This is a genomic window from Streptomyces lomondensis (genome assembly GCF_014651035.1).
GTDB classification, from domain to species: Bacteria; Actinomycetota; Actinomycetes; order Streptomycetales; family Streptomycetaceae; genus Streptomyces; species Streptomyces lomondensis.
In genome coordinates this window covers 282263-339933 of sequence record NZ_BMWC01000007.1, presented here as the reverse complement: position 1 = coordinate 339933, position 57671 = coordinate 282263, and the positions used below count along the sequence as shown (strand labels likewise).

Sequence of the window (57671 nt, the reverse complement as noted above, 5' to 3'; positions counted from 1 at the left end):
CCGTGGCCATCGGGTTCCGGTCCACGGACGCCACCGCCCTGGAGTGGCTCGCGGCGTTCGGGCTGCTCGTGCTCGTCTCCCTGGCGCTCACCTGGATCGCCGTCGGCATGGGCCTGTCCAGCCCGAACCCCGAGGCGGCCAGCAACAACGCGCTGCCGCTGATGGTCCTGCCGCTGCTGTCCAGCGCGTTCGTGCCGGTCGACGCGATGCCGGGCTGGTTCCGGCCGATCGCCGAGTACCAGCCGTTCACCCCGGCCATCGAAACCCTCCGCGGCCTGCTCCTCGGCAGCGGCATCGGCCACAACGGCTGGCTGGCCGTGGCCTGGTGCGTGGGGCTGGCCGTCCTCGGCTACGTCTGGTCCCGGTCACTCTTCCAGCGCGACCCGAAGTAGCGCGTCTCTTTTGAGACGTGATGGGGGCGACTGTCTGAACAACCATCAATTTGCTTGATTCACAGGGGCGTTGGACACAGGCTGTGATCCGTCTGTGAACTCCTGAGCCATGGAGGAACATCCGTGCCGTCCAACCCCCCACTGGTCCCGCGCGTGAGAACGCGCGGCCGACTGGCCGTCGGAGCCCTGGTCACCGCGCTGTTCGGCCAGTTGCTCGCCGGGACCGCCGTCGCCGCCCCCGCGGCCGAGACCCTCTCGCCCGGGCACATAGCCTGGAAGCCCTGTGCGTCACCCTCCGGCCAGGGCACCTTCGAGTGCGCCACCCTCAAGGTGCCCGTGGACTGGAAGCGGCCCCGGGGCGCCACCGTCGACCTGGCGCTCGCCCGCCACCGGGCCACCGACCCCGAGCGCCGGATCGGCTCGCTGCTGATCAACCCCGGTGGCCCGGGAGGCTCCGGCGTCGACTTCGCGTTCTCGGCCCCCGAGAGCTTCTCCCCGGACCTGCTGGCGCGTTTCGACATCGTGGGCTTCGACCCGCGCGGCGTCGGCCTCAGCAACCCGGTGAAGTGCGACGCGGACCGGGTGAAGGCCCAGGAGGCGCTGATCTACCCGGACAGCGCCTCCTCCTTCGCCGCCCTGCGCGAGGCGAACCGCGCGCTCGGCGAGAGCTGCCGCGACCTCACCGGGCCGCTCGTCGACCACATGGACACCGGCAGCGTCGTCCGCGACATGGAGGCGATCCGCGCCGGCCTCGGCGAGCGGCGGATCAGCTACTACGGCGTCTCCTACGGCACCGCGATCGGCCAGCAGTACGCCGAGCGCTACCCGCACCGCGTCCGCGCGATGACGCTCGACTCGAACATGGACCACAGCCTGGGCCGGTGGGGCTTCCAGAAGACCGAGGCCGCCGCGGTGGAGGAGTCGTACGGCCAGTTCGCCGACTGGTGCGCCCGTACGGCGTCCTGCGCGCTCCACGGCCGGGACACCCGCGCCCTGTTCGACTCGCTGTACAAGCGCGCCGACGCCGGTGACCTGGTCCTGCCGGGCGACCCGCCCCAGACGGTCGCACCCCAGGACCTGCAGAGCGCCGCGTTGAGCTACATGTACGACCCCGCCTCCTGGTTCGACTTCGCCCGGCTCCTCACCGAGCTGGACGCCTCCGCGCCCGCGGCGGCACGGTCCCTGCGGACGTACGGCGAGCCGACGGAGTTCCCGTTCTACCCGGTGATGTGCCAGGACTACGACTTCGGCGTCTCCTCGTACGCCACCCTCGCCCGCTTCGAACGCGAACTGGCCCGCCGCGCGCCCGTCACCCGCTTCAGCCCCCTCGGCTGGACGGTCCAGACCGGCTGCCAGAACTGGCCGACCGAGGTGACCAACCCGCAGCGCAGGCTCCGTGTCGACGGCACCCCGCCGATCCTGATGACCAACAGCCGGTACGACCCGGCCACCCCGCACTCCTGGGGCGCCAACGCGGCCCGTCAGATCGGCCGCGAGGCCGTGCTCCTCACCTACGACGGCGTCGGCCACGGCGACTACTGGCTGAGCCCGTGCGCGCGGGACGCCATCGACACCTACCTGCTCACCCTGAAGACCCCCCGCAAGGGCACCCACTGCCCCGCGGTCTGGCCGACCGGACCCTCCGCCCAGCGGCAGTCCCCGGCCGGCGGTCTCGTCAACCCGCTGCCCGACCTGCTGGGCACGGGGACGTACGGGCGAACCGCCTGACCCGACCCTGAGCGAGAGAGCGCGGCCCGGCCGGCCCCGGCCGGGCCGCGCTCCGTGACAAGCGGCAGCGTGGGGCAGGAAGGCGAGACGGATCAGCTCGGGGCGGCACCTGTACTGCCGGCCGCCTCGTTCGCGGCGCGGCGGTACTCGGCGTTGATGCGCTGGGCTTCCTCGAGCTGGTCCTCGAGGATGACGATGCGGCAGGCAGCCTCGATCGGCGTTCCCCTGTCGACGAGCTCGCGGGCGCGCGCGGCGATCCGCAGCTGGTAGCGGGAGTACCGGCGGTGCCCGCCCTCCGAGCGCAGGGGAGTGATCAGCCGTGCCTCACCGATGGCCCGGAGGAAGCTGGGGGTGGTGCCGAGCATCTCGGCGGCCCGGCCCATCGTGTACGCGGGGTAGTCGTCGTCGTCCAGACGATCGCTGAGCGGAGTATCTGCTGCCATGTCACCTCGTAGTGCAACGCGTCGAGGGGCCTTGGTGCCGTACGGCACCAAGGCCCCGAAGGAAATTCAACACCATCTGTCGGCCCTGATGCTCTGCCGACCTTCTGTGTCCGCTACCCGGCCCGGCAAGGGGAGGGGTGCGGGGATCGCGGCTGCGTGACCGGGGACCACCATCCAATCCGGGGTCTTGCGGTACCCGGTCCGAGGGCTTCCCGGGCCGGGCGATCCTGATGGCGTCTGCTCCTCCGTTCTTCCTCTGGACCAATTACTGACCTGCGAACTTCAGGTACTGCTCCCGGCAGTTCGTGTCTGCCGGGTCTCTTTTGACCGTGTCAACGAGAAGAAGGCTAACCGGACCGGGAGGCAATGTCTACTCTGGCAAAGGTAGATTTTGGCATTCGAGGGCCGCAGGATTCCGGAGCCCCGCGCCCACGGCAAGGCGGTGACACGACGACGAGGGCCCTGCCGACGCGCGTCGGCAGGGCCCTCATCGGGTCTGTGCGGGTGAAGCGGATGGATCAGTGGGCGAGGGCGAGGACGTCCCGCAGCCGGATCCGGTCCGTGTAGGCGGGGCTGTCGCGGAGACCGGCGAGCCAGGCCAGGGTGACCAGGCCCGTGCTCTGGTCGTCCCCGTCGCAGAGGACGAGGTGATCGACACGGGCACCGGCCATGAGGGACAGAGCCACCTCGACCGTCATGTCGTCACGGATCCGGGGCCCGGGCGCGTGCCCGTCGTGGACCACGGTCATGAGCGGGTGAGCGGGGTGATCTCCCGCAGCGTGCCGCGTCTGAGCCGGCGTCATAGGTGCCTCCTGCCGCACAAGGGGTTGGCTGGTCGTCACAGGGGCTCTAGGCGGCCGAGCCGAAGCCGCTCCGCCGCTGTGCCCGGTGGCGAGCCGCCTCGCCGGTGGGCCGGCCCTGGCCGCCGGAGCCCCGGCGGCCCCGGCGTCCCTGCGACGGCGAGGACCCGCCCCGGGGGCGCTCCACGACCGGCGCGGTGACGACGACCGGGATGCCCGAGGGGGCCTGGGCGCCGGTGATGCGGCTCAGCTCCGCCTCGCCCGACCGCACCTGGGCGACCTGGGGGGTGATGCCCGCCGAGGCCATCAGCCGGGTCATGCCGCGACGCTGGTCGGGGGTCACCAGGGTGACGACGCTGCCGGACTCGCCGGCGCGGGCCGTACGGCCGCCGCGGTGCAGGTAGTCCTTGTGGTCGCTGGGCGGATCCACATTGACGACCAGGTCGAGGTTGTCGACGTGGATCCCGCGCGCGGCGACGTTGGTGGCCACCAGGACCGTCACATGGCCGGTCTTGAACTGGGCCAGGGTCCGCGTGCGCTGCGGCTGGGACTTGCCGCCGTGCAGGGCCGCGGCCCGGACACCGCTGTTCAGCAGGTGCTTGGTCAGCCGGTCCACCGCGTGCTTGGTGTCCAGGAACATGATCACCCGGCCGTCGCGCGCCGCGATCTCGGTGGTCGTCCGGTGCTTGTCCGCGTCGTGCACATGCAGGACGTGGTGCTCCATCGTGGTGACCGCGCCCGCGGACGGGTCGACGGAGTGGACCACGGGGTCGTGCAGGTACGTGCGGACCAGCCGGTCGACGTTGCGGTCGAGGGTGGCCGAGAAGAGCATCCGCTGCCCGTCGGGGCGCACCTGGTCGAGCAGGGCGGTGACCTGGGGCATGAAGCCCATGTCGGCCATCTGGTCGGCCTCGTCGAGGACCGTGATGCGGACCTCGTTCAGCCGGCAGTCGCCCCGGTCGATGAGGTCCTTGAGCCGGCCGGGCGTCGCGACGACGACCTCGGCACCGGCGCGCAGCGCGGCGGCCTGCCTGCCGAGGGACATCCCGCCGACGACGGTGGCGAGCCGCAGGCTCACGGAGCGGGCGTACGGCGTGAGGGCGTCCGTGACCTGCTGGGCGAGCTCGCGGGTGGGGACGAGGACGAGGGCGAGCGGCTGCCGCGGCTCGGCACGCCGCCCCGCCGTACGGGCCAGCGCGGCGAGGCCGAAGGCCAGGGTCTTGCCCGATCCGGTGCGGCCGCGGCCGAGGACGTCACGGCCGGCCAGGGAGTTCGGCAGGGTCGCCGCCTGGATCGGGAACGGTACGGTCACGCCCTCGTGGCCGAGCGTGGCCAGCAGCCGCGCGGGCATGTCGAGGTCGGCGAACGCCTCGACGGCGGGCAGCGCGGGCGTGATCGTCTTCGGGGGCGCGAACTCGCCCTGTACGGCCCGTCCGGGCTGCCGGCTGCCGTAGCTCTTGGCGCGGCGCGGACCGCCGGAGCGGCCGGCGCCCGAGCGGTTGGCGTCCGAGCGGTTGGCGCCGGAGCCTCCGGCGAAGCGATCGTAGGTGCGAGATGTGTGGGCGCGCTTCATGCGGGACCTTCCTTGATGGGGCACGTGGCAAGGAATTCCCGCAGCAGATGAGCGGCGCAGAGAAATCTCGAGACGAGCCGGAGTAGAGGTGGGGCGAGTCGGACCGACGGGGAATATGTCACCGGTCGGTGATGCGGTGGAGCTTTCCCGTCTCGCGCCCTGAAAAGCAGCGAGCCGGGGCCCGCACCCCAGAGGTGCGGGCCCCAGCTGCGAAGTATGCGTCAGCGCCGATGTCAGGCGGGGACGATGTTCTCGGCCGTCGGGCCCTTCTGGCCCTGCGCGATGTCGAAGGACACCTTCTGGCCTTCCAGCAGCTCGCGGAAGCCCTGGGTGGCGATGTTCGAGTAGTGGGCGAAGACGTCGGCGCCGCCGCCGTCCTGCTCGATGAAGCCGAAGCCCTTTTCCGCGTTGAACCACTTCACGGTGCCAGTAGCCATTTGATTTCTCCTTCGGAGACGGTGTCGGGAATCCACCCTGTGTGAATTCCGTGTCGCCGTGATGATTAACCCGTAGGAAATGAACCTTCTGGCAACCACACCTGCAACTGAGATCGACAGTAGCACGGTGCGATCGGCCCTGCACGGACCATAATTGCGATCCGTCCGGTGATCGAGGAATACTCGGTGTGCCCCGCACCAATTTCTCATTTTGCGAGTACAGATATGCTCATCGCGGGAGCGGTTTTCCCGCCGTGCGCCACCGCCCGCAGCGCTGTGACCTCCCTCTACGGCGGATGTGCCGCTGCCGCGGTCGCCGGCGGACGGCACAGCGCCGAACGGGCCGGACCCCGGCCACCGCGATGAAGGTCACATCAGGGCACCATGACCTCATGACCCGCACAGCCGAAGCCCGTGAGGGCGCCGCCGACCCGGTACGGACCCGACTGGCGGCGGCCGGTGCCGCGGTGGTGACGGTCGGGGCGGGGCTGGGACTCAGGGCCGTCGCGGCCGGGGACCTGGCCAAGTACGGCGGAGACGCGCTGTACACCGTCATGCTGCTCACCCTCGTCGTTCTGGTGGCTCCCCGGGTGACGCCGCTGGCGGCCGCCGGAGGCGCGCTGGCCGTCAGCTGGGCCGTCGAGTTCCTCCAGCTCAGCCAGGTGCCGGCGGAGCTCTCCGAGCGCAGCACCCTCGCCCGCCTCGTGCTCGGCTCCACCTTCAACGCACCCGACCTCTTCTGGTACGCGGTCGGCGCGGTGGCGGGCTGGCTCGTTCACACCGCGGTGCGTTCCTCCCGCCACAGGTGGGTCGGGCGGAGCTAGGCGGCGTATGTCACAATGTGGGCACATTGTCCTAAAGAGAACATATGGACGTGTCATGACAGGGCTGCGCATCGTAGTGAGGGCAGCCGTCGCCGTGGCGCTGGCCGGGACGCTGGTGACGGCGTGCGGCGCCGACGGTGGCGGCTCGAAGACGTTGACCTGGTCGATGTGGGCCACCGGCGGTGAGGAACAGCAGGTCTGGCATGAGTTCGCGGACCGTGTCTCCCGCGAGGATCCGCAGATCACGATCAAGCTCGAGACCTCGTCCTTCGACGACTACTTCGCCAAGCTCGGCACCCGCCTGGACAGCGGCGACGCGCCCTGCATCGTCTCGATGCAGTCGCTCCGCACCGGGGGCTACACCGAGGGCATGCTGCCGCTCGACGATCTGATCGCCAGGAACAAGTTCGATGTGACGGACTTCGACAAGTCCGTCATGGAGGGGCTGAGCGCCGACGGGAAGCAGTACGCGCTGCCGTACGACGTCGGGCCGACGATCCTCACGTACAACAGGGACATGTTCCGGAACGCGGGAGTGCCGGAGCCCAGGCCGGGCTGGACCCTGGACGAGTTCGAGTCGGTCGCCCGCAAGCTGACGGGGGACCGGACGTACGGGTTCGTGGCGGCGCCCCAGGATGTGTGGATGTTTCCCATGGTGCTGACCAAGACCGGGGCGCAGCCCGCCGACGCGACGGGCAAGCTGCGACTGACCACCCCCGCCATGATCGAGGGCGTGCAGTGGTACGCCGACCTGGCGGCCAGGAAGAAGGTCGCCCCCCGCGTGCCCGCCGCCGATCCCACGTTCTCCGACAGGACGTTCCTCAGCGGCGACGTGGCCATGGGCGCCAACGGCCCGTGGGCGTTGCTGAACCTGAAGAACCAGGCCGGCTTCCAGGTGGGCCTGACCACGATTCCCGCCGGCCCGGACGGCAGCAGGACGTACTCGGCCGGTTCCGGGTTCGGCATCTCCAGGTCCTGCCCGGACCCGGAGGGGGCGTTCAAGGCGATCACGCTGATGACCGCCAAGGAGCACCTGGAGTGGCTCGGCGGGGTGGGCCGTGCCTATCCGTCCCGTGAGTCGGCCCAGCACGCGTGGTACGAGAACGCCCGCATCCCCGGCGCCCGGGAGGTTCTCGAAGCCGCCAACGCCACGGCGGTTCCGCTGCGTACGACGGAGAACTGGGAGCGGGTCAACCAACTGCTCAACCAGTACGGGGCCGACCTCTTCAGCGGGGCGAGCTCCGCGAAGCAGGTCCTGGAGCAGGTGCAGAGAGAGGCCGGGCCGGGTTGATCGGTCCGGGCCCGGCAGGTGGGCTCAGGCGCGCAGATAGGCCAGTACCGCCAGGACGCGGCGGTGGTCGTCGGGGGCCGTCGGGGGGAGTTCGAGCTTCAGGAGGATGCTCGCGATGTGCTTGGCGACGGCGGCCTCGGTGACGACGAGGCGGCGGGCGATCGCCGCGTTGGAGCGGCCCTCGGCCATCAGGGCGAGGACCTCGCGTTCGCGGGGTGTGAGCCGGTCCAGGGGATCGCGGCGACGGGCGAGCAACTGGCGTACGACTTCGGGGTCGACGACCGTGGATCCGGCGGCGACGCGGGTGACCGCGTCGGCGAACTCCTCGACGTCGCCGATGCGTTCCTTTAGCAGGTAGCCCGTTCCGGCGCTGCCGCGACGGTCGTCGAGAAGTTCCTCGGCGAAGGTCTGCTCGACGTACTGGCTGAGGACGAGGACCGCGAGCCCGGGCTGCTCGGACTGGAGCAGGCGGGCAGCCCGCAGCCCCTCGTCCGCCCGGCCGGGTGGCATACGCACGTCGGTGATGACCAGGTCCGGCCGGTGTTCCCGGGCCGTGGCGAGCAGGGCAGGACCGTCGCCCACCGCGGCGAGGACCCGGTGGCCGAAGCGCTGGAGGAGGTGGACGAGACCTTCGCGCAGGAGGACGGCGTCCTCCGCGATCACTATGCGGAGGGACGGCCGCACGGGATCTCCGCTCTCAGCAGGGTGGGCCCGCCGGGCGGGCTGGACAGGAGCATTCTGCCGTCGGCGGCGGCGATCCTGTCGGCGAGGCCGATGAGACCCGTACCGCGAGCGGGGTCGGCGTTGCCGGAACCGTTGTCCTCGATGTCGAGGCGGAGCAGTCCGTCGACGCAGCGGGCGGTGATGCGGCAGTGGTCGGCACCGCTGTGTCTGGCGATGTTGGTGAGCGCCTCGGCGGTCACGAAGTACGCCGTCTGCTCGACGGCGGCCGGCAGCCGGCCGGAGAGATCGATGTCCAGGTGCGCGGGGACCGGGCAACGCCCGGCGATGTCCCGCACGGCGGCGGTCACCCCGCGTTCGGTCAGGACCTGGGGATGGATGCCACGGATCAGTTCCCGCAGCTCGGTGAGCGCCTCCTTGGCCAGGGCGTGGGCCTGTGCGACCTCTTGCGCCGCGGCGCTGCCGGGCGGCAGGTCGAGGGCGGCGAGGCCCAGCTTCATGGTGAGGGCGACGAGGCGCTGCTGGGCACCGTCGTGGAGGTCGCGTTCGATGCGGCGGCGTTCGGTCTCGAAGGCGTCGACGAGGCGGGCCCGGGAGCGCACGACCTCGCGCAGTTCCTGGTCCTTCGGGAAGAGGACGGCCCGGGTCACCGCGGCGCGGACGCCGGCCCACGCACCGATGGGGTACGCGGACACGGGCAGCAGCAGGGCACCCGCGACCGGGCCGGCCACGGCCTGCCAGGCGGAGGCGGTGGGCTGCAGGGGCGCGAGGAGGAGGAAGCCCGGGATGCCGAGCGAGACCAGGACGACGGCCAGGTCCATCCAGCCCACCGCCAGGACGGACACGGCACCGTAACCGGCGACCAGCAGGCCGTTCCGCCGTTCGGGCCGGTCACCGCGGTCACTGCCGCCGCCGCGGTCGCTCCGGTCGGCGAGCGCGAGGCGGCGTCGCTCGAGGGGACCCGCGAGGGCGGCGGCGAAGACCACGACGGCCACCGCACAGAGCACGGCGGCCCACGTGCCGATGGGTGCGGTGAACAGCCCGCCGACACCGAGGTACGCGGCCGTCGCGAACACCCCGCCGGACAGCAGGAAGCCCAGCGCGCGCCACGGCCACACGGTGCGGAGGTAGCCCAACGGGCTCCGGGCGAGGGCCTCCAGGACGGTTCGAGGGGTCACGCGGTCGAACGTAGCGGCGCCGGTCCCGCAAGGCAGTAGTGCCAGATGGAGTATCACCTCTCGCCCAGGCGGGAATGTGCCGGGTGGTTCTGCTGCCGTTGTCTTGCATCATGACCACGACACACACCACTTCGGCGGCCGTGCGGCCCGTCGAGCTGTGCTCGGTGACGAAGCGCCACGGCATGGGGGACCAGGCCGTCACGGCTCTGGACGACGTGTCCACGCACTTCGCCGCGGGCACCATGACCGCCGTCATGGGCCCCTCCGGTTCCGGCAAGTCCACCTTGCTGCACTGCGCGGCGGGCCTCGACCGGCCGACCACCGGGGAGGTGCTGATCGGCGGTACGGACCTGGGCGGGCTGGACGAGAACGCGCTGACGGTGCTGCGCCGGGAGCGGGTGGGCTTCGTCTTCCAGGCGTTCAACCTCGTGTCGGCACTGACCGCCGCGCAGAACGTCGAACTGCCGTTGAGACTGGCCGGGCGCCGCCCCGCGGCGGAGGAGGTTCGGGCGGTGCTCGCCGCCGTCGGGCTCGCGGACCGTCTCGGACACCGGCCGGGCGAACTGTCGGGAGGCCAGCAGCAGCGGGTCGCGATCGCGCGGGCGATGATCGCGCGGCCCGCCGTCCTTTTCGCCGACGAGCCGACCGGTGCGCTGGACAGCGGGGCGTCGCGGATGGTGCTGCGGCTGCTGCGGGACCTGGTGGACAGCCATGGCCAGACGGTCGTGATGGTGACGCACGACCCTGCCGCCGCGGCGTACGCGGATCGCGTGCTGGTGCTGGCGGACGGACGGCTCGTGGACGAACTGGCCGGTGCCGCGGGCGCTGAGGCGATCGCGGCGCGGACGGCCGCGCTGGAGGTGGGACCGTGATCAGCCTGGCGACGGCAAGGGAACGCTGGACCTCCTTCCTGGGTTGCTTCGTGGCCGTGGCGCTGGGCGTCGCGGTGGTGGCGATGAGCATGCTGGTGCTGCTGTCGGACGGCAGGAGGGTGCCCGAGCGGCTCGCGGGGGCGCCGGTGCTGGTGCAGAGTCCGGCGGGGACGCAGACCGGCGGAGTGTTCGCGGAGAACCCGCCGTGGGCACCGGAGCGCGCCGAGGAACTGCGACGGGAGCTGGCCGAGCTGCCGGGAGTGGCCGATGCGGTGACGGACCGGTCGTTCTACGCGCAGGCGGCGGACACCGAACAGCGCAGGGGGGAACGTCAGGGCCACCCCTGGTCCACGGCAGCGCTCGCGGAGTACGGCCTGAGCGAGGGCGGGCCGCCCGTCACCGCGGACGAGATCGTCGTGGACCGGTCCCTCGGGCTCACGCCGGGCGAGCCCGTCACGGTGCTGACGGCGCGCGGACCGCAGCGGTTCTCGGTGTCCGGGACGATGAACGGCCCCGGTTACTACGTCACCGACCGGCGGGCCTCGGAACTGGCGGGCGGGGTACGGACCATCGGGCTGCTCCTGGAGCCGGGAAGCGACGCCACCCGCGTCGCTGCCGCCGCGCGGCGCGTCGTCGACGGCGACGGCACGGTCCTGACCGGTGCCTCCCGCAATGCGCTGGCGCCGAAGCAGGACGAGATGACCCGCTGGATCGGCGGCCAGGTGCTCACCGCCATGGCGCTGCTGTCCGCCTTCGTCGCGGTCTTCATCGTCTCCTCGGCGTTCGCGTTCGCCGTCGCGCAGCGGCGCCGCGAGTTCGGCCTGCTCCGGACGATCGGCGCCACACCGCGGCAACTGAAGCGGCTGGTGTACGGCGAGGCCCTGGCGGTGGGCGCTGTCGGAGCGGCGGCCGGGGCGCTGCTCGGCGTGGTGCTCGCGCCCACGGTGAACGGAGTGCTGATCGACGCGGGCTTCCAGCCCGCGGGCTTCGAGGTGCGCCTGCGGTGGTGGGTACCGGTCGCGGCCTTCGCCGCGGGCCTGGTGGTGGCGCTCGCCGGCGTGGGGGCCGCGTCGCGCCGGGCGTCCCGGGTGAAGCCGCTGGAGGCGATGCGGGAGGCGGCCGTGGACAGTCGGCCGATGACGCGGCGCCGCTGGGCCGTCGGGCTGGCGGCGACGGGCGTGGGCGCGGTCTGCTCGGCGGGCACGGCCTTCGCGGGGGCCGACGGCATGGTGCTGCTGACCCTCGGGACGGCGATGAGCCTGACCGTCGGCCTGACCCTCCTCGCACCGGCGCTGGTCGGGCCCGTGATCCGGACGCTCACCCGGCCGTTCGTCCGGCGCCCCGGTGTGACGGCTGTGCTCGTGCGCGAGAACATGATCACCGCGGTGCGCCGGACGTCCGCCACCCTCGCCCCGGTCCTGGCGACCGTCGCCTTCGCCGTACTGATCACCAGCACCGTGCAGATGACCCAGAGTGCCGACACCGCCCGGCAGGCCGCGGCCGTACGGGCCGAGGCGGCGGTGGTGCCCAGGGGGGCGCCGGGCCTGTCGGACGCGGCGGTGGCCCGGATCGAGGGCACCTCGCTGCTGTCGACGACGGTGTACGGCGGTGAGGGCGGGGCGGCCCTGTCCGCGGCCGGGGTGGCGTCCGGTTTCGAACAGGCGTACGCCGTGCCCGCGCCCCGTGGCGACACCGTCGTCGTGACCGCGGCCGTGGCGGCCGCGCACGGCTGGCGGAAGGACCATGTCGCCTCACTCACCCTCGAGGACGGCCGTACGCGGCGGCTGCACGTGACGGCCGTGGTGGACGACTCGATGCCGTACCAGGTCTTCCTCCCGCGCGACCTGGTACGCGACCACGACCCTTCCGCACTGGCGGACGTCGCCTACCGCACCACCCCCGCCCCCGCTCGCCTGCTGCCCGGGCTGCGCGCCGACGAGGTCTCCGTGGAGGCGTACGCGGCCTCGGACGACGCCGAGGAGGACCGGCTGGTGTGGATCTTCACCCTGATGCTCGTCGCCGTATCGGCGGGCTACACGGCGATCGCCGTCGCCTCCACCTTGCTGACGGCCACCGCAGGCCGGGTGCGCGACTTCCGTGTCCTGCGCCTGTCCGGTGCGACGCCGCGCCAGGTGCTGCGGGCCCTCGCCGCCGAGACGTGCTGCGTCGTCGTCCTGGGCGCGGCCCTGGGCCTGGCCGTGGCCGCCCCGGGCCTGTTCGGCGCGGCCCACGGCCTCCGCGAGGAGCTGGGCCTGCCAGTGGAGTTGTCACTGGCCTGGTCCTGGCTCACGGGCGTGGTGACAGGCTGCCTGCTGCTCGGCACGGCGGCCACCGTCCTCCCGGCCCACCTCGCCCTGCGGCGCATGCGGCGGGCGTGAGCAGAGGCAGGTATCCGGAGCAATGAGATGATGCGGTAAACGCACATTCGGATCGTATGGCTGATTTGTAGTGTAAATTTCGTCCCTCCCCGCGGGACGGTGAGTGTGATCCATATGGCCACAGACGAACAGCTCGGTCAGCCTCCACCGGCAGCGACAGCGGCGGAGGCGCCGGAAGCCGCCCGGATGCGCGTGCTCAGAAACATGGGCGACGGGCAGACCCAGGCCGAGGCGCTCCAGCTCGCGTTGCATCACGCGGTGGCCGATCTCGGTGGGCTGGGTGGCATGGTGCACCTGCGCATACCCGGTGACAGCAGGCCGTTGCACCTGGCGGCGACGGGTGGACTGCCCCGGGAGTTCGCCCAGGAGTGGGAGTCCCTCGGCTGGCAGGACGAGACCGCACCGGTCCGGGCCCTGCGGGACGGCGCGCTCGTGTGGCTGCCCACGACCGACACCCAGGCCCGCGCCCTCTCCGGCGGCACGGGGATCGTGGCCGTCCCGCTGCTCGCCGCTGAGGGCAGCTCCCTCGGAGTGCTCTCGGTCGTCACCGTGTGTGACGTTCCCTCGGCCGCCCAGCGGGATTTCCTGGAGGAACTCGCACGGTGGGTGTGCGAGCGCCTGGCCCACCCCACCCCCACCACAGGCAGCCTCAACCCTGCCTGGTGGAACGCCGAACACCTGGCCGGGCCCCGACTCCGGCAGGCACGCGAGGCGGTCCGCGTCGGCAGCTGGGAGCAGAATCTCCGCACCGGCGACGTGGTCTACGACGAGACGACGATGGCCATCCTCGGCATCGACCCGGAGACCTTCGACGGGCGCGTCGACACCGTCGTCGGGCTCGTCCACCCCGACGACCTGCCGCGCGTGGTCGCCGCGGTCGAGCAGGCCGTCCGGCAGCGCAGCGAGTACGCGGCCGAGTACCGGCTGTGCCGGCCGGACGGCACGGTCGTCTGGATAGAAGCCCGCGCCCAGGTCGTCCTCGGCGAGGACGGCGAACCGGCCCGCTTCATGGGCACCGTGTGGGAGACGACGCAGAAGCGGGCGGCGCTGGACTCGGTCGCCCATTCCCTGCTGCACATGAGCGACGGCTTCCTCACGGTGGACGCCGACTGGCGGATCGAGTTCGTCAACCTGCACGCCGAGCGTCTCCTCGGTCCCTCGCAGCAGCTGTTCGGCCGCGTCCTGTGGGATGTTCCCGGTGCGGAAGTGCCCGGTCTGGAGGAGCGCTGCCGACAGGCGGCCGCCGCGGGCGCTCCGACCGGCTTCGATGTCCAGTGGCCGGCGAACCGGCGCTGGTACCACCTGCGTCTGGTCCCTTCGCCGGACGGGGTGACGGTCTACCTCACCGACGTGACCGAGAAGCGGCTGGCGGACGAGCGGCGCGAGGCGGCACAGCGCGCGGCCGCCCAGCGCACCACCCACATCGGGCGCCTCAACGAGGCACTGGCCGAGGCGGTCGCCGTGAGCGACGTCGTGGAGACCGTCGCGGAGCGCGTCCTGCCCCTCTTCGGTGCCACCGGCCTCCTGGTGCAGCTCGTGGACGGCGAGAGCCTCCGCGTCGCGGGCAGCGCCGGGTACTCCCAGGAGTTCCTGAACAGCATCCCCGACACGATCAGCCTGTCCGAGCACGGCCCGTTCACCGACGCCGTCCGCCATCGGGCCCCGCAGTACCTCGTCTCCAGGCGGGAGTTCCGCGAGCGCTACCCGGACGTGGCCGACCTCGCCTTCACCGGTGGCAAGCATGCCTGGGCGTACGTGCCCTTGATCGTCCCCGGCGGTCCCATCGGCTGCCTGGTCATCTCCTTCTCACGGCCGCGTCGGTTCGGCGAGGAGGACCAGGCCCTGCTGACCGCGCTCAGCGGTCTGGTCGCCCAGGCGCTGGAACGCGCCCGCCTGTACGACGCCGAGCACACCCGCTCCCAGGAGTTGCAGCGCGGCCTGCTCCCGCTGTTCCTGCCCTCCCTGCCGGCCGTCACCACCGCGGCCCGCTACCTGCCGGCCACCGAGGGCCTGGAGGTCGGCGGCGACTGGTACGACGTCATCCCCCTGTCCGCCGAACGCGTCGCGCTCGTCATCGGGGACGTCATGGGCCACGGACTGTCCGAGGCCGCCACCATGGGGCGCCTGCGCACCGCGGTCCACACCCTCGTGGGACTCGAACTGCCCCCCGACGAACTGCTCTCCCACCTCAACGACCTGGTCAGCGACCTCGGCGACGACTTCTACGCCACCTGCCTGTACGCGGTCTACGACCCCATCGACCTGGTGTGCACCATCGTCCGGGCCGGACACCCCCCGCCCGCCCTCGTCCGGCCCGACGGCGCCGTCCACTTCCCGCAGCTGCCCCAGAACCCACCGCTCGGCGCGGCCACGCCGCCCTTCGAGACGGTGGAGCTGAAGGTGCCCGAAGGCAGCCTGCTCGTGCTCTACACCGACGGCCTGGTCGAGTCCGCGTTCCGCGACATCGACAGCGGCATGGCCAGCCTGGCCGACGCGCTCACCGACGCCCGGCTGCCCGACGGGCGCGATCCGGGCGCCGCGATCACCGACCGGGATGCCGACGCCCGGCGTCTGGACCGGTTGTGCACCGCGCTCACCTCCGCTCTCCTGCCCGCCAAGGAGCAGACGAGCGACGACACCGCGGTGCTCGTGGCCCGCACCCACGCACTCGCCGCCGACGACGTCGCGTGCTGGGACCTCCCCGAGGATGCGATCGCCGCGGGCCAGGCCCGCGACCACATACGACGCCAGCTCACCGACTGGCACCTGGACGACCTGCTGTGGACCACGGAGCTGATCGCCAGCGAGCTCGTCGGCAACGTCATCCGCCACGCGAGAGGCCCCGCCCGGCTGCGCCTCATCCGCAGCCGCTCCCTCATCTGCGAGGTCACCGACGGCAGCCTCACCACCCCGCACATCCGCCGCGCACTCGACACCGACGAAGGCGGCCGCGGCCTCCAGCTGATCGCCGCACTCTCCCAACGCTGGGGAACCCGCTACACCTCCCACGGCAAATGCATCTGGACCGAGCAGCTCCTGCCGTAGTCAGCCGGCGAGATGCAGCAGTTGGCCGACCGGGATGTCGCCGGTGCCGACGCCGCGCCGGTCCATCCGCGAGCGGGGTGTGCGCCAGTCGCTGACCTGGAGCAGGAACAGGCGGTCGGGGGCGTCGGCGAGGCGGGGGACGAGATCAAGGTCCTGCCACAGGTTCCACAGGTCGAGACAGACGCCCACGTTCTCGCGGTCGACCTCCTGGACGATGTCGAGCGCCTGCCGGTAGGTCCAGATGGCGGTCTCGGCGTTGAGCAGGACGGGGTTGCTGCGGCGGAAGCGGGCCAGTCCGTGTCGTTCCTGCTGTCGTTCCCGCTGTCGGTCAGGAAGCCGGTGACCGTCCGGTGGAACTTCTCCGGCTCGTCGAAGAACAGCGCGTGGCCGCTCTGCTCGAAGAAGACCGTCCGGGCGTCCGGCAGCGCCTCACCGACCCAGGCGGGGCCCTGCCAGGGGAACACCTGGTCCTGACGTGCGACCAGGACCAGCCCGGCAACCGGATCGTGGGCAGCAGGTCGCGCCAGTCGTGGCGGGTGTGGTCGGTCATCAGGGCGTTGCGTGCGTAGGTGGGTGCCTTGGCCATCTCGGTCAGGAGCAACTCCCTTTCCGGCGGGGTGGGTTCGGTGGCGAAGACGGTGCGGATCTGCTCCTCGTCGAAGGCCGGGGTGTCGCAGGTGAGCTGCGTCCGCAGGGCGGCCAGGGAGGGTTCGTCGTAACAGGTGGCGTGTGCGTGCGGCCAGTCCGGTGCGTAGTACTGGCGGGGCGCCTGCTGGACGTACACCGCGCGGGCCAGGCGGTGGCTGCCGAACAGCTCCAGATAGCTCCAGATGACCGGGCAGCCCAGTGACCAGCCCAGGACGGTGACCTCGCGCAGGTCGAGTGCTTCGAGGAGGTCGAACAGGTCCTTGGCCAGCCTCGGCACCCGGTAGCTCTTCCTACGTGCGTGGCTCGGTGAGGCCCTCACCGAGCGCGGCCACGGCGGCGGTCCCGTGCCCGGCCGCGAGCAGCGGCGCGCGGATGTCCTGTTCCAGGTCGGGCAGGTAGCCGAGGAGGACATCGGCGGGCCCCTGGATCCGTACGCGGCCCAGCGCGGCCGGCAGCAGCAGGCTCCGGGCACGCCCCAGCCACTCGGACCGGCCACCGGACTCCACGGTGACCGGGGCACCGGCGTTGCTGACGACCAGCGCGGTGGAGAAGTCGTGCACCAGCGGGGCCCTGGTGCCCGCCCGCCACCGCTCCAGGGCGAAGTACGGGCCGGCGCACAGCACGGTGCGCTCCACCGCGTCGTCGACCCGGATGCTCAGGCCGGAGTGGAACTCGGGGCGTGGACCGGGACGCCACTCGTCGAGGAGCCGCCCGAGGTTGGCGTGCCACTCCTCGTCGTCCAGTGCCGAGCCGTCCTCCATGTGCCGGCGCATGGCGTGCTGCTGGACGTCGGAGGTCTGCTCGATCTCGTAGACCAGGGTGCCAGGGCCGAAACTGTGCAGGGTGCCGCCGGGTACGTAGACGGTCTGCCCGGCCCGCACCGGAAGCCGGCGCATGACCGCGTCGAAGTCCTGGGCGAGCAGGGCCCGGTGCAGCGTGTCCCGGTCCACCCCGGCTTTCGTCCCCACCAGGGCGGTGGCTCCCGGGGCCGCGTCGAGGACGTGCCACGCCTCGGTCTTGCCGTGGGGCTCGCCCTCCAGCCGGCGTGCGGTGTCGTCGTCGGCGTGCAGATGGACCGGGAGGGCACCGGTGCCGTCGATGAACTTGGTCAGCACCGGGAAGTGCGGGCCGCGCCACCCGCGCCCCACGAGTTCGTCGGGGTGGTCCTCGACCAGCCGGCGCAGCGTGCGGCCGGCCAGCGGGCCGTCCGCGACCCGCGCTCCCTCGCCGTCCACGTCGCTGACCTCCCAGGTCTCGGCGACCGGGCCGTCGGGCAGGCCGGTACGGCCCAGCCGTTCGGCGAGGACCCGGCCGCCGAAGACGTGCTGCTTGACCGGGGTGGTCAGCCGCAGGGGATACCAGTCCACAGTGCTCTCCTGGTTCCTGATGGGCCCTCAGAAAATCTGGGTGTCAGAGGGTGGGCCGGCCGCCGGTGACGGCGATGTGCGCACCCGAGACGTACGCGGCCTCGTCCGAGGCGAGCAGGACGTACACCGGGGCGAGTTCGGCCGGCTGTCCGGCCCGGCCCAGCGGCGTCCAGATGGAACATGGCGCTGAGGTTGGTCGCCAGGGTGTGGTCCCACTCCTCGTCGGGGATCTCCTCGATCGAGTCGCGGAACATGTGAACTCCGCGTTGCCGACCAGGACGTCGACGCGGCCGAACGCCTCGACGGGCCGTGGTAGGAGATGAGGACGTCGGCGCCCTCGCGGGCGCAGGCGATCGCGACGGCCTTGCCGATGCCGCTGTCGCCCCCGGTGATCACGGCCGCCTTCCCGGCCAGCCGTCCCGATCCGCGGTAGCCGTGCTCACCGTGGTCGGCCCGGGGCCGCAGGGCCGCCTCGGCACCCGGAGGATGTTGCTGCTGTGCGGGCTTGCTCATGGGGACGTACCTCGTTCTCCTTTCTCGCGGGCGGGTTACCCGGGCGTGTGGGGTCAAACGAGCCCCGACCATCGCACACAGGACATCAACGGCCGCGCGCTGCGCACGGACCCGCTGAGCAACAAGGGCGTCGCCTTCACCCAGGAGGAGCGGGAGCGCCACGGCCTGGTAGGGATGCTGCCGCCCGCGGCGCTCTCGGCATGCTCCAGGCCGCGGCGGAAGCCGTCGCCCGCCGCGCCGCCGAGGACGGCGTCGCCCGGGCCCGCCCAGACGACGTGATCCAGCAGGCCCAGGACGCGATGTGGCAGCCCGAGTACGGCTGACAGGGCGAGCGACGGCCGCTCGGGCCGTGCAGCCGGCCATGCCCTAGCGTCTCGGTCCCGCGCAGGCGTAGGCCGTGGTGCCGGCGACCGTGAGGACCAGGGCCGTCCAGGTGCCCGCCGCCGTGCCGGGTGGCAGCAGCATCCAGGTCGCCACCTGCATGGGCGCACTCGTGGCGGGCGGGGCGAAGAACGACAACGAGAGCCAGGCGAACGGCAGCGTCCACGCGTACGGGCCGCCCGAGAGCGCCGCGCCCAGCGCGGCCAGTCCCATCAGGCCCGCGCTGTCCCGGACGACGAACGCGGTGGTGGCCATCTCCTCGCCCCCTGCCTGCACGGTCAGCAGCACCGCGCCGACGACCGCGCCGGCGAACAGCACATGCGCCGCTCTGCGGGGCACCCAGCGGATCGCGGCCGTCCGGTCCAGCGCGAGGTCCTGCCCGCTGAGCCCTGTCGAGGCCGCCATCGCCCCCGCGGCGAGGACGAGCACGCACATCCGCGGATCGCCGGGCCCCTCGCCCTCGTCCCGGGTGAGGGCCCACACCGCCACCGCGCTGATCACCACCACGGCGAGGGACGCGGGCACCTGACGCGAGCGCGCGTACAGCGTCAGCCATCTCACCGGGACGCACCACCCTTCAGCGCCTCGAACGCGTCGCCCTTGCAGGAGAGCGCGGCGGCGCGCATGGCGTTGATCCGCGCGAGCTGCTCGGCCCGCGGCAGCGCCATGAGGTCCTGCCACACCGGGCGGGCCTCGGCGTCGAGCTCGCGGCGCAGACCCGCCGACAAGGTGCCGGGAAGCGGCTTGAGGTCCCCGAGGACCCAGCCCACCGCGACGGTCTGCGCGTATTCGTCTCCCCCGAAGCCGCTCCAGCCGACGGGGGAGCACCCCGGCACCATGCCTTCGGCGATCAGGGCCCAGGTCAGCTCCTCGCCCTTCGCGGTGGCGATGATCTCGTCGTCGAAGTCGAAGAGCACGGTCGTGCGGGACCACCGAGGCGTGGAGCCCTCCGGGAGTACGGCGGTGTTCTCCCGGACCGAGACCGGCGCCCGGCCGCCCAGTGCGTCGCGCAGCAGGCGCAGCGCCTCCTTGCCGGGACCCGCCACGTCGGCGAGTCGTGCCCGCTGCGTCTTCGTCACGCACACCGGCCCGTCGCACACCGACTCCGCGGCGGCCTCGTCGACGACATACATCCGGCGCGGGTCGGAGGGGAGGACGAGCAGGGCGATCGCCGCGCCCGCCAGGACGGGCGTCAGGGCGGTCAGCCGGGCGCGCGGGGTCGCGGCGACCAGCAGCGCGAAGCCAGTCGCGGCCATGCCGAGCAGCCAGACCGTCTGCCCGACGTGCACGGAGGGGGAGAGGGTGACGAGCGCGTCCCGCACCTCCTGCACCGCCGGTGACAGCAGCGAGAGCTGGTTCGGCTCCGTGCCCGGGAGCCCCGTCGCCGTGTCCGTCCGCGTCCGGCCCAACGACGAGTGCAGGAGGGCCGTGAACGCGAAGGCGCCCATGGCCAGCACGGGCGGAGTGAGCGCGGACGGCAGGGCCCGCGCGGCCCCCATGCCCAGCACGGCCCCCGCGACGAGGGAGAACGCCCCCACCAGCGAGATCGGCAGCCAACCGAGGTGCGTGTACTCGGAGTTGGTCAGCACCTGGACCCCGCCCACGAGGACGAGGAGCGCGAAGGCCGAGGCCAGCGTGATCGCCGTCGTGCCCGCCAGCGTGGCCGCGCGGTGCCAGGCGGGCCGCGGCGTGCTCGTCAGCAGCTCGGACATCTTCGAGCGGTGGTCGCGCAGGCCCTGCAGCGCCCCGAGCCCCACGGCGAGCGGCCACAGATAGAACAACAGGGACCGCGTCCACAGGGCCAGGGGCGTCCACTGGGCGGTCCACGCCGTGGTGCCCCGCCACCAGTCGGAGTTCAGCAGGTACAGGAACGCCAGCGCCGTTGTCAGGACCACGGTGCCGGCCCAAGGGGCGACGGAGCGCTTCAGCTCGATGCGCAGGACGCGGATGTTCACCAAGTGCCCTTTCCCTGCCCGGGGTTGAGCAGTAGCGCCGAGTAGCCGCGCTCCAGCGGGCTGTCGCCCACGTGCTCCGGGCCGCCCACCGAGGCCAGTTCGTCCGGAGGACCGTGGAAGACCAGCCGGCCCTCGGCGAAGAGCACCACGTCGGTGCAGGCGGCGGCGACGTCCTCCACCAGATGGGTCGAGACGACCACGCAGGTGTCCGTGCCCAACTCCTGCAGCAGCTCGCGGAAGCGCAGCCGCTGCGCCGGGTCCAGGCCGACCGTCGGCTCGTCGAGCAGCAGGATCGTCGGGTCGTTGACGATGGCCTGGGCGATACCGACCCTGCGCACCATGCCGCCCGACAGGGCCTTCATCCTCTCGTCGGCGCGGTCCGCCAGGCCCACCCGCTCCACGGCGCGCTGCACCGCCGCGGGGATCTCCGCCTTCGGAACCTCCTTCAGCCACGCCATGTACTCGACGAACTCGCGCACCGTGAAGCGCTTGTAGTAGCCGAACTCCTGCGGCAGGTAGCCGATCCGGCGGCGCACCGCACGGTGCTCGCCCAGGCCGCCCACGGACTCACCGAGCAGCTCCAGGGTGCCCTCGGCGGGGCGCAGCACGGTGGCCAGCGCACGGATGAGGGTGGTCTTGCCCGCCCCGTTGGGTCCTAGGAGGCCGTGCACACCGGTGCCCAGCGACAGGTCGAGCCCGTCGACGGCCATCCGTTTCCTGCCGACCTTGACCTTCAGCCCCGTGGCCCGGATCTCCCAGGCGTAGGCCGTCGGCGCGATGTCGGCCGCGCTCACCGCGGGCACCATGTGAGGATCCTTTCCGATGGTCAACGATGGGCTCCCAGCACGGAGTACGCGCCCCTGCGGGCGATCACGACACCGGTGCCGAGCGTGAGGATCAGCCCCCACACGGGCAGACCGCCCGTCTGCAGGGCGAAGGCCGTACGGCTGGTGGCCAGGGTCGGCGCCACGACCACGGCGGCCCACACGGCGCCCAGCACGACGGCGGCGCGGGTCACACCGACGACACCGCCGAGCGCCAGGGTCGTCGAGGTGAAGGCCAGACAGGGCAGCAGCCACTGCGCGGCCGTCACCCCCGTCACCCAGCCGGCGACCAGCAGCGCGGGGACGACCACGGCGAGCACGGCCGCGGTGCGCCGCAGCACCAGATGGAGCCCGGCCCTGGGCACCGACGCCGTCAGTTCGTACGCCGGGTCGAGACCGCGCGACCACGACGCCGCGACGCCGAGCACCGGCAGGACCGGGGCGAACAGCAGCACCAGCGACACCTCGCCGGAGCCGGTGCCGGCCAGGTCGAGCAGCAGCGCGAGCAGGGTCACGCTCACGACCATGGCCAGCCACGGCACCATCGTGGGCGTCAGCCAGCTCGACAGCCGCGCCGACCGGTGCCGTCGGCGCGGCACCGGGGCGACGGCGGCCAGCTGGGGATCGAGGCCGGACCACACGGTGTCGACCAGCGACGCCACGGCGGGCACCTCGGCGTCGACGGCGGCCGACAGCCGGTCACGGCAGACCCGGCACGTCTCCAGATGGGCCTCCAGGGCCCACACCTCGTCGGCGGCGAGGCCGGTGCCGCCGCGCGCGTAACCGTCGATGATCCGCGTCGACGCGTGCTCCACGCTCATGTCAGCGCCCTCCGCATCGCGATCCGGGCCCGGCGGGCACGGGTCTTGACCGTGCCCTCGGGCAGCCCGAGCAGCACCGCGGTCTCCCGGACGGACAGCCCGTCGAGCACCATGGCCTGCAGTACCTGCCTGAGTTCCGGTGCCAGGCGCCGCAGCGCGTCACCGACGTCCCCACCGACGGTCGCCGCGAGCACCTCCTCCTCGGCGGCGGGCACCGCGTCGGCGACAGCGGCGGCCGGCGGCGGCTCGGCATGGTGGGCCCTGCGCCGGAAGGCGTCCACGAGGCGGCGCGCCGCGATCGTCCACAGCCATCCGACGGCCGTCCCGCCCACCGAGGCCCCCGCGAACGTGCCCGCCGCGCGCCACACCGCCAGATACGTCTCCTGCATGACCTCGGCGACGATCTGCTCGTCGGCGCAGCGACGGCGCAGCCGCACCGCCAGCCACGGCGCGGTGCGCCGGTACAGCTCCTCGAACGCCGCGCGGTCACCCCTGGCCACCAGCCGGACGAGACGCTCCTCGTCCAGCTCACCCGGTGCCTTCCTGGCTGATCTCACACCCCCTAGACGCCGGGCCCGCCCTCCCGGTTTTCCCCTCTACGTGACCCCCGTCACATGCCCGGCAGCGCCATCTGCAGGCGCCTGCGCACATGAGTACCTGTACTCATGTGCCGTGTCCGCCACAACACCATGCTGACCGCATGCACTTAGGGGATCGTGGATCGTCATCTGAAGACGGGACGGCAGTGGCCATGAAACCGGCGAATGAGCCGTCAACCGGCCGGCAGATCGGGGTCACCGTGGCGCTGCTCGTCATCGACTTCATGGTCATCGCCTGGATGGTGTACGACTTCGGGATGGCGGGATGGGCCGACGGCTACGCAAGCGACAGCGTCAGTGCGTCGAGTGAGTCGAGTGCCTCGCGGGTGGCGTCACAGGCCTCGTGGCTTCTCGGAGGCGGCGCAGTGCTCACAGGCGGTGGCCTCCTCGCCCTGGGATGGCGTATCCCGGGCGTCGTGCAGTTGGTTGTCCTCGGAGTCGGGGCGGCGTCGTTCTCTACTCTTACTGCCGGTGGATAGCGCACGCCTGCCACGTACGAACGACCTGGACGCGGCTACGGGACACATCCCGAAGTGATCGCGGAGGGCAGCTGCGAGGAGGGCGGGCGTTCAGGGGACCGGAGCGGTTGACACTACGTCCGGGTACCGCACCCCGGCCGGACAGATCATGTATTGGCGCCGTCCGGAGCCCTCGAGATGCTCAGAAGACCGCGGCAGAGCGACCTGCCACGCCCCGAGGCCGTGGCAACGGGCGGCAGGCGAGAAGGGGAGCCGAGCGTTGATCGGTCCGCAGCGGCGCCGGGCTGGACTCGATCCGATCGGGCTCCTCGGCCGGTGCCGCGGCGACTGACTCCTCAAGCACCCAGGAAAGGAAGAACCATGTCGCTTCTGAAGACCATCGACCCCGACCCCTCTTCGCTCCGAGCGAGTCCGGGCCGCTCCCGGAACGCCTGATCTCGGGCAACCCCGCGTTCAAGACCTGGGCCCAGGACGTCGCCTGCGGGGAGACGATCAAAACGGGCATCTGGGAAGCGACGCCCGGCGAGACCCGCTCGATCAAGGGCGATACCTTCGAGTTCTGCCACATCCTCTCCGGCATCGTCGAACTCACACCGGAAGGCGGCGAGCCGGTGGTCTACAGGGCAGGCGACAGCTTCGTCATGAAGCCTGGCTACGTCGGTGTCTGGAAGACCATCGAAACCGTGCGCAAGATCTACGTGACCGTGAGTTGATGCCGATGCCGATGCAGCGCCACTCCGCCGTCTTCGAGACCTCTCACGGGACTGCACACGTGGTCTGCCGGCTGCCGGCACCTGCTGAACGGTGCGACCGGAACGCTGACGCGCCGCGGTGCGGGGCCGGGCGCGACGGCGCCCGGCCCTGTCACAGGAGGGCCATGCGCGAGCCCTCGGCGGTGCGGTTCCCGGCCGGTCACCAGTAGTGGCGTCGTCCGGCGACGGCGTGTCCCATCGCGCCGAGGACCCACAGGATCGCTCCCACGGCCACCAGGACGATCCCGATGGTCCACAGGATGGATACGCCGGTGACGAAGCCGACGACGAGCAGAATGATGCCCAGGATGATCATGACGCCTCCCCGGGGAGTGGTTCCGGTTCCACTGTGAACTGCGAGGGGCCCGGAGGGAAGTGCTTGCGCGAGCGCCCTTCTCGCCGGAGATCACCGGACCGCTCACGCCCCTCCGTACGCATGTGACGTTTGAGCATGCAGATGCGCTGGAGGTTGGGGGCGGCCTGTGGCGGCTGTGCCCGCATCACGGGAAATGGGGGATGAGGGTGACTCCGCCTTCAGCACGTCATCGGCGTTCGGCGAAGCGTCGTGTTCTCGCCGGGGTTTCCGTCGCCGCGGCTGCCGGAATCGCGGTCACCGCGACGATGGCCATGAACGCCGAGGCGGCGTGGACGTCGACGTGGAACGTGTCGGCCTCGGGCTGGACCCCTGACGATTCCCCCACGGTGTCGGTCGACCGGCAGGGCGACGCCCTGCTGGCCTGGAACGCCTGCGACCTGTCGACGCCGGGCTGCTACTACCGGATCCAGGCCAGAGTGAAGACCGCGAGCGGAACGGTGACAACGATCCGCACCCTGTCGCCCGACGGTGCCGCGTCGTCCTGGCCGGAGGCCGCCTCCGACGACACCGGTGACTCCGCGGTGGTCTGGCAGCAGGACAGCCAGGTCGTGGGCCGCCGGCTCTCGGCGTCCGGCAGCCTCGTCGGACCGCTGCAGAAGCTGTCCACGTCGGCGCCCGCGACCACCCCGGTGGTCGCCGTGACCCCGGGCGGCACCGCGATGGCGGCGTGGACGGAGGTCCGCGACGGAAGCTGGTACGCGGTCGCCCGCCGCCTCCATCTCGACGGCACGCTCGGCGCGCCCATCACGCTCGGCTCGGGCTCGGCGGAGAAGCCGGCCATCGGAGTGGACCGCGGCGGCCAGTTCGTCGTCGCCTGGGCGCGCGCCTCGGACGTCGTGGCCAGACGGATCACGTCGACGTCCGTCTCCTCGACGAAGGTGCTCACGTCACCGATCGCTTCGTACGGCGGTTTCGGCATGGTGCGGGTCGGCGTGGACCGGGACGGCGACGCGGTCATCAGCTGCCGCTCCGGCGGCGGTGCCCGCCCGCAGGTCTGGGCGTCCCGCTGGAGCCGCACCGGCACCCTGGCGGCTCCCCTGCGCATCTCCGCCTCCACGGACAACGTGGGCCTCCACCACGCCCTCGCGACCGACCTCGACGGCGACTCGATGATCGTGTGGACCCGCTACGGCAGCACCGGCAAACTCGAGCTGCTCGGCCGCCGCCTCTCCGCGGCCGGTGCCCGGGGCGCCGTCACCGGCCTGGGCCCCGGCGACCGCCCCGACCTGGCCCTCGACGACGACGGCGACGGCATGCTGGTCTTCCACACGGTCGTCCCCAAGTCGACGCCCCCGTACAGCTACACCAAGACCGGCGCCCGCCTGATCAGCCGTTCCGGCACCTTCGGCACCGTGAAGACACTCACGTCCGACGGCCGGGTGCCCCAGATCGACACCCGCCCGGTCTCCCGGTTCACGGTGATCTGGCAGCAGGAGAGCTTCCCGTACACGATCAAGTCAGTCACCGGTCCCTGACCGGCTTCGACTGCGTGAAGGAGATACATGCGCAAGCGCGCTGCCCTTGCCCTGCTCGGCGCCGTCACCGCGCTGGCCGGTCACGCCGCCCCCGGTGCCTACGCGGGCGAGACCCAGACCGACGTCCAGATCAGCAACGTCTCCTTCGACGGTGGCAAGGACATCGTGGTCGGTCTCTACGCCAAGACGATCACGGTCTCAGGGACCTTCACCCACCCGTCGGGCATCCAGGACGCGGACTTCGTCCTGTGGCGCGGACCGGACGGCGCGAACCCCTACGAGACCTACGACGACCGCATCGTGTCGAACCAGTACTACTCCCATGCGGACTGCGTCGCCTCCAGCGCCACCACCTCCACCTGCTCGCAGACGATCTCCCTCGAACCGGACTGGAAGTACGGCGGCACCGCGCTCACCAACGCCCACGCCGGAACCTGGAAGGTCAGTGTGCAGGGGGTGGCCAACGACGACAGCTGGACCCAATCGGCGAGCTACACCACGACCCGTCTGCAACGGCAGTCCCAACTCACCGTGAACGCAGGCCCGGAACCGATCGCCAAGGGCAGGACCCTCACCGTCACCGGCAAGCTCACCCGGGCCGACTGGGACAACCTCGATCACCGGGGTTACACCAACCAGCCGGTCAAGCTCCAGTTCCGCAAGTCCGGCACGACGACCTACACGACCATCAAGACCGTGTACACCTCCAGCACCGGCAACCTGACGACCACGGCCACCGCCTCCGAAGACGGCTACTGGCGCTGGAACTTCGCGGGAACCTCCACCACCCCGGCCGCCAAGGCGACCGGCGACTTCGTGGACGTGCAGTAACCCGTACGTCGCTGTCGGCACGGTGACGGCGCGTTCCGCTGCCGAATTCCCCTTCAACACAACGGCCTTGTCGGTCCACAAGGGCTAGGTTAGCCTCGTCGGAAATCGCTTCGCAGGCCATGTCTTTCCTCATCGAGCTCGCGCGCGATCAGTTGTTCTTTCTCACGGTTCCCACGTGAGTAAGGGGTGCTTTTGAACAGCCAGGCAGTCAGGCAGCCGACGTACATCCTCTGCAAGTGGAAGCCCAAACTTGCCGAACGCCTCGTGTCCCGCGCACGTGTGCACATCATTCTGGACCAGTACGACGTCGATCACGCCCATCCCGACCCCGACGTGCTCGCACGCGCCGCGAGCGTGCACCGGGTGAGCGACTTCAACGCGCTGGAAGAACTGGCCACGATCGCCGCCGATTTATGGCTCACCGATCCGCACATCGACCGGATCATCAGCTTCGCCGAGTTCAGCCAGCTGGGAGCCACGGCGCTCGCTTCCATGCTGGGGATGGAAGAGGAGCCGATCCGACAGATCGCTGCTCGGGACAAACGTCTGATGAAGCACTTCGTGAATCAGGCAGGGGTGCGGACGGCTCAGTACTGGTCACTTCCCGACCCCGCGAACCCGGACGCCGTCCGCGCTCTCGGGAAAGAGGTGAAATATCCGGCCGTCGTCAAACCCGCCGCCGGCTCCGGCACCGAGCACACCACCAAGGTGCACGATCCGGACGAGCTGGCGGAGGCCGCCGCACGCTTCGCCGCGGTCGAGGAAGTGGATTCCCACCAGCTCATCGTCGAGGAATTCATCTCGGGCTCCGAACTCCACATCGACGCCTGCTGGGACGGCGACTCCGCGCGGTTCTTCGTCGTGTCCGAGTACTTCGCTCCTCGCCTCGCCTCCATCGCCGCCGATGTGGAGGACGGCAGCCGGGTGATCAACCGGGAGGATGAGCCCGCCCTCCACGACGAGCTCATGGCCATGAACAGGGCCGTCAACCGCGCCCTGCGGACCGACCGCGTCGTGACGCACATGGAGGTCTTCCGCACCCCCGAGGGAGAGTTGGTCTTCTCCGAGATCGCCACGCGCATCGGCGGGGGCTGGGCCCCGGTCATGCTCACCCAGGCCCTCGGCCAGGACGTGTGGACCTCGGTGGCGGACGTCTTCCTCGACGGTGAGACGGCCGCCGAACCGCGTCCGGCCGCCCGCCACCTCGCCACGGTGCACATCCGGCCCGAGGCACCCGGAGTGATCGACTCACTGCCCACCGAGGAGGACTTCGACGCCGTTCCGGGAATTCTCGATCACCAGATCCTGTGCGAGGTGGGCGAGGACCTGCGCATGGACTCCGCATCCGACTGGTGTGTGTTCGCCGTCATCGGCGCCGACACAGCGGTGGAACTGGAGGAACGTGTCCGGAGCGCGCATCGCCGGCTGAACGTGACGACCAAGCCGGCCGGCTGAGCACCCCCGGAGGAGGGCGGGAACCCGGCCGCACCGGGTTCCCGCCCTCCTGCCGTCAGCCGAGGTCCCTGCGCATTGCCGGGAACAGCACCACGTCCCGCAGGTTGGGCGCGTCGGTGAGGAGGGCGATGAGGCGGTCGATGCCGAGGCCCAGGCCGGACATGGGGGGCATGCCGTACTCCATGGCCTCGAGGAAGTCCTCCTCCAGCATCATCGTCTCGTCGTCACCCGCGTCCCGCATGGCCATCTGCTCCATCAGCCGCTCGCGCTGATCCACGGGGTCGACCAGCTCGGAGTAAGCCTTGGCGATCTCCCAGCTGTGGACGACGACCTGGAACATGTCGAGCCGGGTGGGGTCGTCGTCACTGCGACGGGCGAGCGGGGCGAGTTCGACCGGGTGGTGCAGCAGGAAGCACGGCTGGATGAGCCCGGGACGCACCGTCCGCTTGTACAGCAGGTCGACCATCGCGGCGTAGGACGGCGCCTCGGCGATGTCCGAATCCGGGTAGGCGATCTTGACACGGTCGCGCAGAGCGGGCAGATCCCGTACCTCTGTCAGGTCGATACCGGTGCGGGCGTGCACCGCCTCCCGGTAGTCGATCTCCGGCCAGTCGGCGCCGAAGTCCAGTTCGGTCCCCTGGTACGTGACGACGGTGGTACCGAGCGTCTCCTCCATCACGTGCAGGATCAGGTCGCGTACCACCCGCATGTTGTCGCGATAGTCCCAGTAGCCCGCGTACCACTCCAGGCTGGTGAACTCCTGGAGGTGGGACGGGTCGGAGCCTTCGTTGCGGAACAGCTTGCCCATCTCGTAGACGCGCTCCAGCCCGCCGCCGACCACGCGCTTGAGGAACGTCTCGGGGGCGATACGCAGGTACAGCTCCTGGTCGAGCGTGTTGTGATGCGTGATGAACGGCCGTGCGGCCGCGCCGGAAGCGGCCTCCTGGAGAATCGGTGTCTCCACTTCCATGAAGTCCAGGCCGTCCAGATATCGCCTGATGGCCGAAATGGCGCGCGACCGGGTCCGGAACCGGTCCCGGGACACCGAGTCGGAGATCAGGTCGAGATACCGGCGGCGGTAACGGACTTCGGCGTGCGTGATGCCGGCCCACTTGTCCGGAAGCTGACGCCGAGCCTGGTTGAGTACGGTCAAATCCGTGACCGCCAGCGTGGGCTCACCCTTGTTTGTGATGTACTTCCGGCCGGATACGCCGACGAAGTCACCCACCTTCACGGACCGCGACCAGTCGTTGAACTGCTCGGTTCCCAGGTCGTCGCGGCGCAGCGAGATCTGCACCCGTCCGCTGCGATCCAGAATGTGTCCGAAAACCAGACCGCCGAGTTTCCGCCACAGCACCACGCGCCCGGCCAGCCGCGCCTGAGTTCCGTCCTCGGCCTGTTTCACCTCGACGGCTACGCTGTCGGTCCGGTAACCAGGCGCGGGCGCGAAGGTGGTTTGCGGCGTGGTGCTTTCGCTCATGGATACAGCTCATCTCGTGCGGCGGGGCTGAAATCAGCTCGATGCTTGCACGGCGCAGTGGATTTCTTCCGGACAGCGGTGCCGGGCACGCCGTTGGGGTCTTGGGATTATACGGAGGAAGCACCTTCCACCGGGCGCCGATTGACGCGACGCGTTCTCCGCACGGCTGGATTACCGCGCTGGCACACCTACGTTTTCTGCCGCCGGAGGGGGCGCGGCGCGGGACGCGTGGTGGCCACGGCCATGCCCGAGACCAGCAGGGTGCCGAGCAGCAGGTAGATCCCGGGCGTCGCCGTCCGTTCGCCGTCGGCCAGGGCGCCCGCCACGAGCGGTCCGAAGCTGGCGATCGTCGCGCCGAGTTGGTAGGTGAGGGCCAGGGCGGAGTATCGCTGCCGGGTCGGGAACAGTTCGACGAGGAAGGCGGCGAAACCGCCGTAGACGGCCGCATGGCCCACACCCAGCGCCAAGGCGAACGTGAGGCCGCTCAGGACACTGTTTCCCGAGGTCATCCAGTGTGGCGCGGGTAGCACCACCAGAGCGCACACGGTGTATCCGAAGAGAATGATGCGACGGCGGCCGAACCGGTCGGAGAGCATGCCGAAGACGGGGAGCAGCAGGGCCTCCAGCACGGCGCCGATCATGAGACCGTTCAGCAGTTCCGTCCGGGCTTCGGGCCGGGTGGAGCCGTAGGCGAGCAGATAGACGGAGTAGGTGCTGACGATCATGGCGAGGCCGAGCGCCGCCAGCGCCCCCCTGATCGCCTGCCCCGGGCGTTCGCGCAGAACGTCGGCGATCGGCGCCTTCGCCAGGGTGCCGCGCGCGTGCTCCCGGACGAACTCCGGGCTCTCCGCGACGCCGAGGCGCACCACGACGCCCACCAGCACCAGGATCGCCGAGGCCAGGAACGGCAGCCGCCAGCCCCAGGAGAGCAACGCGTCCTCGGGCATGAGGGTGATCAGCGAGATCATCCCGGTGCTCGCCGCGAGGCCGATGGGGAAGCCGGCCGCGGGGAAGCTGCTGAACAGGCCCCGGCGATGGGAGGGGGCGTGTTCGGTGGTGATCAGCACGCCGCCGCCCCATTCGCCGCCGATCCCGATGCCCTGGACCACTCGCAGGGTGACCAGCAGAACCGGAGCCCACAGGCCCGCCTGCTCGTACGTGGGAAGCAGACCGACGAGGAAGGTCGCCGCACCCATGGTGACCAGGGTCAGGACGAGCATCGCCTTCCGGCCGATCCGGTCGCCGAAGTGGCCGATGATCGCCCCGCCCACCGGGCGCGCGACGAAGCCGGCGGCATAGGTCGCGAAGGCGGCCAGGGTGGCAGTGGCGGAGGAGTGCTGGGGAAAGAACAGTGGTCCGAGCAGGACGGCCGACGCCGTGGAATACAGGTAGAAGTCGTACCACTCGATGGCGCTGCCGATCGTGCTGGCGATGACCGCCCTGCGGGCCATCCGGTCGCCGGGGCCGGCGTCCTCGGGCAGGGCGGGGTTCTCCTCGGGGAGAGCGACGTGGTGATCGCCTGACTGGGTGACGGTTTCTCTCAACGTGCCGTTTCCAATCTGACGGGGACGTCGGCGACGACGCGAGTCGGAAAAAGGGTGCGGAGCGGGGGAATGCCGAGGGGGCGTCAACGCCGGACCCGAGGGCTCGGGGGCGGACCAACGGATCACTGTGTACCCGTCGGCATACCTTCTGTCCAGCGTTTCTGTGGCTGCGCGGGGCCCGGCGGCCGTCCTTGCGCCCGTTGACGGATGTCGTCAGGATCAGCGGACTCGGGCACGTCCGGAAGGAGAGCCGATGGGTGAGGAACCGGGCCTGGACGACATCTGGATCAGCGCCGACGGCGACGACGTCGTGCGGCTGCGGAAGTGGAACGGAACCTGGGAGAAGGACGATCCGCACGCCAACTTCAAGTCGGACGTCGTCGGGTACGGGTTGCTCGATCCCCTGGAGACCGTCCGGGGCATGTCCCGGAACCTCGACATCCCGGTCGGCGCCATCGCTCGGTACGTCCTGGCCAGGTGGGCCACCGGAGGCAGCGGAGGGCTGCTGGAGATCGGACCGGTGATGATCCATCGCTTGTGGGCCCCGGTCGAAGAGGCGGAGCGGGTGGGGACCGACGAGCAACGGCTGCGGGCTTACGACCAGTTGAGGCAGATGCTGTCCTGGCTGAAGCTGCCCCTGGACCAGCCGGACATCTATCCGCCGCAGGCGGAGGACCGGGCCTAGGGCGCATGTTCAAACGGGCAGATTCCACAGTCGAACACCCAGGAGGGGGCCACCATGCACACGCCCGTTCACTACGATCACGTCGTCGTCGTGTCGGTCGACGGCCTGCGCGCCGACGCGCTTCCCGGCGGGCCTGACTCCCTGTGGGAGCGGATGGGCCGTCGGATGCCGCCGGAGCTCCTGGGGCTGAGCCGCCTGCTGGAGCGCGGCGCCTGGTTCGGCAATGTCGTCAGCGCCTCTCCCGATCCGGCCGTGGCCCATGGCGCGATGCTCACCGGCCAGTACCCCCTGCACAACGGCCTCTGCGACCAGTTGGGCAATCTGCGTGCGCCGTCCCTGTTCACCCACGCCCGTCGGCACGGCCGTGGGACCGTGTTGCGGACCGACTCTCCCGGAGTGCTCGGCCCGACAGCGGGCTTCACCCGGGAGGTCGACCTCAGTCTTGTCGGGGACGACGAAAGGTTCTTCGACGCGATCGCCGCCGCCGAGTCCGCCCTGGGCTTCGCCCACTTCAGCCTGGGGCCCTCGGTGCCGGGCACGGATGCGGACGGTGCCCGGCGGGCCTGTGCCGAAACCGTCGAGCGCTTCGCGGCCGACCGCCTCGCTCCCTTTCTGGACCGCCTCACCCGGCAGGCCGAGGACTCGGCACGGCGCCTTCTCCTGGTGATCACGGCCGGCCACGGTACGAGCTGGGACCCATCGGAGGACGGCTTGCCCGGCCCTCTCGCCGAAGGGTGCCTGCGGGTTCCGCTCGTCGTCATCGGGGACGGCGTCGCACCCGTGCACCACACGCGCCGCATCCGCACCGTGGACATCACACCGACAGTGCTGGAGCTGTCCGGAATACCCGTCGCGGTCAGTGGCCTGTTCGACGGACGGTCCCTGGCTCCGGTGGTGGTCGGCCAGGAGAAACTCGGCAATGACGCGCCTGCCGTGGCCGGGATCTACGAACGGGACCGGACGGTGGAGGCCGGCTATCTCGGTGACCTCAAGGTCGTACGGCGGGATCGGGCCGTTCGCGTGGAGCGGTTCGACGCGCGGGGGGAGCCCCGGCTCGTTGCGGACGACGGCGCCGAGGTGCTGGCGATGCTCGACGACTACGGAACCGCTCGGGCGGAGCCCGGACAGGTGGCGGTCACGGATGAGATGAGGGTCCAACTGCGGTCCCAGGGCTATTCGGTGTGACGGAGGCGGACCGATGGAGACGCACATGATCGGCGAGGGGACTCGGGGAAAGGCGCGGACGGAGCTGCCCAGCACGTTGGGCGGCACCGGGTGGACACCGCGGCAGGAGACCCACGAGGAGGAGATCGCCGCGGGCCGGACCTGGAGCCGCTGCGGGTACCGGTCCGAGGTGGCGCCGCTGAGAGCGGTGATGCTCGCCCGGCCGCCCGACAGCATCGGTGATGTCGCAGACCCACGTGCCCAGTTGATGAGTGCGCCCGTCGACCTGGGCCGGCTGAGGGCCGAGACGGAGGCCGTCGCCGAGGTGTTCCGACGCCAGGGCGTGGCCGTACGGGAGGCTCTCCCGGGGCCCGACGCGCCGCCGAACGTGATCTTCCAGAGGGACCTGTTCCTTGTCACTCCGCAGGGCGCCGTGCTCGGGCGGACCGCGTCCCGGCAGCGGGCGGGCGAGGAGCGGCACGCCGCCGTCGCGTTGGCCCGGGCGGGCATTCCCATCCTGCACACGGTGCGGGGCACCGCCACCTTCGAGGGGGCCGACGCGCTGTGGGCCGACGACCGCACGCTGGTCGTCGGCTGCGGATTCCGGACCAACGAGGAGGGGGCCCGTGCCGTCGAGGCGGTGGTCGCCGAGCAGGGGGCCGACGTCGTGCGCGTGTCGCTGGGACCGGGTGTGCAGCACCTGCTGGGGGCTCTGGTCTTCGTGGACCACAGGCGGGCCCTGGTCCGGGAGTCGGCCCTGACGGAGTCGCTCCGGGCGGTGCTGCGGGCGCGGGATTACGAGTTGCTGGCGTTCGAGGACGACGACGAGGTGGTGGACCGCAGGAGCCTCAATGTCGTGGTCCTGGCTCCCGGCAGGGTGCTCATGCCGGACGGCTGCCCCAGGACCCGGAGCAGACTGGAGGCGTACGGCATCGAGGTGCACGCCGTGGAGGTCGGTGAGTACGTGAAGGCAGCCGGTGCACTCGGCTGCCTCACGGGGATCCTGCACCGCGACTAGGGCCTGTTGAGGTGCGGTGCCTGGATGAGGGGCCGGCCGTCGAGTTCGTTGGGGTCGGCCACCAGGTCGTACATCTCGACGGCCTCACTGCCGACCGTCCAGATCACCTTCTGCCGGCTGTCCGCGTCATGGCAGAGGCGCACGGCCTTCAGCGGCAGCAGGTCCGGATACTCGCCCGAGGCGCGCCGTTCCTCGGGGTAGTACGTCTCGCTGTACGCCGGCCGGTGGGGGCCCGTGCCGTCGGCGAAGTACTCGGTCAGCGAGGCGCCGTCGGTCCGGGGCGCGTCCAGCTTCAGCAGGTCGAGCACGGTCGGGGCGATGTCCACGAGTCTGACCTGGCTGTCGACCTCCATGTCCGCGGGGAGCTCGGGGCCGCTGATGATCAAGGGGACGTGCTGGGTGGTGTCGAACAGCAGGCAGCCGTGTCCCTCTTCATAGGGGTGGCCGTGCTCCCCCGAGTGGTCGTTGGGGTACCAGCCGGCCAGGTCCTCGCCGTGGTCGGAGAAGAGCACGATCAGGGTGTCGTCGAGGCTGTGGCCCAGCTCCCCGATCCCCGTGAGGAGCCGCTGGAGGTAGTGGTCGCTGTAGGCCACTTCGCCCTCGTAGGGGTTGTCGACCTCCACTCCGAAGTCCTCCGGCGGCTCATAGGGCCAGTGGGCGTCGAAGAAGTGAGCGAAGAGGAAGAAGGGCTGGTCGGACGGTTGGGAGGCGAGCCAGCCCAGGGACCGTTCGACGACCAGGGGCGCCCGCTTGAGAGCCAGGCCGCGCATCTTCACGTCGCCGACCGTGAGGGGGTCGCTGCCGTCGGGCAGCCGGGGGATCTCGTCGTCGTAGAAGCCGAACCCGCGGTTCAGCCCGTACCACTTGTTCAGGCCGGGGCAGGACACCACGGCGCCGGTGGCGTAGCCCGCATCCGTCAATTGCTGGGCCAAGGTGGGGACGTCTGGCCTAAGCTGTTCTCTCAGCAAGTGCCGAATGCCGTGCCCAGCAGGCTGGAGCCCGGTGAAGACGCTCGCGTGACTGATGGGGGTGAGAGGCGCCGATGAGACGGCCTGACGGAATGTCACACCTCGACGGCGCAACGATTCGATGCCGGGCATGCGGCCCGAGTATGCGACGTCTGCGCGTACCGTGTCCAGTGAAATAAGAAGCAGGTTTTTCATCAGAATCCCTCCCCGGTTATTGCGTTCTGGTTGCGCGGTGTGTGTCATGGGGGCGGTGGCAAAGTTTCGTCCGCAAACACTGATCCAACCTCTTCGGTGGGGTTTTGCAGCCGAAGTTTCCGCAGAAGTGTTATGCATGGCAATTCGGTCACCCGGGGCTTTCTGGCGGCACCGGTGTGATCGTTGGAGATGGGGGAATGATGCGCCACAACGGCGAGATACCGACCTCTTCCGGCGAGATTCATGTGGTTCCGGTGCAAACCCTGGTGGTGGCGGACTCGCCTCGTCTGTCCGGCGAGAGCCGCGCTCACATCGAACTACTCCTTGCCTCGGCCGCTGAATTACCGCCGATTCTCGTGCACCGGCAGACGATGCGTGTCCTCGATGGGATGCACCGACTGCGTGTGGCGCTGCTGCGGGGTGAAAGGGAGATCCCGGTCCGGTACTTCGACGGCAGTGACAACGAGGCGTTCATCCTGGCCGTGCAGTCGAACGTCCGGCACGGTCTACCGCTCTCGCTGGCGGACCGGACCGCCGCCGCGGAACGCATCGTCGCGGCCTGCCCGCAACTGTCCAACAGATCGATTGCCTCGTCGACGGGGCTCTCGCCGAAGACCATAGCGGCTATCCGCAGGCGTACAAATGGCGACGATCTCCAGTTGAACGCTCGGGTGGGCCAGGACGGAAAGGTGCGCCCGGTCGACTACTCCGCCGGCCGCCTGCTCGCCGCGCAGCTCCTGGAGCAGAACCCCGACTTCTCCTTACGGGAACTGGCCGAGGCCGCGGGCATCTCCCTCGGCACGGCGCACGACGTGCGGGAGCGATGCAGGAGCGGCCGGGATCCGGTTCCGGCCCGCTGCCGCCGTGACAGCGCAGCGAAGGAGCAGGTCAAGGAGAGGATCAAGGAGCAGCCCTGCGTCGAGGCAACGGGGCCGGTGGCCTCCGTTGCGGTCCGGGCGCTCGGCCCCGCGCCGGCCGAGTGGCTGCTGACCCTGGACAGGCTGAAGAAGGATCCGTCCCTGCGCTTCTCCGACACCGGCCGTATGCTGCTGCGGCTGCTGGACGCCCAGGCACTCGACGGGGAGCAATGGGACGACCTCGTTTCCAGTGTCCCGGCCCACCGTGCCGATGCCGTAGTGCAGTTGGCGCTGGATTTATCCAGGAATTGGCAGGCGTTCGCGGAACAAGTACGCAAGAAGATGGCCCAGTCCGCCTGACCGAGAACGCGGAGAAGGCCTCTTTACGGTAGCTCGAAGCTGTGTCAGGCTCAGGTCGTCACTTGCTCCGGCCGTGCTGCGCTCGGACCTTGCGAGCAAAACATCGAAGCGACTTATCTGCCTGAAGCGATTTCGTCCAGAAGGGCTGCTCATGGCGCGGAAATCCCTGGCGTTAGAACTCTATGTGAACGCCGACGACTCCACAGATCGTCGCTACCAGGACCAGATGCGTGAGCAGGACATCACGCCGGTCGCGACCGACCCGTCCCTGCCGCGTTTCACGCTCCTGGTCGGGCCCTCCCCGTTCAGCATGCCGCGCGGCTGGGAATTCTTTCTCACCTCGCCGTACGAAGGCGCCACCTACATCGCAACGGTGCTGCACAATGCGGGCTACCCCGTGCGGATCGTCGACGTCCGGTACGACCTGGATCCGCTGAGGTCCGCGTATGACCAGATCGTCGGCCAGACCGATGTGCTCGGCGTGTGCACCTTCGAGGACAACTTCCCCTTCTGCCAGGAATTGATGGCGAAGGTCAAGGAGGCGGAACCCGACGTTCCGATCATCTGCGGTGGCTCACTGGTCACCTCCGTACCGCACGTCTTCATGAAGGAGACCGCGTGCGACATCGCGGTGATCAGCGAGGGTGAGATCACCATCCTCGAACTGATGGAGAGTTACGCCTCCGGGCGGTGGAACAACGATCTTCCAAAGATCAAGGGCATCTGTTACCGGGATGCCGAGGGAAACAACAAGCGCACTCCCGCCCGCGGCCAGATGATGGACCTCGACTCGCTGCCCCGGATGCGCCTGGACCTGTGGCCGCAGGCGAAGAGCCCGATGGGGTTGCAGCCGCAGATCATCTCCTCGTACAGCCGCGGCTGCAAGATGGACTGCTCCTTCTGCTACCGCACGACGCCCCAGGTCAGGGCCAAGTCGCCGGAGAAGATGGACCGCGACATGGCCTGGCTGAAGAGCCAGTACAACATCGACTTCAGCTTCTTCGTCGACCTGACCTTCAGCTCCCACCGCGGCCAGACGCTGGAGATGTGCGAGGTCATCAAGGACCACGACATCCGCTGGACCTGCCTGACGCGCTGCGCCGACATGGACGCGCCCCGCGCGAACGCGATGCGCGACTCGGGCTGCGACATCATCCTCTACGGCGTCGAATCGCTCGGCAAGGAAGTACTGCGGGAGGCCCGCAAGGGCAGCAGCGAGAACCTCACCATCCGCGCCATGAACACCACCTTCGACGCCGGCGTCCGGTTCGGGGCGCTGCTGATCGTGGGTCTGCCCAACGAGAGCGAGGAGTCGCTCGGCCACATGGTGGAGTTCGCCGAGACGTACAACCACGTCACCCGGGTGAAGTACCTGTCGGCCATGCCGGGCACCACCGTCTACCAGCAGTCCGTCGCCTCGGGCATGATCCGCTCGGAGGTCGACCACCTGAACTGGCTGTCCATCGAACAGGCTCTGCACGAGGACGAGTTCCTCAACGTCAGCGGACTGCCCGAGCAGGTCTGCCGGGACGCCTACAAGCGGGTGTACGACGCCTACCAGCCCGGCCCCGTCATGGACTTCAAGCACTACCCGGAGAACTTCCAGTACTTCCACCCGCAGCCCGACGACGGGCAGGAGCGCTCCACCTCCTACGCCGGCACCGAGTGGCGCTCCCGGTGGAGCTCCGCCGCCGGTCCCCTCGTACCGAACTCCCACCGGTACACGCTGGACAAGTGCGCCGCGCCCGAGGTCGCCGCGGCAGGCAGCAGCACCATGGAGAGCGGCGCCAAGCGGATGGAGCGTGAGGCTCTGGTGAGCGTGCAGTGACGGGTGCGTCGGGTGATCCCGTGCTCATCATCGGCACGGAACGCTCGGGCTCCAACCTGCTGCGCCTGATCCTCGACGCGCACTCCCGGATCGCCGTGCCGCACCCACCGCACTTCATGCGGTTCCTGTCACCCGTCGTCGCCGACTACGGCGACCTCGCCGTCGAGCCCAACCGGCGCAGGCTGGTGCGGGACACACTCGCGCTCCTGGACCGGCACATCCACCCCTGGCCCCACCCGATCGACGCGGATCGGGTGGTGGCCACGGCCCGGCCGACGCTCTTCGGGGTCGTGGACGCCGTCTACGACCAGTACCGGGAGGCGGAGGGCAAGGCGCGCTGGGGGTGCAAGAGCACCTTCATGGTCGACCATGTCGACGAGGTGCTCGCCGACCGGCCCGGCGCCCGTTTCATCTGGCTGGTACGGGAGCCGTACGACGTGACCGCCTCGGCGAAGCGCTCCGTGTTCGGCTACTGCCACCCGTACCGGATGGCGCAGTTGTGGCGGACGCAGCAGGAGCGGGCGCAGGCGGCCCTCGACCGCTGGGGGCCGGGCGTCGTGCACCTGCTGCGCTACGAGGACCTGGTGCTGGAGCCGGAGCAGCAGCTGAAGGAACTGTGCGCCTTCCTGGGGGAGGACTTCGAGCCGGGGATGCTGCGTCACCACGACTCGGCGGCGGCGCGGCGCACCGCCTCGCTGTCGGAGTCCTGGAGCAGGGCCGGGCAGCCCATCGGCCGGGACCGGATCGGCTCGCACCGCACCGGCCTGACCGACAACGAGCGGCTCCTCGTGGACCGGGCGACCGGACCCATGAAGGAACGGCTCGGCTACCCCGTCGACCGGCTCGCCGGGCAGATCGACGAGCCCTCGCCGCTGAGCGTGGCGGCCCGGTCGGCGCTCACCCGCTGCGAGGTCGAGTACCGCTCGCTGCGCAAGGACGACAACCACCGCCTCCGCATCGCCCGGGACCTCCACGTCCGTGGCCTGCACCTGAGGTTCCTGGCCCGCCGCGCCCTCGGCATCCCGCGAACCACCCGTACCGACTAGGACGGAACGACGTTGAGCATTGGACAGAACGATGTGATCGGGCACTTCTCGGCCCGGTCCGCCACCTACGACCGGTCGAGCTCCTGGTGCACCGACCAGGACCTGGGCGGTCTGCTGCTGGACATCACCCGCCCCGACAGCGGTGACCGGGTCCTCGACGTGGCCTGCGGCACCGGTCTGGTGTCCCGGCTGTACCACGGCCGCGTGGCCGAGGTGGTCGGCGTGGACATCACCCGGGAAATGGCCGAGCAGGCCCGGCCCCATCTGAACCGCCTCGTCATCGCGCCGGCGGAGAAACTGCCCTTCGACGACGACGAGTTCGACCTTGTCGTGTGCCGCCAGGGCATCCAGTTCATGGACCTGCCGGACGCGGTCGCGGAGATGGTCCGGGTGGTGAAGCCCGGCGGCCGGGTCGTGGTCGTCAACCTGTGCGCGTACGGCGACGCGGACCGCGAGGAGTACTTCGAGGTGCTGCGGCTGCGCAACCCCGTACGGCGGCACTTCTTCCTGCCGGAGGACCTGCGCACGCTGATGGGCGAGGCGGGCTGCTCCGAGGTCGGGCTCCACGAGTACGTGTCGGTCGAGGACATCGACGTCTGGTCCGACAACGGAGCCATCGAGGAGAGCCGCCGGGAGGCCATCCGCGACGTCTACCGCCAGGCCTCCGAGGCGTTCCGCTCGCTGCACGCCGTGCAGGAGGTCGACGGCCGCTTCGTCGACCGGATGCTGTTCGTCATCGCCGAAGGCCGCAAGCCCTGACCCGTCCCGTACGGGAGCCCCGTCTGTGACCGCATTGGAGTTCCATGGCCCAGCCCAGCAACGGCCTCGTCGGTGAGCTGCGCGCGACCCTCGCCGCCGAGGCGACCGCCGTGCAGCGTTACACCTACTTCGCGCAGGTCGCCGAGATCGAGGGGCACGGGGAGACGGCCCGCGCCTTCCGAGAACTGGCCGAGTCCGTCGCGTGCGTCGCCCACGGGCACCTCGACGCGCTCCAGGACATCGCCGACCCGCACACCCTGCAGACCGTCGGTGACACCCGCCTCAACCTGGCGGCCTCCGTGGCGGACATGCTCCACGAGGCCAACGAGGTCTACCCCCGGCTCGCCACCGACGCCCGCGAGGAGGGCCGCGACGACGTGGCCAGCTGGCTCACCACGCTCGGCTCCCTCAAGCGGGCCCACCTGGCCCGATGCGAACAACTGCTGAACACCCTGGAAGCGCCGCTCCCCGCCGGGGCGGCGACCACCGAAGGAGGCGCCGGTGCCTGACGAACCTCTCCTGGCCGAGGCTTACGACGCCTCCTCCATCGTGGTCTTCTCCGGGCTGGAGGCCGTACGCCGTACCCCGGCGATGTACATCGGCTCCACGGACGTCGACGGACTGCACCACCTGGTCTTCGAACTCCTCGACAACGCCGTGGACGAGGCGGAGGCCGGCCACTGCACCGAGGTCTCGGTCGTCCTGCGGACCGACGGCTCGTGCCTGGTCGCCGACGACGGCCGGGGCATCCCGGTCGACCCGCACCCCGAGACCGGCCGGCCCGCCGCCGAAGTCGTGCTCACCACGCTGCATGCGGGCGGCAAGTTCAGCGGCGACGCCTACTCCCGCTCCGCCGGCCTGCACGGCGTCGGCCTGTCCTGCGTCAACGCCCTGTCGGAGTGGCTCCGGCTGGAGGTATGGCGGGGTGGCGCCCGGTACTGGCAGGAGTACCGCCGCGGCGAACCGGACGCCGGCCTGGCCACCGAACCGGTGGCAGCGCAGGACGGCGGGCGACGCGGCACCGCTCTCGCCTTCCGGCCCGACCCGCTGATCTTCGGTGACGCCGAGTTCTCCGCCCCCGCGATCGCCACGCGCCTGGAGGAGGCCGCCTTCCTGCACCCCGGCCTCACCGTCCGCTTCACCGACGAGCGCACCGGCCGGCACGAGGAGTACCGCTTCACCGGCGGCGTCCGCGCCTTCCTGGAGCACCTCAACCGTGAGGTCAGCACCGTCCACGCCGACCCGGTGGTGATCGCGGCCGACGCGGGCGAGGCCTCCTTCGAGCTCGCTTTCCAGTGGACGGAGCGGTACACCGAGGAGATCCGCGCCTTCGTCAACGGCGTCCACACCGAGCTGGGCGGCGCGCACGTCGACGGGCTGCGCGCGGCGCTCGCGGCCACCGTGAACCAGTACGCGGCCGACCAGGGCATGCTCGACGTCCGCATCGGCGAGCAGATCACCACCGTCGACATCCTCGAAGGCCTCACCGCGATCGTCTCGCTGCGCATGGACAGCCCGCGCTACGACGGGCAGACCAAGAAGCGGCTGCAGAACCCGGAGGTCGGCCGGTTCGTCCAGGACGTCGTCGAGAAGGAGTTCGCCAGCCTGCTGGGCGCCGACGACGGTCTCGCCCGACGGGTGACCGCACGCGCGCTGGAGGCCACGCGCGCCCGTATCGCCGCGCGGATGGCCGGCCGCACCGCCCGCTACCAGCGCCGTGAGCTGTCCATCGACTACACCGTCTATCAGCGGCAGTTCGGCATCCGCTCGCGCAACTGGCACGAGTCGTGCTCCTGGCTGACCGACGACGGCCTGCTCGCCCGGCACGCGGCCATGGCGGACGTGCCCGCCGACGCCCGGATGCTCGACGTGTGCTGCGGCAGTGGTGTCGTCGGCGCGGCCTTCAAGGACAAGGTCGGCGAGAGTATCGGTCTGGACCTGACACCGGAGATGGTGGAGATCGCCTCCACCCGCCTCGACCGGGTCGACCAGGGCACCGTGTACGACCTGCCTTATCCGGACGCCAGTTTCGACCTGGTGGTCACCCGTGAGGTCCTGCATCTGCTGCCGCAGCCGGAGCGGCCCCTGTCGGAGATCTTCCGGGTGTTGAAGCCCGGCGGACAGTTCATCGTCGGCCAGATCGTCCCGTACGCCGACGAGGACGCGTACTGGATGTACCGCATCTTCAAGAAGAAGCAGCCGCTGCTGAACCACATGTTCAGCGAGCCGGAGTTCCGAGAGCTGCTGCTCGGGGCCGGGTTCACCGGCCTGGTGAAGGAGGAGTACAGGCTGTGGGAGTCGATCGACCTGTGGATCGACACCCATGAGACGACCCCGGCCGCCCGCCGGGAGATCCAGCAGCTGTACTACGACGCGCCCAAGGAGGTCCGCGACGTGCACCCCTTCGAGGTGCTGGCCGACGGATCGATCCGGGACCAGTGGCGGTGGTGTGTCTACTCGCTCAGGAAGGCGGCATGACGGCCCGTGCGACCACCGTGCCGGAGCTGCGGCCCGAGCTCACGGACCGGCTGGCCACGCTGCGTCGCATGCGTGGCCGGCCCGGGCCGGCCACCACCGCCCGGGTGCGGGACGTGGTGGTGCTCGCCAGCAGCTCGCGCGGCGGCTCCAGCATGGTCGCCGAACTGCTGCGCACGTCGACGGACTTGCTGCACCTGCGCGGTGAGATCAACCCCTTCCTGCGCATGGTGGGACTCGGGTATCCGTACGGAGGCGCCACCTCCGACCGGCTGGCGGCCGCTGATCTCGCGTCCCTCGACCCGGAGCTGGGGGCCGTCCTCGACGAGGAGCTCGCCCTGGAGATCGGCGCGGCGGACCGCCGTACCGACGAGGACCCCGCAGCGGACGAGAGGTTCGCGCTCGACGTGACCGCGCGCCTGGTCATGCAGTGGCCCGAACTGCCCCTGAACCCCGAGAAGCTGGCGGCCACCGTCCTCGACCGGCTGGCGGCGCACCGCGCCGGGGGCGGGCGTCCCGGCGCACCCCGCTTCTACCTGGACCTCTTCCAGGAGCTGGCCCGCCAGGGCCTCGACGTGGAGCCGTGGTTCTACGACCTCCCGCGGCGGTTGCTGCGTGCGGAGCTGCCGCATCCCGCGCCGCGCGGTGCTCCGGGCGAGACCCTCCTGGAAGAGCCGCCGTTCGTCCTGCCCGTGCCCTGGCGCCTGGCCGGCCCGGGAGACCTCGCGAGCAGGCCCCTGGTCATCAAGACGCCCAGCAACGCCTACCGGCTCGGCTTCCTGCGAGCCCTCTTCCCGGCAGCCCGGTTCAGGGTCGTCCACCTCACCCGCAACCCGGCGGCCGCGGTGAACGGGCTGCACGACGGCTGGCTGCACCACGGCTTCCACGCCCACCGCACGACCCGGCCCCTGGGCATCAGTGGCTATACCGAGCGGCATCCCGACAACCGGTGGTGGTGGAAATTCGACCTGCCGCCCGGCTGGGAGGAGTTCGCCGACGCTCCGCTGCTCGACGTCTGCGCCTTCCAGTGGCGCAGCGCCCACCAAGCCGTACTCGACGACCTCCAAGACCCGGCGGTACCCCGTACGACCCTCAGGTTCGAGGACCTCATCGCCGGCCCGGACCGGCGTACCGAGTGCTTCGAAAAGCTGGCGGACTGGCTCGGCGTCCCCTTCGAGGGGGAGTTCCGGCGCGCGGTCCACCAGGGCATCGGGCCCGTCGTCGCCACCCGCGAACCACGGCCCGGACGCTGGCGGGAGCGGGCGGCGAGCATCGAGGCGGCGCTGGACAGCGGCACCCGCCGGACCGCGGAGCGGCTCGGCTACACGGACCCCGCGGAGTGGGTGTGAGAGCACGAACCGAGACGTACCAGCCAAGGACAGCCCGTGTATGACCACATCGTTCTGATCTCCCTCGACACGCTGCGCAGCGACGGCATCGGAGCCAACCCGCTCAAGCTGTGGCCCGACACCTACCCGGGGCTCGGCGCGCCCGCCACGCCGGTCCTCGACGACCTCGTCGCGCACGGCGCGTTCTTCCCCAACTGCGTTTCGGCCGCGCCCTACACCTCGGCCTCCCACTCCACGCTCCTGACCGGTAAGTGGCCGCTCAGGCACGGCGTCTTCGAGTTCCTCAACCGGACCCTCACCACCGACACCCTGTTCACCCGGGCCCGGCGCGCCGGCTACAGGACGCTCCTCAAGAGCGACTTCCCGCTCGTCCTCGGCCCGACCCTGGGACTGGACCGAGGCGTGGACGACTTCATCGTCGAGGACGACGACGCCTTCCTCTCCTCGCTCTCCGCCACGACCCGCTCGGTCAGCCTGGTCCACTTCGGCGGCGTCCACGTGCCGTACGGCTTCCACAACCTGCACTACGGCGGTGACGCCTACCGCGCCCGGCTCGCCGAGCTGGAAGCGGAGGTCGGCAGCCCGGCGGAGCTGCCCAAGGACCAGCTCGTCGAGACCTACCGCTCGACCGAGGACCTGGAGCACCTGCTGCGCTACAAGCGGGTGATCCAGGAGCTGTGGCAGGCGGGGCGCGCCGAGGACATCTTCGGCCTCTACCTGGAGGGCATCGAGCACTTCCTCGCCACGCGCTTCCAGCCGTTCGTCGAGAAGCTGTTCGCGGTCACGGCCGGCCGTCGCACCCTCGTCGTCCTGTTCGGCGACCACGGTGAGGAGTACGGCCCCGACAGCTTCGGCCACTTCAACAGCGTGGCCGAGGGCGTCCTGCGGGTGCCGCTGCTCTTCCTCGGCGACGACGTACGCCCCGGATGCCACACCGGGCGCGTGCGCACCGTGGATCTGCTGCCGACCGTCTCCGAGCTGATGGGCGACCTGCCCACCGCGTTCCTGCGGATGGACGGCGCCTCGCTCGCGCCGACGGTCCGCGACAGCGCCGAGTACCCGGTGCGCACCGCCTTCGCCCAGGCGTACGTCGCCGACACCGACGCGTCCATCCGGTTCCAACAGGGCCTGATGGACCGGCGGGCCGCCCCCGGCGGGCTGCCGCACCTGCTGGCCAAGGAAGTGGTGTGGGACGGCGAGTTCCGGCTCACGCGGCATCTGGCCGACTTCCATGAGTACTTCGGCGGCCTCGGCCCCATCGAGCCGGTGGTCAGGCTGGAGCGCTTCGACGCCGACCAGCGGCCCCGCCCCTGCTCCGACCCCGAGGTGACCACGCGGCTGCTGGCGTCCCTCGCCGACTACAACACGCTGCGCCAGGACGAGTAGCACTCCGACATCCGCGAACGCGTGGAAGGAATCGAGACCGTGATCATTGCGACAACCCTGCTCGAGACGGCGCACGGCACCTTCAGCGTGTCGACGCACGAGGACGGCACCGGCCAGCGCTGTCTCAGCATGTCCCACGGGGACCTCTCCGATGCGGGCACGGCGGTGCGGCTCCATTCCTCCTGCATCTTCGGAGAGGCGCTGATGGCGACCGACTGCGACTGCGGCCCCCAACTGCACACCACCATGCAGGAGATCACCAAGCGGGGCGCGGGCGCGATCGTCTACCTCTTCCAGGAGGGCCGCGGAGCCGGCCTGGACCTGAAGATCCGCGGCATGGAGACCCAACGGGTGCGCGGGGTCAACTCCTACGAGGCGTACGCCTCGCTGGGGCTGGGCCGCGACATGCGCGACTATTCCGTGGCGGGCACCGCCCTCGCCGACCTCGGGATGGCCGAACAGGTGACCCTGATATCCAACAACCCCCTCAAACGGCAGGCTCTGGAGGAGCTGGGATATCAGGTGGAGTCCCAGATCGCGCTGTCCTACGAGGTCAGCAAGCACGCCTACGAGTACCTGCTGATGAAACAGGTCGAGGGCGACCACACCGTCGACTTCGGCAAGATCAAGTTTGTGGGCTGAGCCACCGTGACCCCCATGAACCTCAGCGACCGTGCCGCCGTCAGCGCGCCCATGGAGCAGCTCGCCGCCATCCCGCCGCGTGCCCTGCAGTCCGTCCTCATCGGCCTGCAGGCGGACCGCGCCGCGCGCCTTGCCGCGCACGACGTCTACCGCCGGCACATGGCGAACTCCTTCACCGCGCCGAGCGAGCTCGACCAGCGTGACGTGGTCCGCTTCCTGTCCGTCGCCATGGACGCGATCCCCGAGTCGGTGCGGATGAAGGAACTGTCCCCCGTGGCGGCCCTCGGATCGAGCAGTGCCTTGTCCAGCATCAGCCAGAAGACGGTGCTCGGCACCATCCGCAACACCGAGGTGGTCGCCGACGGTCTGTCGGTGCTGACCCTCGAGGCAGCCCGGCAGCGCAAGGCGGAGGCCGTGGGGGACATCTGGCCCGGCGTCACCCTGGGCACCTTTCACCGGGAACTGCGCACGCAGACCCACAGCGAACCCGGCTTCAAACCGCACTACCACGCCCTGAGCCTGTTGAGCGCGGAGAGCACCCCCGACTTCGACGACTTCAAGGTACGACGGCTCGCCGAGCACCTCTCCACCTACCTGGCCATCATCGATCGGGCCGAATCGATCGGATACGCGGCGAAGGACGTCACGGTCGCCGTGTCGAACCTGCGGGTGGTGGAGCTGCTCATCAAGGAACTCGGCGCGGACCGGGAACACATCATGCGCAACACGCGCACCTTCGGCTTCAGTGCCTTCGACACTCTCGGAGTCCCGCTGCCGAAGCAGGTCGAGCTCCGCGAACTCCCGTCGCTGGCCAGGTCCCTCCCGGCCCGTCTGCGGTTCCTCAGCCGACCGCTCGACTACTCGGCGAAGGTGTTCGGGGAGGCGGTCTCCCGCATCGAGCGGCTGCGCCGCACCGGATCGGTGAACGTGGTCTTCGATCTGGAGCGGCACGCCGGGATGGGCTACTACCAGGACCTCGTCGTGAAGATGACCGCACGCAACATGAGCGGCGAGACGTACTCGCTGGTCGACATGGGCACCAACGACTGGCTGAGCAGGATCACGAACCGGCGAGGTGACCGCCTGATGACCGGCGGAATGGGGTCCGAGGTCTTCCTGAACAACTTCAGGAAGACCTCGTGAGCGACGGCCCGGACGCGGTGTTCCTCGACATGGACGGCACCCTGATCGACACCGAGGGCATCTGGTGGGACGCCGAGGTGGAGCTCTTCGCCGAACTCGGGCACCGACTCGACGACGCGTGGCGCCATGTGGTGGTCGGCGGCCCCATGGAACGGGCCGTCGGCTTCCTCCTCGAAGCGACCGGAGCGCACATCACCCTGCCCGAACTCATGGCCCGGATCAGCCGCCGGTTCGAGGAACGCATCAGCGGCCACCTCCCCCTGATGCCCGGCGCGGCCCGCCTCCTCGCCGAACTCGCCGCGCACCAGGTCCCCATGGCGCTCGTCTCCGCCTCCAGCCGCCGCACCATCGGACAGGTGCTGACGTCGCTCGGCGCACAGCACTTCACCCTCACGGTCTCCCGCGACGACGTCATCCGCACCAAGCCGCACCCGGAGTCCTATCTGCGGGCCGCAGCCGGACTCGGCGTGGACCCGGCGCGGTGCGTCGCCATCGAGGACTCCGCCTCGGGCGTCGCCGCCGCCGAGGCCGCGGGCTGCCCGGTGGTCGCCGTACCGTCGGTGGCCCCGATCCCGCCGGCCGCGGGCCGGACCGTCGTCCGGTCCCTCGAAGAGGTGGATCTGCTGTTTCTCCAGGGTCTGTCGGCGAGGCGCGCGACCTTGACATGAGCTTCACCCGGTACCAGAGGATGTCCCGCATGTTCTCCAGACTCGGCTTCCCCAGGGTCGGCCGCCACCGGCGCCTCGTCACCGCGATCGGCATCGACACCCTCGGTACCGGCACGTGGCTTCCGGTGTCGGTGATCTATTTCCTGCGCAGCACACCGCTGTCGCTCGTCGAGGTGGGTCTCGCGCTGTCGGTCGCGTCGTTCCTTTCGCTGCCGATGACGGCGATCATGGGCCAGTTCGTCGACCGCTACGGAGCCAAGCGTGTCCTCCAGGCCGGAAACCTCTTACAACTCGTGGGCTTCGCCGCCCACCCCTTCGTGGACTCGTTCGCGGGCGTGAGCGCCGTCGTCTGCATCGCCGCCATCGGCCGTACGGCGTTCTGGGCGTCGTACGGTCCCCTGGTCGCCGGTGCCTGCCCGCCCGGGGAACGGGAGAAGTGGTTCGGCTTCCTCGGAGCCGTCCGCAACGCCGGGTTCGCGGTCGGCGGGCTCCTTGCCGGCGCGGCCACGACCGTGGACGAATTCGCCGTCTACCAGGCCGTCGTAGGCCTGAACGCGCTGTCCTTCCTGGTGTCGTACCTGATCATGGCCGGGGTCCGGACCGTCGAGGAGCCGTCGGAGAGCAAGGGGCGGCACAGGGGCGGCTGGGCAGTCGTGCTGCGCGACCGCGGCTACCGCTGGCTGGTGGCCTCCAACCTCTGCTACGCGCTGACGACCATGGCGCTGAGTGTGGCCATGCCGGTGTACATCGTCGAGACGCTGGACCTCCCGGGCTGGATCTCCGGCGGGGTGTTCGTCATCAACACACTGATGATCAGCCTCGGGCAGGGGCTCGTCGTGAAGTCCATGACCGGAGCCGTCAGATCCTCCGTCATCATCCTTGCCGCAGGTCTCTCGGGCGTGTCGTACGTCGTCCTCTGGACCGCCGACCTCATGACCGCGTGGGCGGCCGCGACGGTCGTCCTCATCGCTGTGGTGATCTACACCCTGGGCGAGATGACCGCCGACCCCGTGCTCGAAGCGCTCGCGGCGGAAACGCCCCCCGAAGAGGTGCGCGGGCGCTACCTCGCGGTCTACCAGCTGTCCTGGACCGTCGCCTCGGCTGTCGCTCCCGGCCTCTACGCCTGGTTGCTGAGCACAGGAAGCCTGGCCCTGTGGGGAACGCTCACCGCGATCGCGGTCCTCGGGGCGGCCTGCTGCCTGCCGATGCGGACTGCGCTGCCGCGCGCGGGCAGCCGCATAACGAACAGCACACCCGCGGCCGAGCCGGAACCCACGACGTAGCGTTGAGCCCGTTCGCAGGCGGGGAGGCTCCCGAGGCCGGCGTATGCCTCTGCGTGGACGGAGGCGACCCAAGCTACGGGGTCGGCCAGCGCGCCGCGTCGGCGATCAGCTTCAGGGCGAGAGCCTCCGTCGCCTCGTCCGCCTTCTCCGGGCTGCCGGTGTCGTAGGGCGGATCCGGGTCGTACTCCACGGCGAGTTGCATCGCGCGTGCCACGTCCTCGTCGGACAACCGGGCTGCCAGACGCAGCCCCATGTCGATGCCGGCCGACACCCCCGCAGCCGTGATGATCTTCCCGGCCTCGACGAACCGGCCGGGCGTGTAGATGGCGCCGAGTTCCTTCAGATACGGGCGCGAGGCCCAGTACGTCGTGGCGGGCAGGCCGCGCAACAGACCCGCGGCACCCAGGATCAGCGAGCCGGTGCACACCGAGGTCGTCCAGACTGAGTCCCGGTGGATACGGCGGATCCACTCGTGGACGGCCGTGTCCTCCATCATGGCCACGACCCCGCGCTCACCGCCCCCGGGCACCAGCAGTACGTCCGCCCGCCGCACGTCCCGCATGGCGCACTCGGCGACCAGCGCCAACTCGCCCGTGTCGGTACGCACAGGCCCCCGCTCACGGGCCACCATGGTCACCCGCACGCCCGGCACCCGGCACAGCACCTCGTAGGGCCCGACCGCGTCCAGCGCGGTGAAGCCGTCATACAGCAGCACCGCCACCCGTAACCCGTCGGCGCCCGCTCCCCCCTCCTCTCCCCGCACTGCGGCGAAGGCCGGACCACTTGTACCAGCGGCGACCACCAGGCCCACACCCAAGGCACCTGTCACCGCCCCGCGCAGCACTCCGCGCCGGCTCCGACCGGGATCGGCTTCCATGGCAATCAACTCCCCTACGTAAAAACCGTGTTGGCACATCAGGAGTCGTGGCGGAAGCCATGGAAGTTCCCGGCGCGGGCGGAATAGTCGCGCAGAAAACGCGACCCCCGATGGTCATCGCCGTGTCCGGGCCACCTCCATCCGCGAATCGGCTTCGACGTGCCGTTGCGCGTGCACATGCGTCGTCATGGTGGGAACGAAGCTCTGCGAGGTCCGTCACTCGTCGGTCGGCCGTTCCAGTGCCACCTTCGGCAGGTGTCGGGCCAGTGGGGCGGGCAGCCACCAGGCACGGGTGCCGAGGAGTTGCATCACGGCCGGGACGATCAGGCAGCGGATCACCACGGCGTCGAGGAAGATGGCGACCGCGAGGCCGAGGCCGAACTGCTGGAGCATGCGGCTGGGGCTGAGGACGAAGGCGGCGAAGACCACGATCATGATGGCCGCCGCCGCCGTGATGACCTTGCCCGTGGCTGCCAGGCCCTCGCGGACCGCGAGCGAGTGGTCCTTCGTCCTCTCCCATTCCTCATGGATGCGGGAGATGAGGAACACCTCGTAGTCCATGGAGAGTCCGAAGACGATCGCAAAGATCATCACAGGGATGAACGCCTCGACCGGCCCCGGCTGTACACCGAACCAGCCGTGCTGGAAGACCAGGGTGATCACGCCGAGCGCGGCGGCGATGGACAGGAGATTGAGCAGGGCGGCCTTCAGGGGGATCAGGACGGAACGGAAGACCAGCATGAGCAGGAGCGCGGACAGACCGACGACGATGGCGACGAAGAGCGGTATCCGGGCCGAGACGGAGTCGGCGAAGTCCTGGGCGGCCGCGGTGGGCCCGCCGACCAGGTAGTCGGCGCCGGTGCGTTCGGCGAGCCGGGGCAGGACGTCGTCGCGCAGGCTGTCGACGAGACGTGCGGTGTTCGCGTCCTGTGGTGAGGTCGTGGGGAAGGCGATGACGGTGAACACGGTGCCGTCCGTGGAAGGCAGTGGGGGCGTGGCGGCGGCGATGCCCTCGGTATCGGTCAGGGTGGTCCGCAGTTGCTCGGCGGCGGCGGTGTCGCCCCGGCCGACCGCGAGCAGGGGACCGTTGAAGCCGGCGCCGAAGCCCTCGGCCAGCAGGTCGTAGGCCCTGCGGCTGGTGGACGAAGCCGGGTCGTTGCCCGCATCGGCGAAACCGAGGCGCATGCCGAGGGCCGGGGCGGACAGGGCCAGGAGGGCCACGACGGCGGCCAGCAGGGAGGGCAGCGGGCGCCGCTGCACGGCGGAGGCCAGCCGCCGCCAGCGCCCGCCCTCTTCCCTGCCCTTGGCTCGCGCCTTGGCGGAGCGCATGAGTACGTGTCGTTGGATGCGGTTGCCGAAGAGCGCGAGGAGGGCGGGCAGCAGGGTCAGCGAGGCGGCCATGGTGACCAGGACGGTCAGCGCGACGGCGACGGCCACCCCTTGGAGGGAGCCGAGGCCCAGGGCGACCAGGCCGAGCAGGGCGATGATGACGGTGCACCCGGCGAAGAAGACCGTACGGCCCGCGGCGTCCAGGGCGGTTCGGGTGGCGGTCTGCCGGTCCGCGCCGTGGGTGAGCTCGTGCCGGTAGCGGTAGAAGATCAGCAGCGCGTAGTCGACGCCGACACCGAGGCCGACCAGCATCGTGATCGGTGGAGTGAAGTCGGCGACGGTGAAGACGTGGGAGGCCAGCGTGATCAGGCCGATCGCGCCGCCGACCGCGAAGAGCGCGGTGACCAGCGGCAGCGCGGCGGCCACCACCGAACCGAAGAGCAGCACGAGGATGACCAGGGCGGCGAGCATGCCCGCGCCTTCGGCACTCCCGCCGCTCTCTTCGGCGCCGCGCACCGCGTCCCCACCGAGTTCGACCGTCAGGCCGTCCTGGGCGCCCGACTTGGCGGTGTCGATGATCCGCGCGACGTCCTGTTCGGGGACGTCCTCGGCCTTGGCGTCCAGGACGACGGTGGCATAGCCGATGGTGCCGTCCTCGGAGACGGCGGAGGCGTCCGCGTAGGGGCTGCGGACGTCGGCGACGCCGGGCAGGCCGCGTACCCGGTCGAGGGTCCGGACGATGGCCGGGCGATCACCGCTCAGCCCGTCGGTGTCCTTGAAGACGATCTGGACGCTGCCGCCCGCCTGCGCGGAGCCGTGCCGCTTCAACAGGTCGGCGGCGGTCTGGGAGTCGGTGCCGGGCAGGGTGAAGTCGTTGCGGTAGGCGCTGCCCGCGCTCTGCGCGCCGACGGTGATGACCGCGACGGCGAGGATCCACAGGAGCAGGGCGCTCCAGCGGTGGCGCTTGGACCAGAGCGCCAGACGTCCGAAGACACCCGCCCGGTCGGTGGTGGGATCGGTGGTCGCGGTCGTGTCGCGTGCTGGTGACATGGGTTCACCAACCTCGGTTGTGCGAGCGGCGGTTCTGCCCGGCGCGGCGGACGGCGATGACGGTGCCGAGCACGGCGCAGATCACCGGCACGGCGATGAAGGCGGCCAACAGCGCGCCGGTGGCGGCCACGTCGAGGGCGCGGCCGAGTACGAAGGCGGAGAAGGCGCCCACGGTCTCGGTCAGCAGGAAACCGGCGGCGCCGCCGGCAAGGAGGCCGACGAGGGCGGCCGGAACCTTGGCGGAAGGCGAGGGGGCAGGGGAACGTGTACTCATGTCGCGCAGCGTCCGGCTGCGGCACGCGACCGCGCATCGGCCTGCGGCGGACACCTGCCTACCCCGCCGGTTGCGCGCCTCGGCGCCCGGGATACGCCGCTGGTGGGTCGTATCCGCCGCGCTCCTGCTACTGGGTCGGTGGCCGGCCGGTCAGCCACCCCGGGCGGACCATGCCCGACTCGTACGCCAGCACCACCAGTTGGGAACGGTCACGGGCACCCACTTTGGTCATGATGCGGCTGACGTGGGTCTTGGCCGTCGCGGGGCTGAGGACGAGGCGGGCGGCGATCTCGTCGTTGGTCAGGCCGGCGGCGACCAGCTCCATGACCTCCCGCTCGCGGTCGGTGAGGGCCTTGAGGCGCGGGCCGGGCTCAGGTGCCTTGACCCGTACGGCGAACTCCGCGATCAGCCGGCGTGTGACGGAGGGACTGATCAGCGCGTCGCCACGCGCCGCCACCCGTACGGCGTGCACCAGTTCCTCCGGCTCGGTGTCCTTGACCAGGAAGCCGGTGGCACCGGCGCGCAGCGCACCGTACACGTAGTCGTCCAGGTCGAAGGTGGTCAGGATGACCACCTTGATGCCGTCGAGACGGGGATCACCGGCGATCTGCCGGGTCGCCTGAAGACCGTCGACGCCCGGCATGCGGATATCCATGAGCACCACATCGGGGTGCAGCGTGCGGCAGGCGGACAGGGCCTGCTCGCCGTCCCCCGCCTCACCGACCACCTCGAAGTCGTCCTCGTCCTCGAGGATCGAACGGAACCCGGCACGCACCAGGCGCTGGTCGTCCGCCAGCAAGATCTTGATCATGGCTTGGGTCATGAAGGGGAACGTGCTCCGTTCGTGTAGGGAATCCGGCCCCGTACGGTGAATCCGCCGTCCGGCCCGGGACCCGCGGTCAGCTCGCCGCCCAGCGCGTGGGCCCGCTCGCGCATCCCGCGGATGCCGCTGCCCGGCGTTGTGCCGTCCGCGGCCGCCGGTCCGTGCCCGTTGTCGGTGATCTCGACCGTGACCTGCCGCGCCCCGCGATGGATGCGGACGGTGACGGCTGTCGCGTGGGCGTGGCGGTTCACGTTGGTGAGCGATTCCTGAATGATGCGGTACGCGGCCAGGTCCACCTCTGTGGGCAACCGCTCCCGCTCGCCGCTGAACCGCACGCGGACGTCGAGTCCGGCGAGCCGTGCGGATGCCACCAGCTCGCCGAGACGGTCCAGTCCGGCCGGGGGCGCGGTGGGCGCCGTCTCGTCGACCTGCCGCAGCACCCCGAGGGTCGCCCGCAGCTCCCGCAGGGCCTCCCGGCTGGTGTCCTTGATCGCTCCCAGCGCTTCCTGCGCACTCTGCTCACCCTTGGCCGGATTCTTGTGCAGTCGGCGCAGGGCAGCGGCGGACTGGACGTTGATGAGCGAGAGGTGATGGCCCACGACATCGTGCAGTTCACGCGCGATACGCAGCCGCTCCTCGGTCGCCGCGCGCTCCTCGACCTCCCGTGCGAGGGCCAGGCGGTTGTGCCGCACCCAGCCGAGTGCGACCACTCCGACCAGCCATCCCGTCAGCATGAAAACGGCGACACCGTTGACGTCGTCGTTTCCCGCGACTGTGCCGATGCCGGTCGCGATCACGGTCAGCGCCGCGAGAGCGATCGCCGCCTGGAGGTGGCCCTGGCTCGCGACCACGTAGAGCGTGACGACGAACGCGACCATGAGAGGACCGTCGTAGACGCTGACGAGGTAGTAGACGGCTGTGGCAGCCAGGACGAACGCGGCGACGACCACGGGACGGCGGCGGCAGAAGTACAGCGCCGCGCAGGCGGCGGTGATCAGTGTCCAGCCGAGGACGGTTGCCGGCCAGGACTCCTGCCGCTCACCGATGAGCGACCTCAGAGTCCCCACCGCCACCAGCACGAAGACACCACAGGCCAGGGCGGCATCTGCCGCACGGCCGCGCGGCGGGCGCAGCCGGAGACGTGGGACAGCACCGGGGGCCATGCCGCCAGCGTAAGCAGCCGCGCCTGCGGCGCCCTCCTCCGCGTGGCGGATCGGGCGGGCCTCGCCTCGCAACCACCGTGGTACGCACCCGCACCGGGGCCACAACCGACGGGGTACGACAGCTGTCCGCCGCAGACCGACGCCCCGGCGCTGTCCGTCCCCCGACGATGGAGTCGTGAACGCAGACACCCGTCTCCCGATCGCCCAGCGCCTGCGCGGCCTGAACCGGCCGCTGGTGGCCGCCCTCACCGCCGTCGCGCTCGTCCGGCCGCTGTTCTCCATCGCCGGCTGGAGCGAAGCACTCGGGAAGCCCCTGACCCCGGTGATCCTCACCCTGGCCATCACGCTGACCTGGATCCTCGCGGTCGGTCTCAGCCGCGTACGCGAGCCACTCCTGACCCTCGTGACCGCGGGCGTGGCGTACGCGCTGGCCACCCTGGTCCTGAGCGCGGTCCTCTCACCACTCCTGACCGGAAAACTCCAGGGCCCCCTGGCCCAGCCCCTGGCGATCGTCCCGCTCTTCCTCGTCAACGCCGCCTGGGGCGCCTTCTGCGGAGCCTGCGCGATCGGTCTGCGCAGGACGCGTGGCAACCGGTTCTGAGCGCGAGCCTCCGGAGTCTCATGGGCACGCTGTGGGCACGCCGTGCCGGGCACGGACGTACAGCACGGATCTGGCACGCGGCTAGTAATCACAGCGCACAGCAAAATGGCCCAGGTCTCTGACCTGGGCCTTCTTCGTGGAGCGGGTGACGAGAATCGAACTGGCGCTCTCAGCTTGAGAAGCTTGGGTCTCCTGGCGGCGGTTGCTGCGCTGACCTCTGGCGAAGTGGTGGGAGGGCCCGCCTGGCCGTCGGTTTAGTTCCCGTCATTCCCCATGACTCCCCGCACGATCTGGCACGCGTCTGGCACGGGCGCATACGTGTCACCGCGCCATGGCCCGGCGCTTAGAAGATGCGGGCAACCCTTGGCAGGTCGACCCGATCGGCCTGCGTCGGCACCGTGTTGGACTGCTGGATGCCGCTGTCGTCTGCCGTCGTTGCCGTCAGCGCTGCCGTCACTGCCGTCGGACGCGTCGTCGTGGACAGCCTGACATGCCCGTCTACTGATCACCGGTTCTGCTGACCAGCGGGACTGAAGAGGCCCGTGGCTCTGACCAGTTCGAATGCCGTGGGGCCTCTGTCGTTGTTGCTCAGCGTCGGCTGGCCTTGGAAAGCCCAGGGGCGACCCAAGGGGCCGGGCCGCAGGCGGGGGCGCGACTACGGATCAGGCTTCGACTGCTCGTAACGGCATGTCCGACTGGATGCCTCGCTGACCTCAGCTGTGGCAGTCTGCCTCGTGCGCCAGAGTGAGGGGGTAGCCCATGGCATACCAGGCCACGACGCTGCATTTGCTGATCTCCTGCCCGGGGGATATCACCAAGGACGATCGAGAAGTGATCCATCGATCAGTGAATCGATGGAATTTCAACTACGGACAGCAATTCCAGCTAACAGTCTTGCCTATTTGGTGGGGAGAGCATGCTTCTGGAGAATTCGGCGAGCATCCTCAAGACATCATCAACAGGCAACTTGTTGACGGTGCTGATATGGCCCTTGCCATCTTCTGGGCCCGTCTGGGAACGAGTTCAGATCGGGCAGTCTCCGGAACATTTGAAGAGATTGAACGGATGGCACGCGCTGGCAAAACCGTGACCATTTTGCATTGCACTCGACCGGTTTCCAACGGCGACCTTGAGCAGCAAATCGCATTGCGCGACTACCTTAGAAGTCTCGAACCGAACGCGTTGGTGATGACTTATGCCAACGAGGCTGAACTGGTGAGCAGGGTCGACAATCTGCTGAGCAGGCAGGCAACATTGTTCATGGCGAAAGCCTCTGGCGCGAAAACGCATACACCGGAGGAAGACCCCGGAGTTTGGCCGAGTGTGGACTTCAGAGAGAGGGTAGAAACGGATTCCAAAGGGAGGGTGCGTACTCGCCGATCTCACTACATCGTCCTCACGAACAAAGGGCGCACCCCAGCAAGGAATGTGACTTTTTCCATCGAGCCGGACGATGGCATGATCCTACGTGATGATGACCAGATGATCGATGTGATCGCTCCCGATTCGGAAATCCGGTTCCCGCTTGCGCTAACCATGGGTAGCCCGAGCCAATTCAACTGCACAGTCAAGTGGAAAGGGCTGGACGGAGAGGAAAGGGAAAACGTGGCTACCTTGCGCCCTGTCTAGCGCTGGAATCCTCCCGCTGGCTCCCCCGTACCCATATTTGCACCGAGTGTTATGATACCTGCCGCTAGAAGAGGCGAGGTATGGACATGGAGCGCCCGAGGGCCTTTATCAGTTTCCGCATGGAAGATCGCTGGGCTCGGGACTTCCTGAGGGAACACGCGCGGAACGCAAAAGATGAGGTGGAGTTCATCGACTACTCCATTCAGGATCCTTTCGACTCATCATGGAAGAATCAGTGCAAGCTCAGGATTGCCGCGACGAAGGGAACCATCGTTCTGATTGGGGCGACTACATACCAGTCAGAGCCGGTAGAGTGGGAAATCAAAGAAACTCTTGAGCAAGGTCATCAAATCTTTGGGATTCAGGTGAATGATGGAGAAACTCATCCACTCCCCAAGGGCATCCCCTCAGAGAGTGTAATTCGATGGGACTTCACTCAAATTTCTTCACGGCTCTCAACCTGGGTGTGATGGATGAACTATATTGAGCAAGTGGCCGCTGATATTCGGACTGAGATCCCAGCCTCCGCCTTACCTCACGGCAACGTGAATGACTTGCTCAACATGTATGCGGCTCTCGCTTTTGCGAAAGGCGTTGATGTGACAGCTTCAGACGTACATGACGTCTGGAGCGCATGGCAGATGAAGCATGACTCTTCCCATGTCCATCTACTTCCGTACGACCAGCTTCCCTCATCAGTGCAACAGCAGGACGCTGTTTATGTGCTGGCCATTCGTAAAGTGGCCGAGCGGTTGACGAGCCAGGATCGGGTCACTCAGGCGTTGGTTCCGTATGGCCCTCCAACGACGGAAGAGGACAAGGAGCGACTTTTTGAGCTGTACAAACTCATGGTGCAAAGCTCAGAAGGGCTAGTGGGTCGCCGTCAAGGTGTAAATACCTTCTTCATCACCGCAAATGGTGTGATGCTGACAGGGCTAGGATTCTTCATTAAGGCGG

At 70.0% G+C, this 57671-nt stretch carries 56 protein-coding genes and 1 pseudogene (2 of these 57 running past the window's edge); 32 read left to right on the top strand and 25 right to left on the bottom strand.

Translation table 11 applies throughout. The features are described 5' to 3' along the window. A protein-coding gene (locus IE255_RS24590) for an ABC transporter permease (RefSeq protein ID WP_190052521.1) crosses the window boundary here: on the top strand, positions 1-392 show its final stretch. Its footprint begins 397 nt before the window's first position; the window shows 392 of its 789 coding nt (coding positions 398-789); its start codon lies beyond the left edge, outside the window; its stop codon occupies positions 390-392. 153 nt (positions 393-545) lie between these two features. After that, the gene (locus IE255_RS24585; protein WP_229906564.1) at positions 546-2120 is read left to right on the top strand and encodes an alpha/beta hydrolase; all 1575 of its coding nucleotides are present in this window, start codon (positions 546-548) and stop codon (positions 2118-2120) included. Positions 2121-2212: 92 nt separating this feature from the next. On the opposite strand, the gene IE255_RS24580 is transcribed toward IE255_RS24585, so the two are convergent. The 4 genes from IE255_RS24580 to IE255_RS24565 all read right to left on the bottom strand — a co-directional run bounded on the left by IE255_RS24580 (position 2213) and on the right by IE255_RS24565 (position 5373). Then, positions 2213-2563, bottom strand: coding sequence for a helix-turn-helix domain-containing protein (locus tag IE255_RS24580; protein ID WP_190052520.1), 351 nt, complete (start codon positions 2561-2563; stop codon positions 2213-2215). A 518-nt stretch (positions 2564-3081) separates the two neighbouring features. Beyond that, positions 3082-3312, bottom strand: coding sequence for a CBS domain-containing protein (locus tag IE255_RS24575; RefSeq protein WP_190052519.1), 231 nt, complete (start codon positions 3310-3312; stop codon positions 3082-3084). A gap of 100 nt (positions 3313-3412) precedes the next feature. Further along, a complete protein-coding gene (locus tag IE255_RS24570; RefSeq protein WP_190052518.1) occupies positions 3413-4936 on the bottom strand; it encodes a DEAD/DEAH box helicase in 1524 nt (507 codons plus the stop codon). Positions 4937-5169: 233 nt separating this feature from the next. Next, the gene (locus IE255_RS24565) at positions 5170-5373 is read right to left on the bottom strand and encodes a cold-shock protein (RefSeq protein WP_028799214.1); all 204 of its coding nucleotides are present in this window, start codon (positions 5371-5373) and stop codon (positions 5170-5172) included. Positions 5374-5765: 392 nt separating this feature from the next. Here IE255_RS24565 and IE255_RS24560 point away from each other — a divergent pair, with 392 nt between their 5' ends. Both IE255_RS24560 and IE255_RS24555 read left to right on the top strand, forming a co-directional pair. After that, positions 5766-6197: a ribosomal maturation YjgA family protein gene (locus IE255_RS24560; protein WP_190052517.1), complete on the top strand. Its 432-nt coding sequence runs from the start codon at positions 5766-5768 to the stop codon at positions 6195-6197. A 55-nt stretch (positions 6198-6252) separates the two neighbouring features. Further along, positions 6253-7488 (top strand): ABC transporter substrate-binding protein, encoded by a 1236-nt coding sequence (locus IE255_RS24555; RefSeq protein ID WP_190052516.1) that lies wholly within the window; start codon positions 6253-6255, stop codon positions 7486-7488. A 24-nt stretch (positions 7489-7512) separates the two neighbouring features. Here IE255_RS24555 and IE255_RS24550 read toward each other — a convergent pair whose 3' ends face one another. Both IE255_RS24550 and IE255_RS24545 read right to left on the bottom strand, forming a co-directional pair. Next, positions 7513-8172, bottom strand: coding sequence for a response regulator transcription factor (locus IE255_RS24550; RefSeq protein ID WP_190052515.1), 660 nt, complete (start codon positions 8170-8172; stop codon positions 7513-7515). Continuing rightward, the gene (locus IE255_RS24545) at positions 8151-9347 is read right to left on the bottom strand and encodes a sensor histidine kinase (RefSeq protein ID WP_229906563.1); all 1197 of its coding nucleotides are present in this window, start codon (positions 9345-9347) and stop codon (positions 8151-8153) included. Before IE255_RS24545 ends, IE255_RS24550 begins: the two co-directional genes overlap by 22 nt. A 110-nt stretch (positions 9348-9457) precedes the next feature. On the opposite strand from IE255_RS24545, the gene IE255_RS24540 reads away from it, so the two are divergent. From IE255_RS24540 to IE255_RS24530, 3 genes are all read left to right on the top strand, one after another. Beyond that, positions 9458-10219: an ABC transporter ATP-binding protein gene (locus IE255_RS24540; protein ID WP_190052514.1), complete on the top strand. Its 762-nt coding sequence runs from the start codon at positions 9458-9460 to the stop codon at positions 10217-10219. Then, complete coding sequence (locus tag IE255_RS24535; protein WP_190052513.1) at positions 10216-12597, top strand: ABC transporter permease; 2382 nt, start codon at positions 10216-10218, stop codon at positions 12595-12597. The genes IE255_RS24540 and IE255_RS24535 overlap by 4 nt, the downstream gene beginning before the upstream one ends. 186 nt (positions 12598-12783) lie before the next feature. Beyond that, the gene (locus tag IE255_RS24530) at positions 12784-15642 is read left to right on the top strand and encodes a SpoIIE family protein phosphatase (protein WP_229906562.1); all 2859 of its coding nucleotides are present in this window, start codon (positions 12784-12786) and stop codon (positions 15640-15642) included. Here the strand turns inward: IE255_RS24530 and IE255_RS39360 are convergent, their stop codons facing one another. From IE255_RS39360 to IE255_RS40415, 5 genes and pseudogenes are all read right to left on the bottom strand, one after another. Further along, positions 15643-15885, bottom strand: coding sequence for a sugar phosphate isomerase/epimerase family protein (locus IE255_RS39360; RefSeq protein ID WP_268255760.1), 243 nt, complete (start codon positions 15883-15885; stop codon positions 15643-15645). It lies immediately after the preceding gene. 85 nt (positions 15886-15970) lie between these two features. Continuing rightward, complete coding sequence (locus IE255_RS24520) at positions 15971-16567, bottom strand: alpha/beta fold hydrolase (protein WP_372487540.1); 597 nt, start codon at positions 16565-16567, stop codon at positions 15971-15973. A 13-nt stretch (positions 16568-16580) separates the two neighbouring features. Continuing rightward, the gene (locus IE255_RS24515) at positions 16581-17657 is read right to left on the bottom strand and encodes a class I mannose-6-phosphate isomerase (RefSeq protein WP_229906559.1); all 1077 of its coding nucleotides are present in this window, start codon (positions 17655-17657) and stop codon (positions 16581-16583) included. A gap of 43 nt (positions 17658-17700) precedes the next feature. Next, complete coding sequence (locus IE255_RS39355) at positions 17701-17784, bottom strand: hypothetical protein (RefSeq protein WP_308433988.1); 84 nt, start codon at positions 17782-17784, stop codon at positions 17701-17703. Positions 17785-18002: 218 nt separating this feature from the next. Then, a pseudogene (locus IE255_RS40415) lies at positions 18003-18170 on the bottom strand (NAD(P)-dependent oxidoreductase); the annotation flags it as partial. Between the two features lie 200 nt (positions 18171-18370). Here IE255_RS40415 and IE255_RS39955 point away from each other — a divergent pair. Then, the gene (locus tag IE255_RS39955; RefSeq protein WP_267974562.1) at positions 18371-18493 is read left to right on the top strand and encodes a hypothetical protein; all 123 of its coding nucleotides are present in this window, start codon (positions 18371-18373) and stop codon (positions 18491-18493) included. Positions 18494-18536: 43 nt separating this feature from the next. On the opposite strand, the gene IE255_RS24505 is transcribed toward IE255_RS39955, so the two are convergent. The 5 genes from IE255_RS24505 to IE255_RS24485 are packed head-to-tail and all read right to left on the bottom strand — an operon-like array spanning position 18537 to position 22708. After that, positions 18537-19112, bottom strand: a complete 576-nt coding sequence (locus IE255_RS24505) for a hypothetical protein (RefSeq protein WP_190052512.1) — start codon at positions 19110-19112, stop codon at positions 18537-18539. Next, positions 19109-20506, bottom strand: coding sequence for a hypothetical protein (locus tag IE255_RS24500; protein ID WP_190052511.1), 1398 nt, complete (start codon positions 20504-20506; stop codon positions 19109-19111). Before IE255_RS24500 ends, IE255_RS24505 begins: the two co-directional genes overlap by 4 nt. Beyond that, entirely contained in the window at positions 20503-21312 is an 810-nt protein-coding gene (locus tag IE255_RS24495) for an ABC transporter ATP-binding protein (RefSeq protein WP_190052510.1), read from the bottom strand. The genes IE255_RS24500 and IE255_RS24495 overlap by 4 nt, the downstream gene beginning before the upstream one ends. A 20-nt stretch (positions 21313-21332) precedes the next feature. Continuing rightward, positions 21333-22151, bottom strand: a complete 819-nt coding sequence (locus IE255_RS24490) for a zf-HC2 domain-containing protein (RefSeq protein ID WP_190052509.1) — start codon at positions 22149-22151, stop codon at positions 21333-21335. Then, entirely contained in the window at positions 22148-22708 is a 561-nt protein-coding gene (locus IE255_RS24485; protein ID WP_190052508.1) for an RNA polymerase sigma factor, read from the bottom strand. The genes IE255_RS24490 and IE255_RS24485 overlap by 4 nt, the downstream gene beginning before the upstream one ends. Before the next feature lie 143 nt (positions 22709-22851). Between IE255_RS24485 and IE255_RS24480 the strand changes: the two genes are divergently transcribed. Continuing rightward, positions 22852-23229, top strand: coding sequence for a hypothetical protein (locus IE255_RS24480; RefSeq protein ID WP_229906558.1), 378 nt, complete (start codon positions 22852-22854; stop codon positions 23227-23229). A gap of 284 nt (positions 23230-23513) precedes the next feature. Beyond that, entirely contained in the window at positions 23514-23942 is a 429-nt protein-coding gene (locus tag IE255_RS40185; protein WP_308433987.1) for a cupin domain-containing protein, read from the top strand. A 199-nt stretch (positions 23943-24141) separates the two neighbouring features. Here the strand turns inward: IE255_RS40185 and IE255_RS24470 are convergent, their stop codons facing one another. Further along, positions 24142-24297, bottom strand: coding sequence for a DUF6131 family protein (locus IE255_RS24470; RefSeq protein ID WP_190052507.1), 156 nt, complete (start codon positions 24295-24297; stop codon positions 24142-24144). Between the two features lie 311 nt (positions 24298-24608). On the opposite strand from IE255_RS24470, the gene IE255_RS24465 reads away from it, so the two are divergent. The 3 genes from IE255_RS24465 to IE255_RS24455 all read left to right on the top strand — a co-directional run bounded on the left by IE255_RS24465 (position 24609) and on the right by IE255_RS24455 (position 28118). Continuing rightward, entirely contained in the window at positions 24609-25832 is a 1224-nt protein-coding gene (locus tag IE255_RS24465; protein ID WP_229906557.1) for a hypothetical protein, read from the top strand. A gap of 27 nt (positions 25833-25859) precedes the next feature. Continuing rightward, positions 25860-26663: a calcium-binding protein gene (locus tag IE255_RS24460; protein ID WP_190052506.1), complete on the top strand. Its 804-nt coding sequence runs from the start codon at positions 25860-25862 to the stop codon at positions 26661-26663. 264 nt (positions 26664-26927) lie between these two features. Continuing rightward, a complete protein-coding gene (locus IE255_RS24455; RefSeq protein WP_190052505.1) occupies positions 26928-28118 on the top strand; it encodes an ATP-grasp domain-containing protein in 1191 nt (396 codons plus the stop codon). 55 nt (positions 28119-28173) lie between these two features. Here the strand turns inward: IE255_RS24455 and lysS are convergent, their stop codons facing one another. Then, positions 28174-29598, bottom strand: a complete 1425-nt coding sequence (lysS, locus tag IE255_RS24450) for a lysine--tRNA ligase (RefSeq protein WP_190052504.1) — start codon at positions 29596-29598, stop codon at positions 28174-28176. A 188-nt stretch (positions 29599-29786) separates the two neighbouring features. Then, positions 29787-31142, bottom strand: a complete 1356-nt coding sequence (locus tag IE255_RS24445) for an MFS transporter (protein ID WP_229906556.1) — start codon at positions 31140-31142, stop codon at positions 29787-29789. A 253-nt stretch (positions 31143-31395) separates the two neighbouring features. Between IE255_RS24445 and IE255_RS24440 the strand changes: the two genes are divergently transcribed. The 3 genes from IE255_RS24440 to IE255_RS24430 are packed head-to-tail and all read left to right on the top strand — an operon-like array spanning position 31396 to position 34009. After that, the gene (locus IE255_RS24440; RefSeq protein WP_190052503.1) at positions 31396-31827 is read left to right on the top strand and encodes a DUF6027 family protein; all 432 of its coding nucleotides are present in this window, start codon (positions 31396-31398) and stop codon (positions 31825-31827) included. A 54-nt stretch (positions 31828-31881) separates the two neighbouring features. Then, entirely contained in the window at positions 31882-33012 is a 1131-nt protein-coding gene (locus tag IE255_RS24435) for an alkaline phosphatase family protein (RefSeq protein ID WP_190052502.1), read from the top strand. Positions 33013-33025: 13 nt separating this feature from the next. Beyond that, positions 33026-34009 (top strand): dimethylarginine dimethylaminohydrolase family protein, encoded by a 984-nt coding sequence (locus IE255_RS24430; RefSeq protein ID WP_229906555.1) that lies wholly within the window; start codon positions 33026-33028, stop codon positions 34007-34009. Here IE255_RS24430 and IE255_RS24425 read toward each other — a convergent pair. After that, positions 34006-35172: a sulfatase gene (locus IE255_RS24425; RefSeq protein WP_190052501.1), complete on the bottom strand. Its 1167-nt coding sequence runs from the start codon at positions 35170-35172 to the stop codon at positions 34006-34008. The genes IE255_RS24430 and IE255_RS24425 overlap by 4 nt on opposite strands. A 197-nt stretch (positions 35173-35369) precedes the next feature. On the opposite strand from IE255_RS24425, the gene IE255_RS24420 reads away from it, so the two are divergent. The 12 genes from IE255_RS24420 to IE255_RS24365 all read left to right on the top strand — a co-directional run bounded on the left by IE255_RS24420 (position 35370) and on the right by IE255_RS24365 (position 48968). After that, positions 35370-36389 (top strand): ParB N-terminal domain-containing protein, encoded by a 1020-nt coding sequence (locus IE255_RS24420; RefSeq protein WP_229906553.1) that lies wholly within the window; start codon positions 35370-35372, stop codon positions 36387-36389. A 151-nt stretch (positions 36390-36540) separates the two neighbouring features. Then, a complete protein-coding gene (locus IE255_RS24415) occupies positions 36541-38217 on the top strand; it encodes a B12-binding domain-containing radical SAM protein (RefSeq protein ID WP_190052500.1) in 1677 nt (558 codons plus the stop codon). Positions 38218-38237: 20 nt separating this feature from the next. After that, positions 38238-39263 carry a sulfotransferase family protein gene (locus tag IE255_RS24410; RefSeq protein WP_229906552.1) on the top strand — a complete coding sequence of 342 codons (1026 nt, stop codon included), beginning with the start codon at positions 38238-38240 and terminating at the stop codon, positions 39261-39263. 12 nt (positions 39264-39275) lie between these two features. After that, on the top strand, positions 39276-40022 hold the full coding sequence (locus IE255_RS24405; RefSeq protein WP_229906551.1) for a class I SAM-dependent methyltransferase: 747 nt from the start codon (positions 39276-39278) through the stop codon (positions 40020-40022). A gap of 44 nt (positions 40023-40066) precedes the next feature. Continuing rightward, a complete protein-coding gene (locus IE255_RS24400) occupies positions 40067-40531 on the top strand; it encodes a rubrerythrin family protein (protein ID WP_190052498.1) in 465 nt (154 codons plus the stop codon). Continuing rightward, complete coding sequence (locus IE255_RS24395; RefSeq protein WP_229906550.1) at positions 40524-42500, top strand: methyltransferase domain-containing protein; 1977 nt, start codon at positions 40524-40526, stop codon at positions 42498-42500. The genes IE255_RS24400 and IE255_RS24395 overlap by 8 nt, the downstream gene beginning before the upstream one ends. After that, positions 42497-43846, top strand: a complete 1350-nt coding sequence (locus IE255_RS24390) for a sulfotransferase family protein (protein ID WP_229906549.1) — start codon at positions 42497-42499, stop codon at positions 43844-43846. Before IE255_RS24395 ends, IE255_RS24390 begins: the two co-directional genes overlap by 4 nt. 36 nt (positions 43847-43882) lie before the next feature. After that, positions 43883-45232, top strand: coding sequence for a sulfatase-like hydrolase/transferase (locus IE255_RS24385; protein ID WP_190052497.1), 1350 nt, complete (start codon positions 43883-43885; stop codon positions 45230-45232). A gap of 39 nt (positions 45233-45271) precedes the next feature. Beyond that, a complete protein-coding gene (locus IE255_RS24380; protein ID WP_190052496.1) occupies positions 45272-45874 on the top strand; it encodes a GTP cyclohydrolase II in 603 nt (200 codons plus the stop codon). 15 nt (positions 45875-45889) lie between these two features. After that, a complete protein-coding gene (locus IE255_RS24375; protein WP_190052495.1) occupies positions 45890-47017 on the top strand; it encodes a hypothetical protein in 1128 nt (375 codons plus the stop codon). Beyond that, complete coding sequence (locus tag IE255_RS24370; RefSeq protein WP_268255758.1) at positions 47014-47685, top strand: HAD family hydrolase; 672 nt, start codon at positions 47014-47016, stop codon at positions 47683-47685. Before IE255_RS24375 ends, IE255_RS24370 begins: the two co-directional genes overlap by 4 nt. Positions 47686-47714: 29 nt before the next feature. Continuing rightward, complete coding sequence (locus IE255_RS24365; protein ID WP_190052494.1) at positions 47715-48968, top strand: MFS transporter; 1254 nt, start codon at positions 47715-47717, stop codon at positions 48966-48968. A 73-nt stretch (positions 48969-49041) separates the two neighbouring features. Here IE255_RS24365 and IE255_RS24360 read toward each other — a convergent pair whose 3' ends face one another. From IE255_RS24360 to IE255_RS24340, 5 genes are all read right to left on the bottom strand, one after another. Next, a complete protein-coding gene (locus IE255_RS24360) occupies positions 49042-49845 on the bottom strand; it encodes a DJ-1/PfpI family protein (RefSeq protein WP_190052493.1) in 804 nt (267 codons plus the stop codon). Between the two features lie 216 nt (positions 49846-50061). After that, a complete protein-coding gene (locus IE255_RS24355) occupies positions 50062-52224 on the bottom strand; it encodes an MMPL family transporter (RefSeq protein WP_190052492.1) in 2163 nt (720 codons plus the stop codon). Between the two features lie 4 nt (positions 52225-52228). After that, positions 52229-52498, bottom strand: a complete 270-nt coding sequence (locus IE255_RS24350) for a hypothetical protein (protein WP_190052491.1) — start codon at positions 52496-52498, stop codon at positions 52229-52231. 127 nt (positions 52499-52625) lie between these two features. Then, on the bottom strand, positions 52626-53309 hold the full coding sequence (locus tag IE255_RS24345) for a response regulator (RefSeq protein WP_190052616.1): 684 nt from the start codon (positions 53307-53309) through the stop codon (positions 52626-52628). A gap of 8 nt (positions 53310-53317) precedes the next feature. After that, positions 53318-54484, bottom strand: a complete 1167-nt coding sequence (locus IE255_RS24340; protein ID WP_190052490.1) for a sensor histidine kinase — start codon at positions 54482-54484, stop codon at positions 53318-53320. Between the two features lie 175 nt (positions 54485-54659). Here IE255_RS24340 and IE255_RS24335 point away from each other — a divergent pair, with 175 nt between their 5' ends. The 4 genes from IE255_RS24335 to IE255_RS24320 all read left to right on the top strand — a co-directional run. Next, the gene (locus tag IE255_RS24335) at positions 54660-55085 is read left to right on the top strand and encodes a hypothetical protein (protein ID WP_190052489.1); all 426 of its coding nucleotides are present in this window, start codon (positions 54660-54662) and stop codon (positions 55083-55085) included. A gap of 759 nt (positions 55086-55844) precedes the next feature. Then, on the top strand, positions 55845-56714 hold the full coding sequence (locus tag IE255_RS24330) for a DUF8453 domain-containing protein (protein ID WP_190052488.1): 870 nt from the start codon (positions 55845-55847) through the stop codon (positions 56712-56714). Positions 56715-56794: 80 nt separating this feature from the next. Continuing rightward, positions 56795-57184, top strand: a complete 390-nt coding sequence (locus tag IE255_RS24325; RefSeq protein ID WP_229906548.1) for a TIR domain-containing protein — start codon at positions 56795-56797, stop codon at positions 57182-57184. Positions 57185-57187: 3 nt separating this feature from the next. Then, on the top strand, positions 57188-57671 hold the 5' portion of the coding sequence (locus tag IE255_RS24320) for a RipA family octameric membrane protein (RefSeq protein WP_229906547.1). The gene runs 320 nt beyond the window's last position; the window shows 484 of its 804 coding nt (coding positions 1-484); its start codon is at positions 57188-57190; its stop codon lies beyond the right edge, outside the window.

Coding starts and splice junctions, on each gene's coding strand:
- IE255_RS24425 (WP_190052501.1), bottom strand. CDS start 35,172: ATGAAAAACCTGCTTCTTATTTCACTGGACACGGTACGCGCAGACGTC.
- IE255_RS24570 (WP_190052518.1), bottom strand. CDS start 4,936: ATGAAGCGCGCCCACACATCTCGCACCTACGATCGCTTCGCCGGAGGC.
- IE255_RS24415 (WP_190052500.1), top strand. CDS start 36,541: ATGGCGCGGAAATCCCTGGCGTTAGAACTCTATGTGAACGCCGACGAC.
- IE255_RS24400 (WP_190052498.1), top strand. CDS start 40,067: ATGGCCCAGCCCAGCAACGGCCTCGTCGGTGAGCTGCGCGCGACCCTC.
- IE255_RS24365 (WP_190052494.1), top strand. CDS start 47,715: ATGTTCTCCAGACTCGGCTTCCCCAGGGTCGGCCGCCACCGGCGCCTC.
- IE255_RS24560 (WP_190052517.1), top strand. CDS start 5,766: ATGACCCGCACAGCCGAAGCCCGTGAGGGCGCCGCCGACCCGGTACGG.
- IE255_RS24390 (WP_229906549.1), top strand. CDS start 42,497: ATGACGGCCCGTGCGACCACCGTGCCGGAGCTGCGGCCCGAGCTCACG.
- IE255_RS24360 (WP_190052493.1), bottom strand. CDS start 49,845: ATGGAAGCCGATCCCGGTCGGAGCCGGCGCGGAGTGCTGCGCGGGGCG.
- IE255_RS24555 (WP_190052516.1), top strand. CDS start 6,253: ATGACAGGGCTGCGCATCGTAGTGAGGGCAGCCGTCGCCGTGGCGCTG.
- IE255_RS24575 (WP_190052519.1), bottom strand. CDS start 3,312: ATGACCGTGGTCCACGACGGGCACGCGCCCGGGCCCCGGATCCGTGAC.
- IE255_RS24460 (WP_190052506.1), top strand. CDS start 25,860: ATGCGCAAGCGCGCTGCCCTTGCCCTGCTCGGCGCCGTCACCGCGCTG.
- IE255_RS24340 (WP_190052490.1), bottom strand. CDS start 54,484: ATGGCCCCCGGTGCTGTCCCACGTCTCCGGCTGCGCCCGCCGCGCGGC.
- IE255_RS24330 (WP_190052488.1), top strand. CDS start 55,845: ATGGCATACCAGGCCACGACGCTGCATTTGCTGATCTCCTGCCCGGGG.
- IE255_RS24345 (WP_190052616.1), bottom strand. CDS start 53,309: ATGATCAAGATCTTGCTGGCGGACGACCAGCGCCTGGTGCGTGCCGGG.
- IE255_RS24465 (WP_229906557.1), top strand. CDS start 24,609: ATGAACGCCGAGGCGGCGTGGACGTCGACGTGGAACGTGTCGGCCTCG.
- IE255_RS24375 (WP_190052495.1), top strand. CDS start 45,890: ATGAACCTCAGCGACCGTGCCGCCGTCAGCGCGCCCATGGAGCAGCTC.
- IE255_RS24580 (WP_190052520.1), bottom strand. CDS start 2,563: ATGGCAGCAGATACTCCGCTCAGCGATCGTCTGGACGACGACGACTAC.
- IE255_RS24430 (WP_229906555.1), top strand. CDS start 33,026: ATGGAGACGCACATGATCGGCGAGGGGACTCGGGGAAAGGCGCGGACG.
- IE255_RS24530 (WP_229906562.1), top strand. CDS start 12,784: ATGCGCGTGCTCAGAAACATGGGCGACGGGCAGACCCAGGCCGAGGCG.
- lysS (WP_190052504.1), bottom strand. CDS start 29,598: ATGAGCGAAAGCACCACGCCGCAAACCACCTTCGCGCCCGCGCCTGGT.
- IE255_RS24540 (WP_190052514.1), top strand. CDS start 9,458: ATGACCACGACACACACCACTTCGGCGGCCGTGCGGCCCGTCGAGCTG.
- IE255_RS24355 (WP_190052492.1), bottom strand. CDS start 52,224: ATGTCACCAGCACGCGACACGACCGCGACCACCGATCCCACCACCGAC.
- IE255_RS24480 (WP_229906558.1), top strand. CDS start 22,852: ATGCACTTAGGGGATCGTGGATCGTCATCTGAAGACGGGACGGCAGTG.
- IE255_RS24420 (WP_229906553.1), top strand. CDS start 35,370: ATGATGCGCCACAACGGCGAGATACCGACCTCTTCCGGCGAGATTCAT.
- IE255_RS24325 (WP_229906548.1), top strand. CDS start 56,795: ATGGACATGGAGCGCCCGAGGGCCTTTATCAGTTTCCGCATGGAAGAT.
- IE255_RS24490 (WP_190052509.1), bottom strand. CDS start 22,151: ATGAGCGTGGAGCACGCGTCGACGCGGATCATCGACGGTTACGCGCGC.
- IE255_RS24440 (WP_190052503.1), top strand. CDS start 31,396: ATGGGTGAGGAACCGGGCCTGGACGACATCTGGATCAGCGCCGACGGC.
- IE255_RS24565 (WP_028799214.1), bottom strand. CDS start 5,373: ATGGCTACTGGCACCGTGAAGTGGTTCAACGCGGAAAAGGGCTTCGGC.
- IE255_RS39955 (WP_267974562.1), top strand. CDS start 18,371: ATGCTCCAGGCCGCGGCGGAAGCCGTCGCCCGCCGCGCCGCCGAGGAC.
- IE255_RS24495 (WP_190052510.1), bottom strand. CDS start 21,312: ATGGTGCCCGCGGTGAGCGCGGCCGACATCGCGCCGACGGCCTACGCC.
- IE255_RS24470 (WP_190052507.1), bottom strand. CDS start 24,297: ATGATCATCCTGGGCATCATTCTGCTCGTCGTCGGCTTCGTCACCGGC.
- IE255_RS24350 (WP_190052491.1), bottom strand. CDS start 52,498: ATGAGTACACGTTCCCCTGCCCCCTCGCCTTCCGCCAAGGTTCCGGCC.
- IE255_RS24435 (WP_190052502.1), top strand. CDS start 31,882: ATGCACACGCCCGTTCACTACGATCACGTCGTCGTCGTGTCGGTCGAC.